Here is a 57,671-nt window from a genome sequence, read left to right on the forward strand (position 1 = left end):
GGCAAAACTAACAGATATTTACGGTTATCACATGGAGCAACACCATCTTATTGGCTTCTACAACAGGTGACCAGAATGAAATACGCACGTATCAATGGCTAAACAAACATTTAGTCCTGATCATTACCGGCCATGCGTTACATTTTCCTTTTTGCAGTCTGCCTTATTATAAATCCAGCCATTGCACAGCGGGGCCATTACCGCTCGTCCAACGGCATCAGCGATAAGAAAAGCTATAATCGCCGCTCCGCCCATCCGTATTTCATAAGCGCCCGAGGCGGCCTTACCCAGTTTTACGGGGAACTGAATAGCCAGGCAATGCATAGCATGGCGGGAATCAGTTTCGGAAGGATATTTAACAAACAATTAGCGATCGAGCTCGATTACAATGCAGGAAGCATTGGCGGTGAAAAAAGGCCCTTTTTCAATTCTTATTTTGTGAATGAATACAACTCGGCGGAATGCCTGGTCAGATGGGACTTGTCGGAACAATTTGCTCACCGCGAACCCGGACTTGCGCACCTCATTGCGTATGCCGGTCTGGGGCAGATCTGGTTCAGCGCACAGGCATTCGGCATTGACCACGACCGGCTGCTGCGATTTACAAACAGTTCCCAAAGTGCGAGAAATCCACTTTTTCTGCGCTGGGGACCGCCCAGAGGACCTCGGGGAATCCAAAAAACGCGTGAAGGATTACTTCTGCTCGGCACTTCTGTGGAGTATGCGTTGTTAGAAAAATGGAAAGTCGCGGTCGACTACCGTTTCTACTTTGTCCGAACCGACAAGCTGGATGCGACCTCCGGACGACGGCTGATCAACCCGGAAGAAAGTGAATCGTACAGCGATACACCTAATGATACATTCAGTTTCATTTCCGTATCATTGCAATACCATTTCGGCCGACCAAGGAAAAAGAATGGAGGTTAACGATGTTCAATAATGATTTCTACCACTGTTAAATACAAACTTTACCCATCATTGCTCAGTTGCTTCGACCGCTTCGAGCGAGGTTATCTTGATGAACAGGGTTTGCTCGACCGTATCAACCGTATACCCATTCCGCAAACCGAAGCACAGTTCCGTGGTGTATCATTTGAAGATGCCGTCATCAAAGGAATTGGGGAAGAATCGTTTGACATAGATATTCTTTCGCGTGTGAGATCATTTTTACCACGTCCAATGCTAAAAACGCAGGTTTATTGCGAGTACCAGCTAAACGACAGCCTCATTTACGGCTATGTGGATGTGATCGGGAAAATGCTTGCGGTAGATATTAAAACCACTAGCAACTACCGCTCAGGCTGTTTTGCCAAAAGTCACCAGAACTTTTATCTCCCTGCATTACGCGCAAAAGGCATCAGAAGCCTTCGGTATGTGATCACGGATTTTAAGGATGTGTATCTCGAAGAATATGATCAAATGGCTGATCTAACCTTTCAGGAGGCCCAGATCTCCCGCTTCTGCGAATTTCTCGAAACCCGGCGCGAACGCATTAGCGACCTGCGGGTATTTTCCAGGATCTAACATCGATAACCTCGTTAGAAATCAAGCAATTGGTGTTTTACTGCAAAAATAGCTAGACTGACCGAATTGCCTGCACCCGTCTTTTCGAGCAAATTTTTACGATGACCTTCCACTGTTCGGTAGCTAATGAACAGCTCTTCTGCAATGCGTGCCGTATTATAGCCTCTGCAAATCAGTGCCAAAACCTCCATTTCACGGTCGGTAAGGCCGATATTTAATGAGGGAATGGACACTTTGCTCCGCGAAGGCTTTAAATCGCGCGCCTGCAATCCCTGCCGCATTACCTGCGCGATGTCATCGTTAATATAGTATCCCTTGGAAATGACTTGCTCAATGGCTTCGCTCAGAATTATCTGGTCGATGTCCTTGGGCAGATAACCGTGCACGCCTACACGCATGAGCTGCAAAATGTGCTCGGGGGAGTAATTCATGGAAAGGATAATGATTTTCAGATTGGGGTATTGCTTCAGGAGCAATTCAGCCACTTCCTTCCCGTCCATTCCTTTCATAAAAAGGTCCAGTAATACCACGTCCGGCATAGCGGCAGCAATTTTTTCTGCCAACTCTTCGCCCGAAGCAGCTTCCAGCACCACCGAGAAATCCTCATTCCGGCCTAAAATCTGGCCCAAACCCTGGCGGAAAAGTTTATGGTCGTCCGCAATCGCTATTTTGATCGGTTTCAATTCTTTTAATGGAAATGTTAGAGTGGTATATCAATTTTAATGCGGGTGCCCGCCCCGGGCGCGGAGTCCAAAATGAGCTTTGCATCTAGTAAATCCGTTCTCGTCCGGATTGTACTCATTCCCATACCTGTCTGTTTGTGACCGGAGGCCACATCAAAACCCTTTCCATTATCACCCATTTGTAGGATCAAATGCGGGCCGTTTTGATGGAGGTCAAAAGTAATTTCACTCGCCTCGGCGTGTTTGACCACATTGCCTATGACTTCCTGGATGATACGGTACAAAATTGTCTGTTGATATGCTGAAAGCGTTTCGGCGGGATCGTCGATCGAGCAGTGGATATGCATTCCTGCATCCTCCATCCGGTTCAGCAAAATTTTCACAGCACCAGCAAACCCAAAATTCTCAATAATGACCGGCGAAAGGTTATGTGCAATTTGCCGGACGTCCTTTACCACATCACCCAATATCTGCCCTGAACGCGCCGCCAGGCCTTTCATTTCCTCCGGTGATTTTTCATATTGGATCTGATTCACAAAAAGGCGTACCGCAGACAAAGAAGCCCCTACCTCGTCGTGCAAGTCACGCGCGATGCGCTCGCGTTCATTTTCCTGTGAGGCGACGATAGATTCAAGGATTTTTTTTTGATGGCTCATTTCCATCTGATGCAGGCTCCTTTGTTGGAAATGTAGTTTCCGCTGATAAAGCAATACGAAAATGACGATCGCCAATGCCATCATCACCATAATACCGATCCCTCCGAAAAGTAACTGCGCGAATTCTATTTCCTCCGGCCGACCCATAATGCAACGGTGTAAGTAATGTAGAGCATGTAATTCATCAGCGCGTGGATCACCCAGATCTGGTCGTTCAGGTTTTTGGAATACAATAGGATGAAGTTCATAAAGACGAAAATCAAAAAGTTGCCGGAAAAGAACAGCAGCAGTCCTGCCGACACCCAGAAGAAAGGTTCGAGGAGCAGGTTTTGCACCTTCAATTCCTGAAAAACTTTATAGAAATACGCCAGTGCCAGAAAAATAACCACCGCGCTCTCAATGGACCGCCCTGCATTGTCGATCCACACCGATTGTCCGGATTGTCCTACTTCCCTGATCAGTATGATCCCAACAAAAACAGCCAGCAGCCAGCTTCTCGCATTTGTAAGCCATTTCTGTTCGAGCACCAGGCTGTACATCCAAAGTAAAAGCCCAAATTCGACGATAACATATACCGGCCATAAAAACAGATTGGAAGTTTTAAAAAACCATAACACCCGCGAAATGCTCTCAATAAGCAATGCAAAGAAGATCAATGTACACAGCAGTTTCACCGGCGACCTCGCCTTTCGGTATCGTATGAAGGCCATCACTGCGGCTACGAGAACCGGCAGATAGGTAAACAGAACGATCAGTTGCTCGCTCGAATAATGCATGGTTTCAGAATGATGAAGCGTTAAAACAAGATTGCCCGAACGGAATATCCCGACAGACAAGGTTAGGTATCAAAAATATCGGAAGTAATACGGCAAACGCCGGTGAATTTTCTGAGAGGGGGCCATTAGGCCGATGGCAAATTAATGGATCACAACGAAAGAAAAAAACCGCACGATAAGGTGCGGTTTTGCCTGAAAATAGTCAGGGTTAGACAGAGGAGATGGTTATTGATCAGCTAAAATCAATGTTGGATAATCAATGTAACCTGTTTCTCCGGGTGTATAAAAAGTGTCATAATCCGGCGTGTTCAATGGAGCCCCAGCCTCAATCCGGGTAACAAGATCAGGATTGGCCAGGAATGGCTGTCCAAAAGCGATCACGTCTGCAATGCCTTCGCCTAATGCTTTCTCGGCCGTTTCGGGCATAAAACCGTTGCACAAAATAATCGTCCCGGCGAAATGCTGCCGCATTGTTTGCAGCGTCGCGTCGTCGACGTCAGGGCTGAGCGAAAGATGGATATACGCAATGCCGATCTCATCCAGCTTCTCAGTGAGGTATTTGTAGGTCGCTTTTACTTCATCTCTATCATAGGCCGCCATATCGTTATAAGTACCAAAGGGAGAAAAGCGAATGCCGACCTTTTCCTTTCCGATGGCATTGGCAGTCTTTTCCACAATTTCCAGAACGGCCCGCGAGCGATTTTCGATCGAACCGCCGTATTGATCGGTCCGGGTATTTACATTAGGGTTCAAAAACTGTTCAAGGAGATAGCCGTTCGCATTATGTAGCTCTATTCCGTCGAAGCCAGCTTTCACTGCATTCTGCGCCGCTTTGACAAATCCATCTATCACATCAACGACGCCGGAGGTCGTCAATGCTTCCGGCTCCGAATGAGGAAGCAAACCTTCCTGATCAGTCCACATTTGCCCACCCGCTGTTATATCCGACACGCCTATCACACGTATCCCTGGGGGCAAATTATGCACATGTGCTATGCGCCCCGTATGCATAAGCTGCATAAAAATTTTGCTGCCTGCCTGATGCACCGCAGCTGATACTTTCTTCCAAGCCTCGGTTTGTTCGTCGCTGAAAATGCCGGGAATGCGTGCATACCCCAAACCTTCCGGCGTCGGCGCCGTTCCTTCCGTGACGATCAGCCCGGCGCCGGCGCGTTGGGTGTAATATTGCACCATGATGTCATTCGGAAGATTTCCAATCGCCCGGGATCTTGTCATAGGCGCCATTACAAGGTGGTTCTTCAATTTGAACCCATCTTTTTGATATTCAGTCAATAATTTGTTCATCTCATTATCCATGATTAATTGATGAACAAAGCTAACCTGATGGATAGAAACAAAATACCCGAAAAAGACATATAAATAGTCTTATCCGACAGACTGGTATCTTTTGGGAGTTTTGCCGTGGTGTTTGGCAAATAGCCTACTAAAATGGCTTAGATTAGAAAAGCCCAACTGGTAACCTACTTGTGACACCGGCACGCCCGGATGGCGGAGCATGGACGCAGCTTCTTCCATGCGCACAGTTTGATAGTAATTGTAAATGCTGTCGCCGAATACCTGTCTGAAAAGTTGCTTAAGCTTCGTTTCACTCATATTGGCCAATTTAGCCAGATCACGCAGCTGGGGTGGTTCAGCCAAGTCTGCTACCAATACATCCCGGACCTTCATGAGCATACTCACATCCTGATTATTGAGCTGACATTGCTTCTTATCCTCCCGTTGTGCGAGTTTAGAGAAAACCAGATAGAGTAGCTCCTGGGCCTTCACCTTGTAAAAAAAACGCTGTAACGGATCATTTTCCACAGCTTCGGTTAAGGCTTTAAGTGTTCTTTCAAAATCAGGGATCATTAGCAAATGGTACACGAAAGAACTATTTCCACTGATAACCGTCTCGATCAGCTGATTAGGATCGATAGGCCCCAGTAACTCCGCAAGCAATGCAGCCTTAATTCCTACAACCGTAAAGTATATCTCTCTGCCGCCAGGAAACCGGATTTCCGAATTGAGGTCGTTGGAAGAAACCTCGACCGATGCGGTGTTTACTTTCGTACAACTGAAACTTACCTCGCGATTCGACAATTGATTATTAGGTAATGTCGAACTGTAAAAAATAACCGTAATAAGGTCGCTGATCACCTCCGGGGCCTTTCTTTTCAGGACGAATTCCTCGCGTAGCGTGTATTGATGGATCAGCATTTTAAAACTTTCGCTAAAATCGATCCTCCTAATGCCGCCATGCCCGATATGAGAAGGTATCCGCAGTTCACTACCTGAGACAGGTGCATTAAACTGCTCCGAAAAGTCCGTAAGGAAATCAAAGCCGGCACCCGCTGTAAATTCAAATGTCATGGCGTTGGGTGTAAGAGGATTGTCGTATTCCGCTGTTTTTCAATGCAGATAACAAGAAATATCAAAATCCGTTCAATCAGACCCCTGTATCGCAGCACATCTGAAATCTGAAAACAAAAACGCCTCGATAGATTCTATCGAGGCGTAATGCTTTTCAAGGTGGTGATGGACGGAATCGAACCGCCGACACAAGGATTTTCAGTCCTTTGCTCTACCGACTGAGCTACATCACCGTTTCAGTTGGCACCTTTTGGGACTGCAAAAATAGATGTCTGTTTTTGCTTTACAAATATTTTACAGAAAAATTTATGAAATTGTTTTACAAAAAATGCTATTACACTGACTGTCTTCTGTTTACTAGCCATATATATTATTTTATCCTAAAACCATTTGCGCCGGAATACATTTTTATCCTACTTTGTTGGTATGCAAGCATACTAAAACTCAACCCGCTTTGCCATGGCGATCATACAGCAAATCATCTTTATAGCTATACTCGCGGGGGTGGCCTGGTTGATGTACCAACGGATCGGTATTATCGGTAAGACCATCCGCCTCGGGAAAGAGGAAGACCGTACCGACCAGCCAAGCAAACGCCTTTCAATCATGATGCGGGTCGCTTTCGGGCAGAAAAAGATGTTCGATCGACCTCTGATAGGCGTCCTGCATTTCGCAGTATATGTCGGCTTTATTCTCATTAATATCGAAATCCTTGAAATCGTACTGGACGGAATTTTGGGTACTCACCGGCTTTTCTCAGCCGCACTGAGCAATTTCTATGCTGCTCTGATCGGCTTTTTTGAATTGCTGGCATTGGCCGTCCTCATAGCCTGCGCCATTTTCCTGATCCGCCGGAGCTTTCTGAAAGTGGAGCGGTTTCAGCCAGCACGTCACCGGGAAATGAGCGGATGGCCACAATTGGACGGCAAGCTCATCCTCGTTTTTGAAATCGTGCTGATGATCGCTATCCTTACCATGAATGCCGCCGACAGCGCATTGCAGGACCTTGGAAGTGCGCATTACCCCATTACAGGAGATTTTCTGGTCAGCCAATGGTTCAAACCGCTTTTTGCAGAATGGAGCGAGGGCACGTTGATCGCCTACGAGCGGCTAGCGTGGTGGATACACATTCTGGGAATATTCATTTTCGCGGTTTACCTCACTTACTCCAAGCATTTGCACATTGCGCTGGCATTTCCAAACACCTATTTCTCGCGTTTGGAACCCAAGGGCGAAATGAAGAATATGCCCGAAATCACGCAGGAGGTCAAGATCATGCTTGGATTGGATACGCAGGCCGGCGATACAACGGTCCCCGAGCGCTTCGGCGCGAAGGATGTGGCCGATCTGAGTTGGAAAAACCTCATGGATGCGTATTCGTGCACTGAATGCGGTCGCTGCACCGCCGCTTGCCCGGCGAATATTACCGGTAAAAAGCTGTCGCCGCGCAAGATCATGATGGACACACGCGACCGATTGGAAGAAGTGGGGCGGAATATGCTGGCCAACAACGGTGAGTTTGTGAATGACAACAAGAACCTGCTGGGCGATTACATAATAGAAGAAGAGATCCTTGCATGTACAACATGCAATGCGTGCGTGCAGGAATGCCCGGTACTTATTAACCCATTGGATATTATCCTCCAATTGCGCAGGCATAAGGTCATGGATGAGGCACATGCGCCGGGCTCGTGGAATATGATGTTTCAAAACCTGGACACCAACCAGGCACCCTGGAAATTCTCGGCGAACGATCGTTTCAACTGGGCCTCCGCAGTGGTGGACCGTGGCCCGGAAAACAAATCAACAGAATCAGGAATATGAGCGAGATCACATACCAGGTGCCTACCATGGCCGAAATGGCAGCACGGAACGAAACGCCCGAAGTTTTGTTCTGGGTGGGCTGTGCCGGGTCATTCGACGACCGTTACAAAAAGGTAACGATCGCATTTGTGAAGATTCTCAACGCCGCCCGGGTGAAATTCGCGGTGCTTGGGACCGAAGAGAGCTGTACCGGCGATCCGGCACGCAGGGCGGGTAATGAATTTACATTCCAGATGTTGGCCATGTCAAATATACAGGTGCTGGACATATACAATGTAAAAAAAATAGTGACGGCGTGCCCGCATTGCTTCAATACACTGAAAAACGAGTATCCGGCGTTGGGAGGGGATTACGAGGTTTTGCACCATTCGGAATATCTCCAACAACTGATCGATTCGGGGCGCGTGCGGCCTCAGGGCGGCGAAGTGTTCAAAGGGAAAAAGATTACTTTCCACGACGCTTGTTACCTGGGCCGTGCGAACGACGTGTACGAAGCGCCCAGGCATGTACTGGAAGCGCTGGATGCCGATCTCGTAGAAATGAAACGCTGTCGCACCAAAGGGTTATGCTGCGGCGCAGGCGGCGGACAAATGTTCAAAGAACCCGAGCCAGGCAAAAAGGACATCAATATCGAACGGATCGAAGAGGCATTGCAGACTGGTGCGGATACCATTGCCGTTGCTTGTCCGTTCTGTATGGTAATGATGACCGACGGCGTCAAAAACAAGGAAAAAGAGCAATCGGTAAAAGTATACGATCTCGCCGAGCTGGTCGCACAGGCAAACGGCCTTTAACCAAACTCCGCGAGAACTATGCAACCAGCTCAGTTGTTTTAGAGTACCAATATAATTAACCGTTTAACCGGCATTTAAAACCTCTTTTAATCATGTACATTTCTTTTAGTGATATCGATCTTCAATCCCGGGTTTGGGTTTACCAGGCCAATAGAGAGTTGACAACCCAGGAAACGGGGATTATCACCGAAACTCTGAAAGCTTCACTGGACACCTGGGAAGCACACGGAAAACGACTGACTGCTTCCGGAAAAGTGTTTGAACACCGTTTTATCGTAATCGCCGTTGACGAACGCCACGAACTTCCCAGCGGGTGCTCGATCGATAAATCGGTGCATTGGTTACAGGAAATCGGGCAACGCATGGATATCGACTTCTTCGACCGCTCGCTGGCATATTTAGACGATAACGACACAGTACAAACCATTCCGGTTCCAAAAATTAGGCAGGCGATCATTCAGGAAACAATCCTCCCTACTACGACGATCTTCGATAACCAGGTAGGCACGAAGGCACAATGGATGAAACGTTGGAAGATCCCGGCCTCGAATTCCTGGCTGAACCGTTATTTTACAGAACAAACCAGCTTATAAAAGCTGCAAAAAGGTAGTTTTGCAATTCAACATATCAGAGTCCTTCATGAAGTTCATCCGGCTGGCTGTCGTCGTATTTTTTGTGTGCCTTTTATCCGGTTGTGATAAAAATGTCGTTTACAAAGCCCACGAGGACATTGACGACGGGCTTTGGTATATTAAAGACAAGCCTTCCTTCAAAGTTGAGATAAAGGACACCACTCAGGCCTACAATCTTTACTATGTGTTACGGAATGCCTTGCAATATCCCTATTACAATCTTTACATCACCCGCAACTTCGCGGGTCCCGATGGGAAGATCATTTCCAATACATTGGAAGAGGTTTTTATTTCGAATGAAGTAACGGGTAAGCCCTATGGCAACGGCCTGGGCGATCTGTTCGATCACAAGATCCCTTTCCTGAAAAACTATCGCTTCTCACGCCCGGGTACTTACACGTTCACCATTTCGCAATCCATGCGCCAGAACCCGCTGCCATTTATTCTCAGTGTTGGTGTCAGCGTGGAAAAAGTTGCCGTTAAAGAATAGAGCTATCAGGCAGTGGGTGCTGGCGACTCGCCTCCTTCCGGACGTTTTTTCGGCTTCCGATAGCGCCGGTAGGGCTTTTTCTTAAATTCATTTACGACGATCTGTTCTTTAACTATTCCCGCTTTTTCTTCCGCTACTTCGTGCACAGGCTCGCCTAGCAGAAAACCATAAGGTTCAAGGGTGGGAATCGTATCGAGGATTACTTTCAGAATGGCCGTTACAGGTAATGCCAAAATCAATCCCGAGAGCCCCCAAAGCTGACCGCCGAGGAACAATGCAACAATAGCTGCCAGCGGGTTGACGCTCACTTTTGAGCCTACAATGTTCGGTGTAATAAAATTGCCTTCTAAGAACTGCACAAAGCTCATAACGCCGATCACACCCAACGCATACCAGGGCGAGTCCATCGTGACAATACTCAGCAATGCAGGTAATACCGAGCCGATCAGGATTCCGATGTATGGGATCAATATCAGGAAACCTGCCAGAAACCCGAAGAATATCGCATGCGGAATGCCTAGTATCAGCAAGCCAATGCTATTTAGCACCCCCACTATCAGGATTACCAGGAATAATCCCGAGAGATAGCTTTGGATCACCTCATAGATTTTCTTTAATAACGCATTCAGGTCTTCATTGGGCACACTTTGAAAGGCCTTGTGGACAAACATCCGGAAGAAGTCGCGATAGAGGAGGAAGAAGAATATGTAAAGCGGGATCAGGATAAAAGTAGAGATCGCACCCGTGGTGGTTACCAAGGTATTCAGTAAAAAGGCCCTACCCTCGCTTAATGCATTGATCAGGTATTTTTGCGCCTCGTTCACCTGTTGTGTACGGCTGATATTCAAATAGCGTTCGCCCATAGTCAGCGTCTGGTTCAGGATCGCCTCCGCTTTCTCGGTGATGCGAGGCAGCTCCTCAGCAAAACTTCCTATTTGCATAGAGACGACATAAACGAGTATCACAATGGCCGTGAAAAGGGCGAGGATGCTCAACAAGATGGCACCAATTCGCGGAACTTTCCGCAGTTCGAGCCACGCGCAGACAGGGTGCAGTAAAATGGCGAGCAAAATCGAGAATGCGAGCGGGATTAATGTTTCGCGGAGCACATAGAGAATATATACCGTCGCAATGAGCGCTACCAGGGAACTGGCAAGCTTCAGGTACACGGGGGTTTCTCTATCTTTGTTTGGAAGAGGACGCAACGTTGAATTCATGAACAAATTGATATATCTGTGGTTAGCGGTCAAAACCGTGTTCTGTACCTGTCAACCCGATCACAGAACCAATGATTTTAAGAAAGTTAAACGGCATTACAAAATTAGCAAAATAGGACAGCTCCCCGCAGTAGCGTCGGAAAGTTCCGGATTGGCGAAAGGTATTCAGCCCGGCACGTTCTGGACCCATAACGACAGTGGCGGAAAGCCGGAGCTTTACCTCTTCGATCTCAATGGTAAATTGCTTGATACAAAACCCGTTCCTAATGCCAGAAATACCGATTGGGAAGACCTTACACAGGACAATGCCGGCAATTTTTATATAGGCGATTTCGGCAACAATACTTCGCACCGCAGCATATTGAGCATTTACAAGTTCAATCCGGATCTCAATAGCACCGAGCGGATTGACTTTCGATATCAATCACCTGCCTCGTTATCCGACTGCGAGTCTTTTTTTTATCGTCAGGGAAGTTTGTATCTTTTTTCAAAGAACTGGGGCAAGGATCACTGGGTAAAGATGTACCGGCTCCCGGCCAATCAGGGCGACTACACTATTGCTGCAACAGACAGTATCCGCATCAACGCACAGATTACTTCGGCGGCTCTTAGCCCGGACGGTAAAACATTTGCCTTGCTGACTTATGGGAAAGTATTGTTATTTGAAACTTCCGGCGACAACGTCGATTTCAGCAAACCCAAGGGATGTTTTCGGTTTTCTAGAAAACAATCCGAGGCCATCGTATTTTTGAACAATACCGATATGTTAATGACCAACGAGCAAGGAAGTATCTATCAAACTACTTTTCGTTGATGTTATGTTTATGTTAACAATAGATTTCCTGATGTAATCACAACATCACATCTGCTAATTTCGAATCGTGTTTTAATCATAAAAACAATGAGCGCTGCTAAATCTGCAAACTCGGCTCCGAAAGTACTGGTAGTTGACGATGACTCTGATATTGTTGAACTTCTGGAATATAACTTAACCAAGGAAGGGTATTCGGTACTGACCGCTTCCAACGGCAGGAAAGCCATCGACATTGCCAAGGTTTTTATACCCGATCTTATCCTTCTGGACATCATGATGCCTCAACTCGACGGCATCGAGACCGGCCGGATTCTTCGCCAGAACCCCGATATCAGAAATACCTATATTTTGTTCCTTACTGCCCGCTCCGAAGAGTATTCGGAGGTTGCCGCATTTGAAGTAGGTGCCGACGATTACATTACCAAGCCGATCAAGCCACGCGCATTGATGAGCCGGATCAATGCATTGTTCCGCCGAGAAGCACAAAAGGCAGAATCGGGTGATACTATTGAGATTCTTGATTTGGCGATCAATCGTAAGAACTATACGGTGACACAAGGCGGGGAGAAATCAACTGTTCTGCCCAAGAAGGAATTTGAATTACTGTTCTTCCTAGCGCAAACACCCAACAAGGTTTTCAGCCGTGACGAACTGCTGCAAAAAATCTGGGGAGCGGACATTTATGTTCTAGAAAGAACCGTCGACGTCCATATCCGTAAGTTGCGGGAAAAGCTGGGCGACAGTTATATTAAAACCCTGAAGGGTGTGGGCTACATGTTCAGCAACGAACGGGACTAGCCGTCACCGCTCTACTTCTTCGAGCTTTTTAACCTCGGACTCGTCCTCTTTGGATTTGTCTTTCTTCTTTCGTCGGAAAGCGAGTTTGATGTTAACTTCACCATTCTCATCGATTGCACGGAGGAATATTTTTGAACCTTCGCGCTTTTCAGGGTTGTTTGGATCCAGCACGTACGTTGAATCACGCTTTTTGAGGTTACTAAGCGGGATTTGGATGTTAATATCCGTTTTGTTTCCAAAACTGTAAATCCCATCGATGAAAAGTGTCAGTAGGTTAGACTCTATTTCCATTGGCGCGATATCTATTTCCTGTCCGGTCAGCCGGAAATCGTTGCGTATGGGCGCAAATTTGACGCGTTCGAAGTTCCGCTTTTTGAAGATCAGCTTTTTCATCTTCATGAACGGCTCGAAGTTGATAATGTAGGCATTCGTCAGATCGATCCTTAACAGCCCTTTCATGCTTTCGGGCACCAGCTTTACATTGTTATTCAATGTCGACTCAAAACTAAAATTCGTGTTCAGGATGCCTTTCAGATTCTGATGGGTCAAGGTTTTTTGCCCAAAATTATCAAAAGAGTAAAAAACGGAATGGACATCCGCATTCTCGATCCGGGCACGGACAGCCATATGCGGCAATTTCCCGGAACCCGCATTATCCATCTCCCCCGACAGCCGCACTCTTCCAGCACCAAAAGCTTTTAACTGGAAGTACTCGATACTCACCGCATTATTGCTGATCGTCAGTTGCCCCTTGACATCACGCCCTGTGAAGTTGCGGTAACGAACTTTCTTAGCATCCAGCTTGGCGACGATCTCCATTTTGTCGATCGCGTTATCCAGCAATTCCGAAAGTTTCAAGGAACTCCTCGATTTCGGCTTGCTGTTGCTTTTTGCCGCCAGCAAAGGTTCGAGCCAGTTGAGCTGCCAATCAGGAATATTGACATCCACGTTGGCGCGAAGCGATTTTGGCGAACCAAAAAGATAAGGGATAAGGTCTAGTAACGTCCCCCGCACATAAAGCATATTCTGGCCATCGGAAAACCGTAGGTTCGGCAGCACCATCACTTTTTCATTGAATGTCAGATCCCCATTTATTTTACTGACGCTTACTTTTTGCGGTAAGTAGTCCATTGCAATGTTTTTAAGCGCTACTTTACCTACCACTTTGCCGTCGAAATTGTCTTTCCCGGCATTGTAAAAGCGTTTTAAATTGCCACTAAAATGGAAATCGATCCGGGCAGATCCATGTTTGAAACGATAGCGGGAAGGATCGAGCAGCGCGCCCATATTCGTGGAATCAGCCTCAATGCGTCCGTCGATATCGGCGCGGGGATTACGAAAGTTGTTGACAACCAGTTTAAATGCAAATGGAATAGTTTCAAAAAAGCCTGTAATTTTCGGTGCGATCAGACGAGAATTATAAACGTCTGCAAGCTTGGTGGTATCGGCACGATTAGTGAATGTTCCGGATGCCTTCATTTTGCGCAGTACGCCCACGGGAAGGTTGTACCTGAACGTATCAGTTTCGAAATGGACGTCGACCTGTGGTTTTAAGCCCGGCCGCCCGAGGATTCCCGCTATTTTTACCTGCGTATCCACGTTCGTTTGAACGCCAATGGAGTCTATCTGTTTTTGTAGCCGGGTGTTCAGCAATGGCAAAGCGTCTTTTACAGCTATTCCTTTTGCTTCGAAATTGAGGGTAAATACTTTTATGGTGTCCGAAAAATCGAAAACTCCGTTAATCCCGATTTTACTATGGGTAGCGCTCTCCAAAATGGACGGGTATATTTTCAGCTTTTTCTCATCCTCATTGTAAGCCAGCACTAATGCGAGCGTAGTCTCCTGATTTTTCAGAAAACTGCCTTTATCAACCTTAAAAGTTAGACCATTAAAGAAAACCGATCCTGTAAAACTCGCATTTGTACTTGAATCGGTGCGCTCGATAATGTTGGTAGCATCGCGGAAAAGCGCCCCGAAATACTTTTCCTTTACCGAGTCGGAATAGGCTACGCCAAAATTCAGAAAGCGGATATTTCCCAGTTTTTTGATTATTCCGTCGTCGGTTTTCTTGGAGTCTTTCTTCTTGTTATCATCGCCGTCTGATTTGAAAATCGAAAGATTCGAATAGCCATCCTTTTGCACGAACAATTTCAACCCGCCGTCTTCCAGCACCAGATTTTTGATACGCACATCTCCGGACAGGATCCGTTTGAAATCGATCGCTACGTGAATTTTACCAGCTTCCAGAAACGGTTTGTGATGAACGTTATAAAGTGTGTCGGTAAGTTTCACATCATATAGCGTAAAGTTCAATCCCAAACCTCCATAAAAAGGTCGGAATTTAAAATCACCGATTGCCAGGTTACCATTCAGATTTTCATTGATCAACTCCTGTGCGCTCCTGAAAAGCTTTTCCCTGTTTTTGTAAACCCAAAACTCCACAGCCCCGAAGAGTACAAAGCCAACCAGCGCAACGATACCAATGATTTTTAAAACTTTCGAAGACATGAACGAAGAGGTTTAGCGCTGTTGATGTCAGGGAACAGATCGCTTCGATTACAATATAAGGAAGACATTAATAGCGTGCCAGAAATAATGTCCCAACGGCCATGTCAGCATCTTACCGGCCATCTTGCTCGCTATTGAGCACAAAATGTAGTAGTTTTGCGCACTCTTTTGGAATACCTAATTCCATTTACCAATCCATTGCTTTAAGATGCTACTGAGCGAACAGGAAATACTGCGCCGCCAAAAACGTGAAGAACTCATGAGGATGGGCATTGAGCCGTATCCGGCGGAAGAATTTGTCGTAAATACGTACGCGACGGACATCCTCAAAAACTACGAAAACAACAAGATCGACTATAAACACGTCACAATGGCCGGCCGGCTGATGGGCTTCCGCATTATGGGAAGCGCCGCGTTCGCCGAGTTTCAGGACAGCACCGGACGTATACAGTTGTACTTCCGCCGCGACGACCTTTGCCCCGGCGAAGATAAGACGTTGTATAACACCGTTTTCAAAAAGTTGCTCGACATTGGCGATATGATCGCCGTAACAGGATTTGTTTTCACCACGCAAACCGGTGAAATTTCCGTACATGTGCAGGAATTTACCATATTAAACAAATCACTACGACCGCTGCCTGTCGTAAAGCGCGATGAGGAAGGCAATACCTATGATGGATTCACTGATCCCGAACTGCGTTACCGCCAACGTTACGTAGACCTGATCGTAAACCCGGAAATACGCGATATTTTCATTAAACGTGCCCGGATTATTACCACCATGCGCTCTTACTTTGACGCAAATGGGTGGCTGGAAGTAGAAACACCGGTATTGCAGTCGATCCACGGCGGTGCGGCGGCGAGGCCATTCACAACCCACCATAATGCACTCGACCTGGGCTTGTACCTGCGCATTGCAACGGAGCTGCATTTGAAACGCCTTATCGTGGGCGGCTTTGAAGGGGTGTATGAATTTGGGAAACTGTTCCGCAACGAAGGAATGGACCGTACCCACAACCCAGAGTTCACCACCGTCGAGCTTTACGTTGCTTATAAAGACTACCTCTGGATGATGAACATGACCGAGCAAGTGCTTGAAAAAGTAGCACTCGCCGTGAATGGCACTACGAAAGCGACATTCGGTGATGTGGAGCTGGATTTTGCAGGTCCTTATCCGCGACTCAGCATTACAGATGCGATCAAACAATATACAGGTCTGGACGTGGAAACGCTGGACGATGTCGCGATCCGCGAGCAATGCCGTGCCTGGGGAATGGAAGTGAACGAGAGCATGGGTAAAGGAAAACTGATCGACGAGATTTTTGGCGAGAAAGTGGAATCTAACATTATTCAGCCCACATTTATCATCGACCATCCGGTTGAAATGTCTCCGCTTACTAAGAAACACCGCACCAAAAAAGGCATGGTAGAGCGATTCGAACTGTTTATTAACGGTCGTGAGGTAGCCAACGCCTATTCCGAGTTGAACGACCCGATTGAGCAAAAAGAGCGTTTCGAAGACCAGCTGCGCCTGAAAGAAAAAGGTGACGACGAGGCAATGGAAATGGACGACGACTTCATCCGTTCGCTCGAATATGGAATGCCGCCGACGGCCGGTATCGGTATCGGTATCGACCGGCTCACTATGTTGCTTACCAACAATGCCAGCATTCAGGAAGTTATTTTCTTCCCGCAAATGCGGCCGGAAAAAAAGACTGAGATTGCGAAAGAGTCGGATTATGTTACCGCCGGCGTTCCTGCGGTGTGGGTACCAGCATTGCAGAAAATGAATATCCTGACCATCGAGCAACTGAAAGGTGCAAATGCAAACAAGATTTTCAACGATCTCGGCGGAATGCGCAAAAAACTCAAAATTGACGAAAAGATGCCTCTTCTGGACGATATTAAGTCTTGGGTGGAATAGATTACCAATTAAAAATGCCGCTAGATAGCGGCATTTTTAATTGGTCTTGCAAAAAAAATATAGTTATATCTTTTTTACCTGTACGGCATTAAGTCCTTTTTTACCTTCAACGACTTCGTACTCTACTTGGTCATTTTCACGGATAGTAAGTCCTCCCAATCCTGTCACATGGACAAAAATGTCCTTTTTTGTGTCGTCTTCCACGATGAAGCCGTATCCCTTAGCTTCATTGAAAAATTTTACAGTACCTGTTGGCATAATAGTTGAAATAAAAAAATTGAAATAAGGTGAAAATACAGGAGAAATGTAAGGCGTTTCAGTTAAAAGTCGTGATGACTCTACCAAATAATTGAGGGAGGCTCAACGCATTGGCAAAAGAAATTTTGGAAATTTCCCCGAAGACATCTTGATTATAATGAACTACTTACAAAATCTTCAATCACAAAGAAACAAAAATTGTTTGTAAAACAATTTATTTGATTAAAGAATTTGAAAATTTACGATCTAGCGGTATTTTGCCGTTTTGGCCTTACTTAAAGTAAAAATTACACTACAGAATTGCATATCCGGGCGAAAATCGCTAATTATGAGGTAATTATTCCAAACACAGGTATGAACAAGTTCAGGTATTTCGTTGAGAATCAGATATTTGGCGTTTGTGCTGAACTGGGAGAAAAACTCAATTTCCCGGCCAGCAGCATCCGTAAATACTTCATCTATGCCACTTTCATGACCTTCGGCTCACCTATTATATTATATTTGGTGTTGGCATTCTGGATGGAGTTGCACCAGCATTGGCGCAAGCATAACAGTCCTACGATCTGGGAACTTTAATCGGCTCGATCCCGGTAAGCTTATCAAATTTGTGCTTTCCGAGCACAAAATACTCCCATACCACACTCCTGTAATAAAGCGGGGCCCGGTGTCGCGTGCGCGGTGTATTCCTTGTTAGCTTCGGTATCATTCTGTAAAACGCGAAATGCGCTCTTATAATGGCCAAAACGTCGGGCCAGGCGCCAGTGGCCATGAACCGTGCGCTGGAAATGCCATCCAACACCAATCTGATTAACACTGTCTTCCATCTCCGGCCTTTCGGTAGGTTCTTATAGAGCATGATCAGATTGTTCCGGTAATTCAGAAAGGTCTTTCTCGGATTAGACTTGTGTAAAGTCCCCCCACCGACATGGTATACCATCGACTTTCCGCAGTAGGTGATGCGATATCTCATATTAAGCAGCCGCCAGCAAAGGTCAATTTCTTCCATGTGCGCGAAGAAGGACTCGTCAAAACCCGCAGCTTCGTGGAATGCCGATGACCGTACAAAAAGGCACGCTCCGGTGGCCCAGAAAACATCCCTCTCGTCATCATACTGTCCAAAATCCTCCTCGCGGGTATCGAAAATCCGACCTCGGCAGAAAGGATAGCCAAGGTAGTCCATATATCCGCCGGCTGCTCCCGCGTATTCGAAATGCGTAGGTAGGTCGTATGCGCGAATTTTTGGCTGGCAGGCGGCGATGCGTGGATCTGTTTCCATGAAGGCGATCACCGGGTCAATCCAGTTTTCAGTAACTTCAATATCCGAGTTCAGCAGGATGTAATAATCGGCCCGAATGCGGTGCAATGCGTCGTTATACCCTCCTGCATAACCTTTATTTTCATTAATGACCAGCGTGTTAAGCTCCGGGTAATGCGCATTGAGCCAGCTAAGCGACTGATCTGTTGAAGCGTTGTCAGCTATCCAGATAGCATTGCCTCCGGAATGTTCAACGACTTTGGGAAGAAATTTTTCGAGATAATGCTGACCGTTATAATTCAGGATTACAATCGCAACAGAGGGAGTCATTAGGTGTTCGGGTTATTTCATAAAGCCGCCCAAATCCAGCCCTGGAATGTTGGGAAGCACTCCATCCGTTGCCTTTTGCAGATGTTGTTTGATTTTGGGTTCAATGTTGTCGAAAGCTTTGTTGACCGCTGCCACGATCAGGTCCTGAAGCATTTCCTTATCTTCCGGGTTAACCAGATCCCTATCTACATCCAGACTGATCAATGTCTTCTGCCCGTTGACTGTGGCTTTCACCATTCCCCCACCCGATTCAGCGGTTTCTGTAATATTAACGAGCTGTTCCTGTGCTTCTTTCATACGCGACTGAAGGTCCTTCATTTTGCCCATGAGGCCCATCATGTCCGCCATATTTCCAAACATAGCTATCCTTATTAAGTTAATAACTTGACAAAACTTATTTCACAGAAATAGTTCCTCACCGTAAAAGCATAAAAGTACCGCTTTTTTCAACAGTTTGATCGATGTCGTCGACGAAAGTCATCTTGTAATAATAATACCCAACAGGTGCATTGGTCCCGTCGAAGGTTCCGTCCCAACCCTTGGCAATGTCGTCAGAATGGAATACGACTATCCCCCATCGGTTCATCACAGAAAAGCTAAACGCCTGCAATTGAGTAGATTTTGCTTCCAGAATATCATTAAACCCGTCTCCATTGGGTGTGAAAGCATCCGGAACAAAGACCCCGGCATTTCTGCGGTAGTTAATCACATTGGACAGGCTCTCGAAGCCGCCGTTTTGTGAAGTCGCCTTCACCTGAAAGTTGTATTCCAGATCGCTTTGATTGTTGAGTTTTACGGTGTAGGAAGTATTTTTTTGTACCGGAATGTCTTCGGAAGAACCGCTCGATCCGGTTTGCATTACTGTATATCCTTCAAATCCCCCCAGAATTGGTGATTCTGCCGTCCAGGAGAGCGTTGTCAGATTTCTATTTAAAAGTATCGTGCAGACCGGCTCTGAAGCAGGCACCTTTTGTCCGCAGGAATTCTCATAGCTCATCCGGTAACAATAAGAAAGCTCACTGGTCTTAACCGCATCGTCGATAAATTCATTCTGATTATAAAGCGTAATTATCTTCTTAAAAACAGTCGATCCGGCATCCGCCCTTTCAATGGAGAGCTGATAGGAGGCGTTGGGCCCTGCACCTGGTACTTCTGCTTTAATAGTCACACTACTCGCATCGAGGACCGAAACGGATCCGCTGGTAAGAGGCTTGGGATTTCCAGTTTCCACCCTGACACCTACCGGAGCAGAGGTGGATGTTGCATTCTTCAACCTGGCTACTACCTGGTATTCCGAAAAACTACCGCATTCAACGTCTTTGTCGGTATAGGTAAGATCGCCAATGTTCGTAAAACTTTTGATAACCGTACCGTCACGCAGCAAGTCATAGGATTCAAACTGCGTGGCGTCGGCATACTGATTCCACTTCAAAGTATTTGCTCCATCGGTTGAACTACCTGAAAGAATCATCGTACTAAGTGGCTGTGTGAGTGTGCTTCCAGCGCAAAGATCTTCGGATGATAGCCTGATTTTATAAATCTGCGCGGTATTCAGACCTTTAATGTCGTAAGGTTGCGTACCACCGGATGACCTTCCCCCGTGTACTGTATAAGAAGTGCCATCAGTACTGAACTGGACTTGCGTTGGAATACCAGCGACGCCAAGATAAATAACACGGAGCGTCCCGTCACCTCGCATTTCCACACTGGACATCTGGATTTCATTCAATTGAGGTCGCTCAAAAGTGATGGGTAGAGAAGCGGCTACACCTTTGTCACATGCCTTCCCTGCCGAATAATATCCCGTGAAAACAATGGTAGGGCTTTGTGATACATTGGCGTAATTATGTTCCAGCACCAGGTTATCCCCTTTTTGCCAGTTTTGGGTTTCTCCATCACCCCATTTGATCTCAATTCGGTCGTATGCCGTAAGAATGGAATTGTTCGTAAGAGAAACAATCACTTTACCACCCCCGCAGGATGAATAGTTAGCAGCGATCCCCCTTGTTTCGCTTACCTTGATCGTTTTACAGGCATAGCCAAGTTTCCCAGAAGAGAGAAATGCCTGTTGCAACATAATGAAGTTACCTGGGTTTCGATAAATGTATGAAGCAATACTTTGAAAGGTCGGGGCCTGTGACTTTCCGTCGTAACCTGCATTGTAGGATGCGAAATTTGAATTAGCTGTATTAGTGATCCGAACAGTCAGCGGTGCACACCCCTCAGACTTATCCAGTTCAAAGCCGCCACCACCCTGGTTACACAAACCTTGCGCACCGACAAACGGAGAATATAAAGTAACAAAAGCAAACAGAAGAAGAGGTAGTGTTATTCTCATAAGTGTGGCAACATTAGACCCTGACCTTTTTCAAAGACGGTTGATAAACAATAAGTTTGGGGAATCACATCGAATTCAAAAACGCAATAGCAAAAATAAGCTATTTAGGGGTGGCAAAAATGCGTACCTATTAAACGGAATTACCCAAAAAGTATTATCCCGCATGTACTGCTATTGAAAAAATCCTATCTAATCAGCAAAAAACTCCCATTTTTAACCACCGTTTGGCCGGAAGAGTTTGTCGCTTCAATTTTGTACAGGTAATAGCCCCCCGGAGCTTTTCCAGTTTTTACATTACCGTCCCAACCTTCTGCGATATCCGTCGAATGAAAAATCACTTCACCCCAGCGACTGAATACCGACATACTGAAATCTTTCACGAAGTATGCTTTGACCTCGAAGCGTTCATTATATGAGTCTCCGTTGGGCGTAAATGCGTCGGGTATGAGAAGAATCGCTTCACTCCTGAAATTCAGCACATTCGATAAACTTGTAAAATTACCCCCGGGGGATTTCGCTTCGATCCGATACCCGAAGTCCGATTGAGACGCCAGGTCCAGCGTGTGGCTGGTCGAAAGACCTTTGGGAATCACATTAATCAGATTCCCGGGCTCATCGACCTGTTGAAGGTCGTAGGATTCCACCGGGTTGATGAACGGTGCATCCGGGTTCCATACAATGTTCGGCGTGTTCGTCGTCAGCAAAATGGAACAAACCGGGGCACTGAAAGATGGTGATTTGAGCTTGCAGGCGTTTTCGTACTGAAACCGGTAACAATAGGAGTTTCTTGACGTGCTCACATTTGCGTCATCCCATTGCAGGCTTTGGTTGTTTGCTGGTGAAACGATTTCAAAACTCGTACTTCCCAGCAGTGCACGCTCTACAATCAGGTTGTAGGAACTCGTAAGTCCCTCTCCGGAAAGTTCCACTTTTGTACCAATCGTATTTTCATCCTTAACAGTCACAACAGCATTGTTAATATCCGCTGGAGCCGACGTCTTGGGATCCAAACTGATAGGCGCTGAATATGATCTGACATCGTTCTCGACAATCGCCACGATTTCATATTGGTAGGTGTTACCGCATTTAACGTCGGTGTCTTCAAAGGAACGCTTGTCCGCGGTGGTAAAAATCACAGCTCCGTTCCGTTTGAGTTGATACTCGACTAAACCAGCCGTATTGGGCTCATTCTCCCATTCCAATGCGATGATTTCATCCAACGACAAACCACCTTGTTTTATCGTCATGCTGCTCACGATCGGACTTTTGATGATATTGCCGCAGATATCAGTAGACCAGAGCTGGAACCGATACACCACTTTCGGATCTAGCAAGGGTACCGACGCCGATTGTGTTCCGCCAGTTTGCCCGCTTTTGTTGGTAAAGGTCAAATCTCCATCACCCTTGGCAATGTAGAGCTTGGTCTCCACACCTTCTATTCCTTCATAGATAACCTTTGCATCACCACTCGCTGGCATTGACACATTTAAAATCCTGATTGCTTCCAGCGACGGAGGTGGCGTATTGGCATCAAGGGTAGTAGTATTGGTACTTGTCGAACATTGTCCATTAGTGTACGTGCCCCTCAGGGTAATGGCAGGACGGGCGCCAGCATAGGTATGGTCAAAATAGGCTGTGGTGCTGGTTTTGATGTTGACAGATTGCTTCGCCCCGTCGCCCCAGTTGATTTCAATAGCGTCGTATGCTTTGGAAATATCATCACTCGCAATCGTCAGGCGCACTTTTCCATTCTGGCAGGCAATAATCTCAGCATTCGGCCCCCTGGTCTCCTTCACGACCACATCTTTGCATTGGCTGAAACCCGTACCATTGGCGCTCCCATACTGCAATATGGTGTACGTACCGGGAATCTGATAAGTGAAAGTAGAATCCTGTGTTGTCTCGCTGGTGTTTGGAGGTGTGTTTTGATTCCGATCGAACCGGAAGGCATAGGTGAGACTTTCCGGCTTGGGAACCAGATTTTTTACATTCACAGTTAAAGGGGCGCAACCTTCGGCGGGCATTACATTGAAACCACCTGTACTACCGCAAAAACTTTGTGTTGCCGCCGTTCTTGCAGTACTTTCCTGACCTGAAACTTCTAGCTGAGCGAGCGAAAAAATGCTCAGCAAAAATAGTATCAGTAGCTTATGTTTCATTGTGAGTAAAGTAGGTTCCGCGGGGTGTGTTGTTGTGGATTGTTCCGTTGAAACGGATCGTGTAAATCCTGTGTTCAATCTGTAACGGACGTTCAAAAATAGAACTTTCGACATTATCAACGTACCTTTGCAGAGTAAAAACGAGTTTTAGTTTAAAACTATTTTTTCATTAACCCGATTAATGAGTAATCATACCAACCCGATTGCGCTGGACTCTATCGAAGATGCCATCGAAGCGATCAAAAAAGGGGAACTCATCATTGTTGTCGATGATGAAGACCGTGAAAACGAAGGTGATTTTATCTGCGCTGCCGAATTGGTAACGCCAGAAATAGTCAATTTTATGGCAAGGGAAGGCCGCGGACTAATCTGCGTGCCGATCACCGAAGAACGCTGCGCCGAACTCGAACTGGAAATGATGGTGGGCAATAACACCGCCCTGCACGAAACCGCATTTACTGTTTCGGTCGATTTGCTCGGTCACGGCTGTACCACGGGTATTTCCGCCAGCGACCGTTCCAAAACGATCCAGGCGCTCGTGAGCAAAGACACAAAGCCCGCCGACCTGGGCCGTCCCGGACATATTTTCCCGCTGAAAGCCAAACGTGGTGGCGTACTTCGCCGCACAGGCCATACAGAGGCCGCGATCGATTTTCCACGCCTGGCCGGACTGTCACCTGCCGGTGTGCTGGTTGAAATCCTGAATGAGGACGGCTCGATGGCACGACTGCCGCAACTGCGCGAAATAGCCAACCGCTTCAATCTCAAACTGGTCAGCATTAAAGACCTGATCGAGTATCGCTTGCGTGAAGAATCGCTGATCAAACGTGAGATCGGAGTGGATATGCCCACCAAATGGGGCCATTTTGACCTGATCGCTTACCGGCAGATCAATACCGGTGACTTGCACCTCGCATTAGTAAAAGGTACCTGGGAAAAAGACGAGCCTGTACTCGTGCGCGTCCATTCGTCGTGCGTTACCGGTGACATTTTCGGCTCCTGCCGCTGCGACTGCGGACCTCAATTGCACGCTGCGATGGAAATGGTCGATAAAGCTGGCAAAGGTGTGATTGTTTATATGAACCAGGAAGGCCGTGGAATTGGTCTTTTAAATAAGCTAAGGGCTTATAAGTTGCAGGAAATGGGCCGTGATACCGTGGAAGCCAACCTGGAACTCGGTTTCCCGATGGACGATCGCGACTATGGCGTAGGTGCCCAAATCCTTCGCGACCTGGAACTGACCAAGATCAAGCTGATCACTAATAATCCCAAAAAACGTGCCGGATTAATCGGCTATGGCCTCGAAATAGTGGATTCTGTGGGAATTGAAATCCCGTCCAATCCCTATAACGAGAAGTACCTGATGACAAAGCGGGACAAAATGGGCCACAGCCTTAGCAATCTAACCATCGTAGGACATAGCAAGGGCTTATGACGATCGACATTGTTCGGACTGACGACGATATTCTCAAATGCCGCAGTGCCATCCAGGCCCTGCGGCCATTGCTTACCGACGACCTCTATTTCGACGCCGTCAAGCAAACCCTCGCGGATAACCGCCAAATCGTTTTTATCGAAGACGGCACCCCTGATGCCGCCGCAGTGGCTGTTTTTGAAACCGGTTACAATCTTTTTCGAGGAAAATACATCTACATCGACGATCTTTCGGCATTGCCAACCCAGCGTGGAAAGGGTTATGCAGGGATGCTCCTTGACTGGATCGCAGATTATGCGCAGAAAGGAAATTTCAACGAAATCCACCTCGATTCGGGCGTAAATCCTGCCAGAACCGACGCGCACCGTTTATATCTCAATAAAAGATTTCAGATTACGAGCCTGCATTTCGTAGCCAAGGTCTGACTTTCGGGTCGGATAGGCGGCTACTTTACTAGCAATATAACTACATGACAATCGATCAGATTTTTGAAGCATTTGATACCCTGCGTGTACTGGTAATCGGTGATGTAATGCTCGATTCATATGTTTGGGGGAAAGTGGAAAGAATATCCCCGGAAGCACCCGTACCGGTGGTCAATGTACAAAAAAGAGAGTACCGGCTGGGCGGGGCAGGCAATGTGCTGTTGAATGTGCAATCTCTTGGTGCCGAAGCTATTATATGCTCCGTGATTGGGACCGACAGCCCCGGCGATCTCTTAGAAAACAGCCTTCAAGAAAAAGGATTGAATTGCGAAGGCCTGATCCGCAGCGACGCCCGCATCACCACCATCAAGGAACGCATTATCGCCGGCTCTCAACAAGTTGTACGGATTGATACGGAAACCGACAAGCCTGTTTCCAAAGCCGAAACTGAAAAACTGATCGCTAAAGCGAAGGAACTCATCCCTTCCTGCCACGTCATTATTTTTGAAGATTATGACAAAGGCGTGCTGACTCCCGAATCCATTGCAGAAATCACCGCATTCGCCAATGCCAGCAATGTGCCCACGGTCGTCGACCCGAAAAAGCGGAATTTCCTTGCTTATAACCACACAACGCTTTTCAAACCAAACCTGAAAGAGCTTCGGGAAGGCCTGAAAGTGGATTTCAATGTGGATAACCTGGATGAGCTCAAAGCCATTGTCCAACATTTGAAAAACACGCTGCAAGTGAGAGGGGCATTGATTACTTTGTCTGAAAGAGGTGTTTTTATTGATTATCAAGAAGAAACACACCAACTCCCCGCGCACATCCGCCAGATCGCAGACGTTTCAGGAGCCGGTGATACCGTGATCAGCATTGCCGCCCTCTGCGTGGCGCTCGGGCTTCCGCCGGAAAACGTAGCCGCCATATCCAATCTTGGTGGCGGATTGGTTTGCGAAATGGTCGGCGTGGTCCCTATCAATAAAGATCTGTTGAAATCGGAGGCAAAAAAGCTGATTTAGACCTACCAATTGATCCCACCTTCGCCCAGGCTCATACGACGCATAAATTTAGATGATAAGCGTGAGCGGCTTGTGATGTAGCGCACACTCGCACCGATGTAAGGTGTGGTTGCTGGAGTATAAGAGGTGAGATTTTCGCGTGCGCTGTTGAATGTGCGAAGTTGCCGAAAAGTAGTTACGCCAGCCTCCAAAGACACATTAATAACTGAAAACAAATGCGCATTCGCCGCAACGCCGGTTTTGATCTGTCTGTAATTCTCCCGTCGTAACGCTTTTTCCTCCGGCGTCTGTACCTGGAACCCGCCACTGTAACCACTCAGCCCTGCCAGAAAATCGACGTTGAACCACTTAGTAGCTTTATAGTTGGCATTCATCATAAACGGCAATAAGGCGGAAACGCGCCAGTGCTTTCCTAACCCTTTATTTAACCCAAATACCGGAATAAAACGCAGTTTCTGATTATAAGCCAGCACCGACCCGTACATGAACTGAGTACGGAGCCCAAGAATATGCATCCGTGCTGCGCCACCCCAAAAAAAAGGCTGCGGGCTAAAAAACGTCTCGTTACTTTCGGTCATGCCCAATCCGCCGCCGTAAACCCAAAGCCGGTCCTTAATACTTGCCTGCAAGCGTAGAATGCCGAGAGACAGCGTTTTATAGCCATTCGAAGGATCATTTTTGCTGTCAAAAGTAGGTTGTATCTGAGTGTATTGAGCTAATGCAACTGTATGGACCGCCCGCAAATCAAACTTCTTCCGTAGACTATAACCGAGCTGCACTTCGCTTTGTAGCGGAATAATGCCGAGAAAGCCAGTCCTCGAAACGCCGTAGTCACGTGTTCCATCCAGGTTTGATGGCACATTGTACTCTGCTTTGAGTGTCAGGTTCGGATAGAAAAGTCGGCTGAGCGAGAAATGCTGGGCCTCTGCCGGAATGATCAGGCCCAGGAGCAGACAGGTTAACAGGTAGCGCGAGTTAGCCATGCAGGAATGTTTGGGGGTGCGTTAAATGTTGGCAAATAACGCCAAAAGGATCGGGCTATTGTGCGGCTTACTTGTCCGGCAGAAGTTGATCAATGCTTTTTGGATTAAACTCAATACATTGCCGAACTAGTACAAAATAGATTTAAAGCAGTAATAACAATCAACAATCCAGACCCTTACAATCAACGGCTATTTATGAAAAAACTGTATTTCCTGTTCCTTGTGGCCATTCAAACGGCCGCATCAGCCCAAACTACCGAACCTACCTATGCCGAAAAGCTTGGCTATCCGAAGGGCAAAAAAGTGTTGATCATCCATGTCGATGACGTCGGGATGTCATATGAATCCAATCAGGGAGCGATCAAGGCTATTCGTGAAGGGGTAGCAAACTCTCTGAGCGTAATGATGCCATGCGGCTGGGTGCCGGGTTTTGTGCATTATTGGAAAGAAAACAAGGATATCGACGCAGGACTGCACCTTACAATGACCTCGGAATGGAAAGATTACCGATGGGGACCATTGGCAGGAAAAACCAATGTAAAAGGCCTTACCGATCCGGAAGGTGCATTGTGGCGGAGCGTGGCGGATGTCGTAAAAAATGCATCGGCCGACGAAGTCGAAACGGAAATCCGTGCGCAGCTCGAACGCGCCCGCACGATGGGATTCGAACCGACACACCTTGATTCGCACATGGGCACGCTGTTCGCGAAGCCTGAGTTTTTGGAAAGATATCTGAAAGTTGGAATGCAGGAGAAAATCCCTGTAATGTTCCCGGGTGGGCATAATACTGCCATCCGTGGGGAAGAAAAGATGATCGGGGAGCAGTTTGAAATGACACAAAAAGTGGGGAAGCAGCTTTGGAGCGCGGGGTTGCCGGTGTTAGATGACCTCGAAAACAGCAGCTACGGTTGGAAAGGGCCTGAGAATGGCGACAAGTCGGAAAAAGCTTTACAGAAATACAAGACAGCCAAATACATCCAAGCCCTCGGCAAGCTGAAACCCGGCCTGACGATGGTGATCATGCATTGCACCATCCACACCGAAGTGTTCCCGCAAATCTCCGACTCCTGGCCCACCCGCGAAGGTGATTTCCTGGCCATGATCGATCCGGAATTGCGAAAGTATATTGAGAAAGAAGGGATTGTGCTGACGACCTGGCGCGAGGCTATGCAGCGCAGGGCAAAGGTGAAGTGACGATTTTGAGATGCGCTATGGTCGTCCTGAGTTAATGTCATTCTGCTCCTCCCAAATGCGTTGCAATTCGACCACATCGCCAAGGTCTTTGGGGCGTGCGGTGGCTTGCTTTTCGGTAATCAGGTCGCGCAAGTGGATGACCCGGAAAGGCACACCATCGTAATCCGCATCCAGGCCCCGTTCGTAGCACGAGTCGAAATCAGTTTCCGTAAATGCTTTCAATGAATGTCCGAGATCCAGTTCAAAACCCGATTTTCCGAATCGGACCGACGTCCAACCGAAAATGAGCGGCATATTTTTTAGAAGTTCAGCGCCGACTACATCATTTTCAAGCAAGGCCTGTACAAATGCTTCGGTATTCTCCCGGGTATTGCCTATCCAGAGGTCCATATCTAGGGTCGTCCGGACGTGACCATGGACCACACCTGCCATACCGCCGACCAGAAGGTACTTTACGTGATGTTGGTTCAGGCTTTTTAAGAGTTGCAAAACGTCATCACTGCTAATGTCCATTGAATGCTTGTTTTTGTTCCTTGGGTTGGCGCGAAAAAGTTTGCTTGCGACCTCATTGAGGCGAATAAACGTCTCGATGTTCCCGGAGTAGTTAGGCAGGATGCTGGCAGGCATGAAAGTTGAGCGGTGTTTTAATAAAGTTAATCCCAATTCGTAGAACTCCCAAAAACAACAAATGCCCGGACAGCTTCCAGGCATTTGTTACTACATATATTTCTAGAATCGAAGTCCTATAAATCGATCGCCTCGCCGTATGCCGCTTCGGCAGCGCCTTTCAGTGCTTCCGACATAGTCGGGTGCGGGTGGATCGAGCGGAGGATTTCGTGAGATGTAGTTTCCAGTTTGCGGGCAACTACTACTTCCGCGATCATTTCTGTTACGTTCGCGCCGATCATGTGGGCACCGAGGAATTCGCCGTATTTCGCATCAAAGATTACTTTTACGAAACCGTCGGTAACGCCCGCTCCCACCGCTTTACCAGAAGCTTTGAATGGGAATTTGCCAACTTTGATATCGTAACCTGCTTCTTTCGCCTTTTTCTCGGTGAAACCTACCGATGCGATTTCTGGCTGGCAGTAAGTACATCCAGGAATGTTTCCGTAATCCAACGCTTCGGTTTTGTGACCTGCGATTTTCTCAGCACAGATAATCCCTTCAGCGGTTGCCACGTGCGCCAATGCCTGGCCTGGCGTACAGTCGCCAATCGCGTAGAAGCCCGGAACGCTGGTTTCGTACCATTCGTTGACGACGATCTTACCTTTTTCGGTTTTGATACCTGTTTCTTCCAGACCGATGTTTTCGATATTCGCAACGATACCCGCTGCTGAAAGTACCACCTCCACTTCGAAAGTCTTTTCACCTTCCGGTGTTTTCACAGTCACTTTGCAGCCGTTGCCACTTGTGTCTACTTTCTCAACCGAAGAATTTACCAAAGTTTCGATTCCGATCTTTTTGTACTGCTTCGCAATCTCTTTTGAAATTTCTTCGTCTTCAACCGGAACCAGATTAGGGAGGAATTCCACCACGGTTACCTTGGTTCCCATTGAGTTATAAACGTAAGCAAACTCCATTCCGATTGCGCCAGAACCGATTACCAGCATGGAAGCAGGCTTCTTTTCAAGGCTCATCGCCTTGCGGTATTCGATGATTTTTTCGCCGTCGAGTTTGATATTGGGCAACTCGCGCGCGCGGGCACCGGTTGCGATGATTACGCCTTTCGATGCGGAGTAGTCGGTTTTTTTGCCATCCTTATCCGTTACCTCCACCGTTTTCTGGCCCTTTACTTTACCGGTACCGACGATGACGTCAATTTTATTTTTTTTCATCAGGAACGACACGCCTTTGCTCATGGTGTCGGCCACGCCGCGGCTGCGTTTGATTACTGCGCCGAAGTCGGCCGAAGAATCACCCACATTAATACCGTAATCGCTTGAATGCTTGATGTATTCAAATACCTGGGCACTTTTGAGGAGTGCTTTGGTTGGGATACAGCCCCAGTTAAGGCAAATCCCACCTAAACTTTCTTTTTCAACAACTGCAACTTTAAGTCCTAATTGGGAAGCACGAATGGCTGCGGGATAACCCCCGGGGCCGCTACCAATTACAATCACATCATATGTTTGAGCCATTTTCCGGTATTTTTATTGTACGAAATGGGTTGACAAAATTTTCACGCAAAGTTAAGACGATTTGCCAGAATGCCTACATCTGAGAAGTCGCCTATTTAAGTGAAACAGACCGTTGTTGTGATTTGTTCTACCTTTGTAAGACTGAGCTCCTATCGTAATTGGAACGGTTTAAGCACAATGTCACCCTGAGCGTAGTCGAAGGGCATGCACGACGTCGCATACACCCTTCGACTGCGCTCAGGGCGAAAGTATCGTAATCGCTAGTATTACAGTAGTTATTTTTTCAAACTTAAATTCAAAAAATTCAATGACTGCAGAGCAATTGAAAGACTTGAAAGCCCGTGTAGAGGCTTTGGGGAGGTATCTTTGACTACGCTAATCGAAAACAACAGCTAGGAGACCTTGAACAACAGACGGTTCAGCCCGAATTCTGGAGTGATTCGACCCGTGCGGAGAAAACCATGCGGGAAATTCGCGGACTGAAATTCTGGACCAACGGTTATGAAGAACTCGCTCGCTTGCGCGACGACCTGGACACGATCTGGGAATTTTACGAGGCCGACGAAGCTACCGAAGAAGAGGTAGATGAAGAAGGCCAAAAACTTTCTGACAAACTGGACGAAATTGAGTTCAGGAAGATGATGGGAGAAGAGGGCGATGAATTGCCGGCCGTAATCGAGATCAACGCGGGAGCGGGTGGCACCGAGTCGCAGGACTGGGCTTCGATGCTCATGCGGATGTATATCATGTGGGCAGAAAAGAATGGTTACAAGGTCCGCCAGGTGGATTTGCAGGATGGCGATGTGGCCGGAGTAAAATCCGTAACGCTCGAAATCGACGGCGAATATGCCTATGGTAACCTGAAATCGGAAAACGGTGTACACCGCCTTGTGCGCATTTCACCGTTCGACTCGAATGCACGCCGCCACACGTCATTTACCTCCGTGTATGTATATCCGCTCGCGGACGACAACATCGAGATCGACGTCAATCTGGCCGACATTACCTGGGACACCTACCGTTCAGGCGGTGCCGGTGGACAGAACGTAAACAAGGTGGAAACCGCCGTACGTCTGCATCACAAGCCATCGGGTATCATTATCGCCTGTCAGCAGGAACGTTCGCAGTTGATGAACAAAGAGGTGGCGATCCGATTGCTAAAATCGCGTCTCTACCAGATCGAGCTCGAAAAACGGAACTCGGCACGCGCCGAAGTCGAAGCTTCCAAACGCAAGATTGAATGGGGTTCACAAATCCGCAGCTACGTCCTCGACGACCGCCGCGTAAAAGACCACCGCACCGATTACCAGACTTCAAATACCGAAGCGGTTTTGAATGGTGATCTTAATGGTTTTATTAAGGCGTATTTGATGGAGGCTTAAAAAACAGAAGACCTCTCAAACGTACTGTTTCAATTAGCAACGGCGTTTGGAGGTCTTTTTGTTTTAGCTTAAATTTAATACTCCTATAAAACTTCATTGCAATATGACTGGTGTCAGATATATTACCGACAAACAAGGGCATAGAACCGACGTGATTATCGACGCCGTCAGCTTGTAAAAAGCTAGTCAATATAAAAACACTTACCGTGTTCGCGTAGGAAATTACAGGATACTCTACTATTGAGGATCAAATCAGAATTGTAGAAGTATCGGCAGTAAAACATCGCCGCGAAGCTTATGAGTGATCAATCTCCAAAAAGTCTCCCATACACCCAACTAGGTTCCGGCACGAACATTCTCCTGGCATTCCACGGGGTAGGCCAAGATGGTCCCGGGTGCTTCGCAGCGGTTGAAAAGTCCCTAGGTAGGCATTACACCGTCTACGCATTCGATCTCCCCTTTCACGGACAAAATAGCGATGCTCCGTTTGAAGTCATTTCTAAAAATGACTGGAAGAATAGCATGAATCATTTCCTGAAAGAAAATAACATCATCCGCTTTGACATTACCGGTTTCAGCATTGGCGGCCGTTTTGCGCTGGCAACCTTAGAGGCATTTCCTGAAAACATCGATAATGCGTTTCTGATTGCTCCCGATGGCGTTTCGGAGCATCCCATGTACACATTCGCGACGCGTATTCCACCTGCACGATGGATTTATGGCTGGCTCATGCGCCATCCAGGCGTCTTTTTCCCCGGTGTCCACGTGGCGAGGACCTTGAAACTGGCCAGCAAGAGCCTCGTCCGGTTTACCCAACAGGTGCTGAATACGCCTGAAAAGCGGAAAACCATTTATCAGTCGTGGGTAGCGTTCCGGAATTTGAAGTTTGACATTCCTGCTTTGGTCAAAACTGCGAATGCGCATGAGGCAAAAGTGTATCTCTTTGCCGGAGTTTATGATAGCTTGCTTAAACCCCAAGCCGTAAGAAAGCTTGCGGACCTTCTTCCCAAAAATCAATACATAGAACTAAAAAGTGGTCACACGCGCCTGGTTGAGCATGCCGCCGCATGGATTTGCACTTTATTTAAGTAAATTGGGAAAACCTAATCCCTATTTATGGAGCAAACTTTACAGAAAGATGATACCAGCTGGCGCCTTAAAGCGATTATCGGCGGCTCGGCAGGTAACCTTGTAGAATGGTACGACTGGTACGCGTACTCGGCCTTCTCCCTATATTTCGCCAACACATTCTTCCCCGATTCAAATCCAACCGTCCAACTGATCAATACAGCGGGCATTTTCGCGGTTGGTTTTCTGATGCGGCCGATCGGCGGTTTCATTTTTGGTAAATTGGCTGATAACCGCGGCCGTAAAGTGGCCATGACGATATCCGTACTGCTGATGTCCCTCGGCTCGCTGCTAATTGCGCTTTTACCTGGCTATAAAAGCATAGGCATTATGGCCCCGCTTCTCTTACTCGTTGCCCGCCTGCTGCAAGGGCTGAGCGTCGGTGGGGAATATGGTACCTCGGCCACATATCTCAGCGAAGTAGCGACCGAAGACAAGCGCGGATTCTTTTCCAGCTTTCAATATGTGACGCTTATTGGCGGGCAGCTCATTGCATTAGGCCTGCAACTCATTTTACAGAACGTCCTCACCGATACGCAAATGCACGATTGGGGTTGGCGTATTCCCTTCGTCATCGGAGCTTTACTGTCCTTAGTGGCATTGTATCTCCGGGCTCATTTGAATGAGACGGAAGCTTTTCGATCCAAAGACCTTAAAGTGAAAAAAGAAGGGTCGCTGAAAGAGTTGATGAAGCATCCGAAAGCAGTGCTCGTCGTAATAGGCCTCACTTCTGGTGGTACACTGGCATTTTACACCTACACGACCTACATGCAGAAGTTTCTGGTGAATACCGTAGGCCTCACGAAATATCAGTCGACGATGCTGACTTTCTGTTCGCTTTTTATTTTTGCCGCCCTACAACCCGTTTTTGGGGCGTTAAGCGATCGCATCGGCCGTCGGCCGCTGCTAATCGGCTTTGGTGTACTCGGGACGCTACTTACCTATCCGCTCCTCACTACGCTTAGCCATACCAGCGGAATGTGGCCTGCATTCGGCTTGCTGATGGCCGCATTGATTATCGTTAGTGGTTACACGTCCATTAATGCCGTCGTGAAGGCGGAGCTATTCCCCGTGGAGGTACGTGCGTTGGGCGTGGGCCTGCCCTACTCCATCGCCGTGGCGCTATTCGGCGGTACGGCCGAATATTTGGCATTATGGGCCAAAAACCTCGGACATGAGAGTTGGTATTATTGGTATGTAACGATCTGCATTTTCATTTCGCTGATCGTCTATGTCAAAATGAAGGATACCAAACACACTTCCCTCATCGAAAAACATTAATCTCGCACTGGAATACATCTTGGAAAAAATCCATTTCCTCTTGACACAATCCATTTAAAACTGTAACTTTCTTGAAACCAAAAACTTGAAAGTTATGAACATGATGGATCGAATCGAGCATTGGGGCGATACGCACCACCCGGCATGGATGGACATAGTTCGTATTGCTTTGGGAGTATTTCTGTTTGCTAAGGGGATCAGCTTTATCAGCGATACCACCAAGTTGTCTCATATGGTTACCGGCCTGGACTTTCATTTGTACACCGTCACGGCCGTTCACTACGTAGCTTTTGCGCACATTTTCGGCGGGTTTCTCATTGCAATGGGTTGCCTCACCCGAATCGCATCCGTCATTCAGATACCGATCTTGTTAACGGCCGTGTTCTTCGTCAATTTCCGGGCAGGTTTTTCCTACCTCAATTCGGAATTTTGGCTTTCGATGATCACGCTCATCCTGGTGGTCACGTTCGCCATAATAGGCTCCGGACGTTACTCGATGGACGAGTGGATGAAAAATCATAACAACTGAGTCAAACCATTTCGGGTGCGGCTTTGTAAAGGTATTTCCGCTTGTATTCCAGTGGTGTCATGTCGGTAACCTTCTTGAAATGCCGGTAGAAGTTGGATACATTGTTAAAACCGCACTCGAAACATATTACCTCCGTTGCCATTTTATCTTCAATCAGAAACCGGCAGGCCTGACTGATCCGAATCTCTACCAGGAAATCGTTATAAGTTTTCTTGGTCATCAATTTGAAATACCTGCAAAAAGACGTAATCCCCAGATTGGCGATCGAGGCGACGTCCTGCAATGAAATGTCGTTCCGATAGTTGGAAAGCGTATATGCGTAAATTTTGTTCAGCCGGAGCGTCTCAGCGTCATTGGATTTATAAAATGCATGCGCCGATGCAATCGTTTCACATTCGCTGGCCTCGGCCAGGATCTTAAGGATCGAAAGCAATGCGATTAAACGATCGAGATTTTCCGCATCTACCGCCGAATGCATCAAACGGATCACCTGTTCTTTAGCTTCGCCATGAACCAAAAGCCCCCGCTTGGCCCGTTCGTACAATTTCGGGATCTGATATGCCTCCGGCAATAGCAGCAGTTCACTTCCAAGGCAATTGGGTAGGAAATGGATAATAATTACTTCCACCGCCGTATTGCTAGCCCCCTCTTCTACCCGCCAGGTATGTGGCAGATTTTCACCCAGCAATATCAGTTCACCATCCGAAAAGTTACTGATATTGTCGCCAATGAACCTTACTCCCCTTCCCTTAACCAAAAAATGCAGTTCAAGCTCCGGATGGTAATGCCAAACCGTGCCAAAGCCGGAATCTTTGTCATGACGTATGCTGAACGAAGTCCGCGATGGAATGGGGACCTTATGAAAATGCGGTTTCATTTTAAATCAATCCGGCAGGTTTAGGTTGGCTGCCACTGCTCAATTTAAAAGAATTTTTTTTAATAATCCATCCTGTACAATCCACAAGATTGTAAAAAAATACTATTAAATAGCGTAATACTAATATTACCCTGCACTCTAAATGTGGTCAACTCGCTCGGAATGACTGTATCCGGTCGAGGTACTGCTTTCGGGCGATCGGATCGTTATACTTTTTCATTTCCCCAAAAATCTGGTCTTTCAGGCTGCTGAAAAGGTAGGATTGGAAGTTACCCTTCATGCCCAGGCCAGAGCGCTCGTTCCATATCTTTCTAAATACCGATTCGATCACGTTTTCTGCTTCCGCCTCGTCTTTCAGCAACACAGCGCAGAACTTGAATGCCGGAACGTGAAAATACGAACGTAGTTGTGTAAATGCCGCTTCGTCACCCTGGGTTACCCGATCCAAAATTTGCTGGTTAGGAAAATTCATAGCTTTAAAAATTAGGGTTCATTCCAATTGGGTTATTTTAATGGTTCCTCAACAGTCTTTTTAAACACGCTGGGAATGCCGAGCTCCGTCTGAATCTGATCGACTTCATCGAGCAACATGTCAGCACGTTCCTGCAATTCCGGCGTCAGTTCGCCCACGTCCCGTCTGGTGTAGGCGGCAATGGGAAATCCCCTTTTTTGCATACAGTACTTCGCAATCGTCGGATAAGCTGAGTGTACAATCTCCATCGAGTCGATGAAAAACTTTTGAAGCATTTTTACATCTTCCTCGCGGTCGGCATTGTCGTAATTCTCACAAATCCACACGATCAGTTCAGGATAAATATTTCCCTGAATACAGGACAATCCTGCCGCACCGGCCCGAAGCGACGCCACCGCATTCGCCATGTAGGCATCATACAATCCGAAACGATACCCTTCGGCAACTTTAATTCTGCGGATCACCTCGTCCAGATCGAGACAAGTATCTTTATGATAAATAATTCGGTTGGAAGGGAGCAACTCCGCCAGAACTTCACTACTGATCAGCCGTTTGTAGGGAACGGGGCATTCATAAAACCCAAGCGGAATGTCACCGGTCAGGGCAATCAGCTCGTTAGTCCGCTGGATAAATACCTCATCGCCTTCGTTCTCTTCCGCCAGCAGTCCGGTAATTACAATAACCGCCTGCACACCGGTATCATATATACGTTTTACAAATTGTGCCTGCTCTGCAATCGGCCCTCCGAATGTCCCGGTAGCCACTACGGGTACCCGTCCCGCCACCTGATCGACCACTGTTCGGGTCACCGTCAGCCTTTCTTCTTCCGTCAATTCATACATTTCGCTGGAAAGGCAGTTCGCAAAAAGCCCGGCCGCACCCGATTCCAGGTACAATTCCGTCAATGCTTTTAAGCCTTCGTAATCCACCTCTCCCGATTCCAGGAAGGGTGTAAGCATGACCGGAATGAAGCCCTGAGGCAACGACACAGCGGAAGACGTTACAGATGACATCGTATTGTTGTTATATGCTATTTGAAAAAATTGTCCGTTAAAAGGCTACTCGCGCGTAGCGTTACATTACTTGCTGTGCAAAAGCACCTCTTTTTCAACCGGCCCCTTGCGTTTTAGCCTGGTAAGCAGCACGCCGGTCAAAAAGATCGTCAGTGTACCCACCACCATGATCATATTCTGGTGCAATGGGTTACGTAAAAATGAATAGGTGTCAGGAAGTTGAGCTGAGAACGTCATCCAGATAATGACCACAATCCCGATAATGGTTGCGGTGAGCGCCTCCGCGTTTTTGGTACTTTTGGAAATCATACCGAGCAAGAAAAGCCCGAGCATACCACCCGCAAAAATCCCGGAAAGCATCCACCACACATCGAGTACACTTTTCACACCGATCATCGCAATGCCCGTTATCATTCCGAGCAAACCGAAGACGGTCGTCGCGATGTAAAGCAACCTCAGCGATTGCTGCGGTGTCAGATCTGATTTGATGTATTTTTGGTAAATATCCACTGAAAAAACCGTCGCCGAAGCGTTCATCCCCGAGCTGATCGTGCTCATTGCAGCCGACATGATCGCAGCGATGATGAGACCTAGCAAGCCTACCGGAACTTTGGTTACCATGAAATGCGGCATTACCTTATCGCCATAATCGGCAGGGGAAAGTGTAGCTGCCAGGTTAGCAATGGCATCGGCTGTTCCGCCCGGCAATTTTTCGGCGGCCACTTGCATTTTAATGGTTTGCAGTAGCTCAGGATTGCCTTGGTAATAGGCAAAAAGACACGTTCCCAGTAAAAAGAATATCAGGGAAACCGGCACGTACAAATACACACAGAGCCACACCGAACCCGCAGCTTCCTTTGCGGAGGAGGTAGTGTGATACCGTTGTACATAATTCTGGTCCATTCCGAAATTATTCAGATTCATAAAAAACCCGTAAAGGAGAATGACCCAAAAAGAAGCCTGCGTAAAGTCAGGTGCCAACGTTCCCAAGCTGAATTTTTCATTCGCCTTTCCAACCTCGATAATGCTCGGCATTCCCCCGGAAACCCCCGTAACGACCAGATAAAGAATTACCAGCGCACCGATCGTTTTAATAACACCCTGGACTACCTCCGTCCAGATCACCGCTTCCATTCCGCCCATAACCGTATAAAGCACAATACAGATCCCCACCACCACCATAATCGTGGACATAGGATATCCGGTAAGTGCCTGCAAACTCAATGCAATGCCGAAAAAGATTGAACCCATACGCGCCAATTGTGTAAGCAGGAAGCATATTACGGCATAAGTACGCGCCCAGGGCCCAAAACGGTGTTCGAGATGGGTATAAGCCGAAACCTCGCCGGTCCCTCTGTAAAAAGGAATAAAATATTTGGTGGCAGCCCAAGCAGCAAAGGGCATCGACAAGCTGAAAACGAAAGAACTCCAATTGCTGCCGAATGCCTTGCCCGGCACGCCCAGGAAAGTGTTGCTGCTTAAAAACGTCGCATAAATCGAAATGCCGATCGCCCAGCCGGGAATGCGGCCCGAGGCTTTGGTAAACTGCTCGGCGTTGGTATTCTTTCTCGAAAAATAAACCCCCACGGCAACCATTCCTGCCAGATAGGCAATCACAATGACGAGATCAATGAGAGGTAAGGATTTCATTCTACTTTTCGGGTATTTATAACTTTACCACAAAGAAACAGGATGAAGTTGATGGTTTTGTGGCTTTTTGTAGCGTATTGTTGTACGATATTATCAAAGGATGTTAAGAACGCTTAATATTCATCCTATGATTCTACTATACCTTTATCCTTGAAGAAATATCCGATGCCAACCGTTGAAATGACAATCAGGACAATTAAAATAATTTTTGTTGCCAATCCTTCATTTGGATGTTCGAGCAGATAGCGGATATCCTGCGCTTCCTTTCCGGCCCAGACGGCGAGCACCGTTCTGGGGATCATACCCAGCGTACCGCCGGTCAGCACTTGTTTGAAACGCGCACCGGCCATGGCAAAAAACAGATTGGTAATGGCAAAGGGCAATACAGGTGACAGCTTGGCAAAGAAGATCAGCCGCAGCTCATTCTTGTAAAATCTCCTTAGCAGCGTTTCAACCTGCGGGTAAACCTGAATAAGATAGCCGCGCACCGACGCCGCATGAAGAAAGTTTGCTGATACATATATAATGGCTATCGCACCAATGTTGAGCGTGAAAAGCATCGGCAGCGAAGCCCATCCCAGAAAATAGCCATAAACCAATGCCAGAAATGTAGGAGGTGTGAGAGCAGAAGCGGAAGCCAGCGTAAGAATGAAGGTTATCCCTACCCACCATTCCATGGGCAACTCCCGGAGAATCTTCTCGTGATTGATCGCCCAGGCCGTAATAATAGAGGTCGTCACTAATGGCACGATCGTCATCAGGATGCTAACGATGACCGGAAGTGAAAATCTTTTTGGTGTAGACGTTTCCAAGACTAATACGCTTTACAATTCTAATTTTATAACCAGTTGTTTGGCTAAAAGGTTTTTGTCATCTTGCTTTATTGCATTAATATTTAGCGTGCCACGAAAAGATGAAATTCGCAACCAAAGCCATACACGCCGGCGTCGAGCCGGACCCGACTACCGGCGCCATTATGACGCCGATTTACCAGACTTCCACCTACGTCCAGGAAAGCCCGGGCAAGCACAAAGGCTACGAATATGCCAGAAGCAGCAACCCGACACGCACCGCATTACAAACCGCATTGGCGGCATTGGAGAACGGCAAACACGGCATCGCTTATGCCTCCGGCCTAGCCGCCACCGACGCCGTATTGAAGCTGTTCCGCCCCGGCGACGAGATTATCGCGCCAGCCGACATATATGGTGGTACCTATCGCCTCATGAAGCGCATTTTCGAGCCGTACGGACTTGTCTTTAAGTTTATTGACATTGATGAAATAGGTGAATTAAAGACACTAGTTACCGAAAAGACAAGGCTGGTATGGCTTGAAACACCCACAAATCCGCTGCTTAAGATCATCGATATTGAGCAAGTCACCCGCATTTGCCGCGAAAAGAATATCCTTACCTGCGTCGACAACACATTCGCATCGCCATATCTCCAAAACCCGCTCGACCTCGGTGCCGACATTGTGATGCATTCCGTCACCAAATACCTCGGCGGGCATTCCGATACCGTGATGGGTGCTTTAATAACCAATAATGACGAGCTCGCCAGTCAGTTAAAATTCATCCAGAATGCCAGCGGCGCCGTACCGGGTCCCCAAGACTGCTTTCTGGTGTTAAGAGGGTTGAAAACGTTGCACATTCGCATGCAGCGCCATTGCGAAAATGCCGGACAAGTCGCTATTTGGCTTTCTGCACATCCCAAAGTAGGAAAAGTGTACTATCCCGGCCTGTCCGATCACCCCGGACACGAGCTGGCCGGAAGGCAAATGCGCGGCTTTGGAGGTGTGGTTTCATTTGAATTAAAAGACGACAGTTATGAAAAAGCTGTGCGTACGATGGAAAACCTACGGGTATTCGCGTTGGGCGAGTCGCTGGGTGGTGTAGAATCCCTCTGTACGCATCCCGCCAGCATGTCGCACGGCGGCATGCCACGCGAAGAACGCTTAAAAATCGGCTTGAAGGATACGTTGATACGGCTTAGTGTGGGTATCGAAGATGTAGAAGACTTACTAACCGATCTCGACCAGGCTATCGGCACCGATTAGCATTCAGCGTTGCATTCGACTGGCAAAAAGCTTACTTTTGGAACCATTTTTGAATCAGACACTAAAACATATTTAATCAATGGAAGTATCAGGAACAGTCATTTCTTTGCTCCCAGAGGTCACAGGCCAGGGAAAAAACGGAATGTGGCGCAAACAGGAATTTATTCTTGAAATCCCATCGCAATTCCCTAAAAAAGTGTGCATTTCGCTTTGGGGTGACAAGATTGACCAGGCTAATCTGCAAGTGAATGATTCGGTAACTGCTTCCATTGATGTGGAAAGCCGCGAATACAATTCACGCTGGTATACGGAAGTCCGCGCATGGAAAGTGGAGAAGGCGGGAGCAAGCGGTGGTAATGCTGGTTACAATGCAGGAGGCGCACCCCTGCCACCGGTAACCACCTTTACTGAAGACGAATCGGACGATCTGCCATTTTAAATCCGATAGAGCCGGCCGCTATGAATAATCTTATGATCGTTTTTGTAGGAGGCGGGCTCGGTAGCCTGGCACGTTACGCCATCGGAAAAGCATTTTCGCAATGGCCGTCAGTTTTCCCATTCGGAACATTGACGGCCAATATTCTGGCCTGTCTGATCCTGGGCATGTTCGGCGGTTGGGCTACATTCAAATCCGCTGACTTTATAGCTGCTTCCCGGCTGTTCATTGTCGTCGGTTTCTGCGGGGGTTTCAGTACGTTTTCGAGTTTTAGCAATGAAACCATCCAGCTTTTTCTCAACGATCGTTGGATTGAAGCAGCGCTTAATGTTATAGTCAGCGTTGTAGCCAGTTTCGCAGCTACATTTTTGGGAATGTGGCTCGGCAAAACCTTTCTGGCCATATAACCAAGGTTAGTTCGACTGATAAGCCATCGACATTGTGAACTTGTCGATTATTTCGTGCGGATGCACTTCCAGAATCCGCGCCAGTACCATTACTACCAATGTATTGGAAGCAATTTTGCGGGGAATACCAGCAAATGCGGCGAAAACGTCGACCGTCACCGATTCCTTTTCATCGAGGAGTTTCATCAGTTTTTTTTCCTTATCACCATACTGAAAACTGATATCTCGCTCGCCACGGCCACGGCGCATGATTTCCTTCATTTCGCGGCTTGCCTGAATGGACTTATCCTCCACGCGGATGTACGCCTGCCTCGTACCCGTATCGTCCACCACATAATGCGGTTTGTCGATGCTCTTTGGGATTGTCAGCACGAGCACATCGCGGTCGGGCGTGATGGCCACACGTTCTTTTTTGAAACTTATTTTGGGGAAAATATACTTGTCGATTGCACGTGTGAGGGTGTATTCATCTTCATCGGCATCTTTAAGGCCCTTTATGGTCTTGTCGTCACCCACTCCGACCATCAGCTTGCCGCCGCCTGAGTTTGCGAAGGCAACCACTTCGCGGACGATCTTCTCGGGATGGTTGGATTTCAATTTGAACTCCAGATGCTCCCCTTCACCTTTCTTTACCAGCTCTTTCAACAATCGAAGCTCCATCGGGTTGGAATGGATAAATTATGAGTTATGACCAAATCACTTTCGGTAACTTACCTCGTCCTCCTCATTTGTTAACGCTAACAATTTACATTCCTTTTGTCAGATTTAAAAAAATTTGAGATCGAGTTCTGTGAAAAAAGCGGACCATTTATCACAAAAAAAACGGCACCGATAGAGTGCCGTTTTCATTTAATATTCGTCTTCATTGAAAAAGAAATCGTCTTTGGTGGGATAGTCGGGCCAAATCTCTTCAATGCTTTCATAGGGCTGACCATCATCTTCAAGCTCCTGAAGGTTTTCAACTACTTCTAACGGAGCGCCTGTTCTGATTGCAAAGTCAATTAGCTCGTCTTTGGTAGCTGGCCAGGGAGCATCTTCAAGATACGATGCGAGTTCGAGAGTCCAGTACATAATATTTTCGCCTATTAATGGTTACTTTACTTTTCTGCAAAAGTAAAAAATTTGCTATCTTTTAAAAGCTTAAAGCGAAAAAAAAGAAAAATAATTACCGGGTTACAAATTTAATTTTTTGATATTATTTAATTATCTGACTACCAGAATATTAAACTTTTGCCGTAAGTAATGTCTTCGCAGAAATACCCAGACCTTTATGGATCACGCGGATCATTTCAAGCATCTGCGAGCGTTTTCTGTTGAGGGCCTGCGGACTAGCTTCGCAAAGTTTGTAACCACGACATTTCCCCTCTCCCCGAAAAACCCTTAATTTCCCTTCCCATTACAAATACCATATTATGACTATTGAAATTTGCGCCTACTCGCTGGAATCCTGTATCAATGCGCAGGTTGGCGGGGCGGGCAGGATTGAACTATGCGGCGGGCTCGGGGAAGGCGGCACCACGCCCAGCGCCGGCTTGATTGAAATCGTGAGAAAACACGTCGATATACCTATTTATGTAATGATCAGGCCGCGGGGCGGTGATTTTGTATATGATTTTTTTGAGGAAGAAATCATGCGCAAAGACATCGATCTTGCCAAAAAACTCGGGGCAAACGGAGTTGTTTTGGGCATTCTCACTCCCGAAGGAAATGTTGACATAACACGCACCAAAGCGCTCGTTGATTATGCTGCTCCATTGAAAGTAACTTTCCATCGCGCATTCGACCTTACGCCGGATCCGATGAAAGCACTTAAAGATGTAATAGCCACCGGTGCCGAGCGTATCCTCACCTCCGGTCAGAAACCATCGGCCATTCAGGCGACCGAATTGCTCGGAAAGCTGTCAAGAGAAGCCGATGGAAAAATAGAAATCATGGCCGGCGGTGGCGTGAACCACCAGAATGCTGCCGAGCTGAAAGCTGCCGGTGTGCATTCATTACATCTGACTGCCAAGAAGTTCCGCCCTGCACGGCAGAAATTCTTTCTCGAAGGCATTTCAATGGCCGGAGAGATCCCCGATGAAAAGTCGGTAATGTATTCGGATCTCGAACTGATTGAAGCAATGGTACAAGCAGTGTCCGAATAAGGCCCTTTTTCAAATCATGCACAAGTCAACATCCTCTCTATGAAGTTTGTAAAGGCAATTTTATTCATTGCGATAACAGCCGGGCTCGTGTATGTACTGAACAAGCCGTGGGGGCCTGCGCCCGCGATGGGCCCATTCCTGAGCCCATTCCGAGGATTGTGGCAGAACAGCGAAAAGGTCGTCGACCCGAAAACGCGGGTGACCGTGCAGCTCGACAGCCTGCGTGAAGAGATCACCATCCGCTTCGACGATTATGGCGTGCCGCATATTTTTGCGAAAAACGACTTCGACCTCTTTTACGCTCAGGGCTACATCACAGCCAAAGACCGGCTGTGGCAAATGGACCTTCAAACCCGCGCCGCAGCCGGTCGGCTTTCAGAAATCCTGGGATCGGCCACATTGGCGATAGATCAGCAAAGCCGCCGTTTAGGAATGGGTTACGGAGCCGAAGCTAATCTGAAAATAGCCATGACAGACCCAAAAACAAGGGAAGCATTGCTAGGCTATACGGCAGGTGTAAATGCGTTTATCCGGCAACTCGCACCGAAGGATTATCCCATTGAATTCAAATTGCTGGGATATAAACCTGAGCCCTGGAAGCCTATCAATACCATGTATATGCTCGAACAGATGACGCTCACGCTTGCGGGGCGGTCCAACGAGCTGGCTATGACCAATGCATTGAAAAAATACGGTCACGAAACCATCGCGCAGCTCTTCCCCGACTATCCGTTGTTACAGGAAAGCCCGATCATCCCTTCCGGTACAGCATGGGATTTCCCAAAGCTTCCTGTTCCAAAGGCTAATGCACCGATGGTTCCTGGTGATAGTGTTACGTTAACGAGGAAGTCTCAAAATACACTTTTGGAGAGAGAACCCAAGGAAGAAGGGATCGGCAGCAATAACTGGGCCGTAAGCGCCGAAAAGTCCATAACAGGCTATCCAATACTCGCTAACGATCCGCATCTCGAATTGTCGCTGCCCTCCATTTGGTACCAGGTGCAATTGCATTCGCCGGATATGAACGTCTATGGTGTATCGCTTCCGGGTATCCCGAGCGTCATTATCGGTTTCAACCAGCAGGTGGCTTGGGGCGTTACCAATGTGGATGCCGATGTTTTTGATTTATATAAAATCAAATTCAAAAATGAGTACCGGAATTTTTACTGGCATGACAACCAGTGGAAACCCACGCACAAGCGGGAGGAAGTTATTCAGGTAAAAGGTCAACCTACACCTTACCGCGAGCAGATCATCTATACCCATCACGGCCCCGTAACCGATTCGGATGGCTCGTTTGGAGATTTTCCCAACCTGGCAGTTAAATGGATAGGACATGAGCCGGGGAATAGCTTTATGACATTTTATGAGCTGAATAAAGCCAAAAACTTCGCAGACTACCGCAAAGCGTTGACGCATTATGTAGGCCCGGCACAGAACTTTGTATTTGCAGATAATGAGAAGAACATTGCCCTTACCGTTAACGGGAAGCTCCCGTTGAAATACAAGGACCAGGGCAAATTCCTGCTCGACGGATCGTCTACCGCCGACGATTGGCATGGCTGGGTGCCCGCCGAGCAGAATCCGTTTGTGAAAAACCCGCCGAGAGGTTTCGTAAGCAGCGCCAACCAGTCTTCGGCCGATACTACTTATCCTTATTATATCAACTGGAGCTTTTCACCGTCGGAAAGGGGCATACGAATCAATGAGCGCCTGCAAGCGATGGCAAAAGCCAATGCGGATAGCTTGCGAATGCTTCAAAACGACAATTTCAGCGTGCTTGCACGCACTTTGCTACCCAAATTGCTGAACATCCTTGAAACACAGTCGTTAACCCCCCAACAAAAAGCGGCACGCATTCTGCTATCGAACTGGAATTACCAGAACTCGCCGGAATCTGTCGCCGCATCCGTTTTTGAAACGTGGTTCCCTTTATTGGGACAGGCTATTTGGAACGATGATTTCGCATCAGCTGATAAACCAATGGAATACCCCTCGCGCGACCGGACATTATACTTGATTTTGAAACAACCAAACGAGAAATGGTTCGACAATGTCGATACTCCCGAAAAAGAAACGTTGCCTGATCTCGTATACCAAAGCTTCAACGCCTCGCTCGACACATTAACTGCACACAAAGGCCCAATGAGCTCTGAATGGCAATGGTCGAAAGTCAAATCGGCCGAAATCAGACATTTAAGCCGGAGTATCAAACCATTCAATGCACCACCATTGGTGACCGGCGGAGGGAGCAGTATCGTGAATGCGATAACCAAACGGAAAGGGCCTTCGTGGCGGATGGTGGTGGAACTGGGCCCCACGCCTCGGGCTTACGGCATTTATCCGGGAGGGCAGTCCGGTAATCCAGGCAGCCCCTATTATCTCAATTTGCTTCAAAAATGGGAAAAAGGGGAGCTGAATGAGCTGATCTACCTCACATCCCCGGATCAGAAAGTGCCACACCTGGCATCGAGTCTTGTCTTACAAAAACGTTAATCCCGAACCTTATGAATTTTTTTGTAATAGCTATTCTGTCCACTTTATTACAAATATTTACCCCGTGGTGGGTGATTGCCATTGTACCTTTTGTTATTCTTTTCTGGCTACCGGCCACACCCTCGGGTGCATTCTGGACCGGTTTCGGCGGCATTGCAGTGCCCTGGCTGATTTACGGCTATTACCAGCACTTTATTTCCGACGGCGCCCTCTCCGACCGCGTTGCGCAGATTTTCATGCTTCCAAACGGAATTCTATTATTGCTCGTAACGGCACTCGTTGGCGGGCTTGCTGGCGGCTTTTCAGGCCTTTCAGGATATTGGGTGCGACAAATCTTCCGGAAGCATCCTGTGCCCCTATCTGCTCGCGCGTCGTGACTGGCGCAGCCGAACCTCCGGGGGCTACTTATTCATTGTACTTAAACACAAATCATTATCTTTGCGGCTCGTTCAAAAAAACAATAAACCTTAAAAACGTGAACAACAATACTTCATTGATCTGGAACGTCGTCCTCTCGCTCGCGGTGGCGGTGTTATTCTTCCTACATTTTTCAAGTAAATCGTCCTCAGAATCGGGAGCAGCCGCAGACGGCGCAGTAGTGGCAGGTCGCCGTACTGTTTACGTGCAGGTCGATTCGCTTTTGAAAAATTACGACTTTTTCAAAGACACCAGAAAAGAGCTTGAAAACAAGAATTTCCAGCTTGAAAACGAGTTGACTACCAAAGGCCGCTCGTTGCAAAATGAAGTAGCCTTTTTCCAGCAAAAAGCGCAGACAATGACTCCTGAGCAAGCTCGCTCAACCGAAGCACAGCTTATGAAAAAGCAACAGGACCTGGTTGCCTACCGCGATCAGTCGGCCCAGGCGTTAGGCCAGGAAGAGGCTAAAAAGAATGAAGAACTTTACAAAAACATCCGTTCTTACATCGACAAATACAACAAAGAGAATGGCTACGAATACGTATTGGGCTACTCACTGGGCGGCGGCATCCTGTTCGCGAACCCATCCCTGGATGTTACCCAGAAAATCGTTGAAGGTTTGAACAAAGAATATAAAAACGCTGGCAAACCCGCGGCAGCTGATACTACTAAGAAGAAATAGTTTTTTAGTCAGCCATATCAAAAAAGCGAAGCAGATGGTCGAAAGGCTATCTGCTTCGCTTTTTTGATATATGGATAAATTATTTCTCAGTTTATTTCTAATTCAAAGCCCCGAAGAACATTCTCGCCTGATAAGCTCTGATCAAATCCGTTGACAATCTGCACTTCCTCATTGCCGCGGTAAATGAAAACGGTTTCGGTTGGCGGTATTGATCAGCCACGCAAGACGACAGCCATTTTCGATCCATTCCTCCTGGATTTTCTTCTGCATGCTCCTCAGATCGTCGTTCGCTGACATCAATTCAATTATAAAATCCGGGCATATGGGCGGGAATTTGGTTCTTCCGCATCTGTTAACCGTTCACGGCATCAACCAATAGTTGATGATCAAGTTCAGCATTCCCGTGGTTCCGCCAGTCTTAGGCATAATGTAGATCGTTCCTTCCCTACCCCTCTCTATTTTGAGTTGATCATTCTCCCTGCAAAACTCATAGAATTCATCGTCGTCAAGACGCAGAGGTTTGTATCTCAATTCTATCGTATCTATGTTTTTGTTTCCATACCTAATGCAATGTAAACATTTTGAAACATCAACTAATTTGAGGTCCGCTTCAAACGAAAACAGGACAGCCGGAAAACCGACTGCCCTGCCATCATTATATTAATATTTCCTAAACCGCCGAAGAAGAGAACTTCGCGCCGATGTACTCGCGGTTCAAGCGGGCGATGTTTTCAAGGCTGATTTCTTTCGGGCATTCTGCCGAGCAGGCACCGGTGTTGGTACAAGCTCCAAAACCTTCTGCATCCATCTGCGCCACCATTTTCTCGGCGCGGATGCTGCGTTCTGCCTGTCCTTGCGGCAGCAATGCCAGCTGGGATATTTTCGCTGAAACGAAAAGCATTGCTGAAGCATTCTTACATGCTGCCACGCAAGCGCCGCAACCGATACAAGCAGCAGCAGCAAACGCGTCGTCAGCTGATTCCTTAGCGATCGGCAATGAGTTGGCGTCCTGTGCATTACCCGTGTTCACAGATACGAAACCTCCGGCCGAGATCACACGGTCGAATGCATCGCGGTCTACAACGAGGTCTTTGATTACCGGGAATGCGGATGCTCTCCAGGGCTCTACCACGATGGTATCACCGTCTTTGAAAGAACGCATGTGCAACTGGCAGGTCGTTACACCGCGCAGAGGCCCGTGCGGACGGCCATTGATATACATTGAGCACGCACCACAGATACCCTCACGGCAGTCGTGGTCAAACGATACAGGCTCTTTTCCTTCTTCGATGAGCTGCTCATTCAATACATCGAACATTTCAAGAAATGACATATCAGGCGAAACGTGGGCCAACTTGTAGTCCTCGAAACCTCCCGCCGCGTCTTTATCGCTTTGTCTCCACACTTTCAGAGACAAACTCATATTTCCTTCCATACCTATATTCTTTATATCTGATTCTACTTTTAAGTGTGGCATAAATCCATGCCACCGGAGGTTTTATTTATAGCTTCGCTGAGCGATCTTGATGTTTTCATACACAAGCTCTTCTTTATGAAGCTCCCAATCTTCCGGGCCTTTGTGCTCCCAGGCCGATACGTACATGTAATTTTCGTCGTCACGCAATGCCTCGCCTTCTTCGGTCTGATATTCCTCACGGAAGTGCCCACCACAAGATTCGTTACGGTCCAGTGCATCGAGGCACATCAGCTCGCCTAGTTCGATAAAGTCTGCAACGCGGTTCGCTTTGTCGAGTTCGGGGTTGAAATAAGTAGCGTTACCCATCACTTTTACGTCCGACCAGAAGTCTTTTCTCAGCTGGCGGATTTCCTGGATCGCCTCTTTCAACCCTTCTGCATTACGCGCCATGCCGCATTTGTCCCACATGATCTTGCCTAAACGACGGTGGAAAAGCTCGGGTGAAGTTTTACCCTGAATGCGCAGCAATGTCTCGATGCGCTCTCTCACTTCCGTTTCGGCCTTTACAAATGCTTCGTGGTCGGTAGAGATTTTCCCGGTGCGTATTTCACTCGCCAGGTATGCACCGATCGTGTATGGAATCACGAAATAACCATCCGCGAGACCCTGCATCAGCGCCGAAGCACCGAGGCGGTTCGCACCGTGGTCGGAGAAGTTGGCTTCGCCCAGTGAATATAAACCAGGAACGGTCGTCATCAGGTTATAGTCAACCCAAAGGCCACCCATGGTGTAATGCACCGCGGGATAGATACGCATAGGCACTTCATACGGGTCTTCGCCGGTGATTTGCTTATACATATCGAAAAGGTTACCATATTTTTCCTTCACAACTGCTTTACCCCATGTGATAATGTCGACGTCGGAAGCATTATGGATATTATTCTTACTGGCTTCTCCACGTCCGTAACGCTCTACCGCCGCGGCGAAATCGAGGTAAACGGCCAGTTTAGAAGTTCCTACCCCATAACCCGCATCGCAGCGTTCCTTGGCAGCACGCGACGCGATGTCTCGCGGCACCAGGTTACCGAAAGCGGGGTAACGACGTTCGAGGTAGTAATCGCGCTCTGCTTCGGGAATTTCGTTACCCGGACGGTTATCATTCTGTTTTTTAGGAACCCAGATACGTCCGTCGTTACGCAACGATTCCGACATCAATGTCAGTTTCGACTGATGTTCGCCGGAGACCGGGATACAGGTCGGGTGAATTTGGGTAAAACAAGGGTTACCAAAGAATGCGCCGCGTTTGTGGGCTTTCCATGCTGCGGTAACGTTGCTACCCATTGCATTGGTAGAAAGGTAAAAAACGTTTCCGTAACCACCAGTACAAAGCAATACGGCATGGCCACCATGTCTTTCGAGTTCGCCGGTAATGAGGTTACGGGCGATAATACCGCGACATTTGCCATCAATATTCACGATGTCAAGCATTTCGTGGCGGTTGTACATTTTGATAGTGCCCATACCAACCTGGCGCTGCAAGCCTGAATAAGCTCCGAGCAAAAGTTGCTGGCCCGTCTGGCCCGCCGCGTAGAATGTTCGTTGAACCTGTGTACCACCGAAAGAACGGTTGGAAAGCAAACCGCCGTATTCACGGGCGAAAGGCACTCCGGCCGCTACGCATTGATCAATAATGTTACCGGAAACTTCGGCAAGGCGGTGCACGTTCGCTTCACGCGCACGGTAGTCACCTCCTTTAATGGTATCATAAAAAAGACGGTAAACCGAGTCACCGTCATTTTGGTAGTTTTTTGCTGCATTGATCCCTCCCTGCGCAGCAATGGAGTGCGCACGGCGGGGGGAATCCTGAAAACAGAACGCTTTTACCTTGTAACCCAGCTCTGCAAGGGTAGCAGCTGCCGAAGCTCCTGCTAAACCGGTACCAACCACTATAATTTCCAGGTTACGTTTGTTGGCAGGGTTTACAAGCGGTACGGAGGAGCGGTATTTGCTCCATTTACTTTCAAGTGAACCTTGGGGTATTTTGGCATCCAGACGAGATGACGTTGCCATATATTAAATATTATTTAATCAGAGATTTGAAAATGAAACTTGCCGGGACTAATTCACCCAGCCGAGATAAATCGAGATCGGCATCAGCGCGAAGAGGATCGGCACGATAATCGAAAATGCAGTTCCAACAAATGAAATCGCGCCGTTGTACTTCACGTGGTTGAGACCCAACGATTGGAACGCGCTTTTGAAACCGTGCAGCAAATGCCAGAAAAGCGAAATGCAGCCCAACACGTAAATGAGAACAATCACCGGGTTCTGGAATATGTCGAGCATCATTTGGTACAAATTCAATTCTTCACCTGTTGCAAACTGGTTAGAACGATTGGGAATCCAGAAATGGGCAGTGTGGATTACCAGGAATATCAGCAGCAATGTTCCGAGCAAGCCCATGCTGCGCGAATACCAGGTACTGTTAGCGGATGCATTGTTAACCGCGTATCTCACCGGACGTGCTTCGCGATTATTTTTCCACAGGATCAAACCATCGGCGATATGGAGTATAAAGCCCGCAACGAGGCCTATTTCAAGCGTACGTATAATCGGGTTGGTGCCCATGAAGTGTCCCCAGTGGGAAAAAGTCTCTCCGCCATCATTATAAAAAATCATTGCATTAATGGTGGCATGAACAACCAAAAAGCTTATCAAGAAAAGTCCGGTAAGAGCCATCAGAAGTTTTTTACCAATAGAGCTCGTTAACGTTTGTGAAAACCACGACATAATAAAAACGAATGGTTTTAGTGCAAAAAAATGAGGTATATTTAGAACCTTTCAAAGGTATATCACAAACCTATGCGAGACAAAAAAACGGTTTCATTTTTGCAAACAGGCCTGTTTATTTATAATCATTATTAAGAATTATTTAGACTGATTAGAGTCTGCGAAAGCAAGCCGCTCGTAACGAACAGATCAACGTTCATTTTAGACTTAATTTGTAACCTTGCAGCACACATTTTTAAATAGGTGTTTCGTTGAGTGTTTACATAACCGGATGCCCAAAGAACCTATCCATGCTCAGACCTCTATCTTCCCGGACCCTAATTGTTATTCTGATACTGACGTTTGCGTTCAGCCAGGCATTTGCGACACACTTCCGGGCCGGGGAAATCACGGCGAGAAGACTGTCGCTCACGACACCTACCTATGAATTGAAGCTGACCGGCTACTTCGATGAGGCAACCGGAAAGCCGGCAGCAGATGCTCAAAATTTTGTCTTTTTTACGATCAATAGTGTGGGGGGCACAGGAACACCCGCAGTGCTACAGGCCCTCAGAGTTTCCAGGGTCAACATCGGCAACAGCACATCGCAAAACGTTTACACAGTCAACTATACCTTTCCCACTACGGGCGCTTACCGCATATCGATGGAAGTAGATGCCCGCAATGAAAATATTTTGAATATCGGCCCCAAGCCTACGAATCAGCTGAATTTTTATGTCAGTACAATCCTCGAAATCAATGCTGCGTTTGGATTGAACCGCACGCCGGTCCTGCGGAATGCACCGATCGACATTGCTGCCGTGGGCCAGCGATACATTCATAATCCTTCGGCATTCGATGCAGACGGCGACAGCCTGGCCTACCGGATGTTTGTTCCTCAGGAGGGAGGTACCAACGGTGCCGGTGTTAACCTTCAATACCAGGATCCCAACACCGTCACACCTCCGGGCCAAACCGAGGCTGGCGCTTCCCCTGCTACTTTCGGGATCAACCGCCTCAATGGCGACATCACTTGGGATGCACCTGTAACCAAAGGCTTTTATAACATAGCGTTCATTGTAGAGGAATGGCGCGACGGGGCCTTGATCGGGCAGATCGTCCGCGACATGCAGATCATCGTGGAAGATGCGCGCAACGATCGGCCGGTAATTCCACCATTGCAAGATATTTGCGTCGAAGCGGGGACGTTGATCAATCAGACCGTTACAGCTACCGATAAGAACGGGGACAAACTTAATTTGACGTCGGTCAGCGGGGTGTATGACGCGACTCTGATCAAACCCGACCTGGCCAGATTCACTGTTGCCAACCAGGGAGCGCAGGGTAGCGTTACAGGCACATTCACCTGGCAGACATCCTGCGACCACATCCGGCTGGAACCTTATGGGGTGCTATTCAAGGTTGAAGATGCCCCACCTCCGGGTTATCCCAACCCGACGTTGTTCCGCAAGCTGGTGGATATGACAACCTGGAATATCAAGGTATATGGGCCAAAAGCTACCGGTTTAAAGGGCGTCGCTGTCACGGATCCCACCGGGACTGCCTACCGGCTCACCTGGGATGCTTACAAATGTCAGATCGCAGGGGCTAAAATCGCCATTTACCGTGCCGAGAAATGTACGGACCTATCCGAGGATGTCTGCAGTCCCGGTATTCCAGCCGGTTCGGGTTATGAAGAGATTGCCCGAGTGGATGTTAACCAGACTACTTTCCTGGATAATAATGCTGGTGAAGGTCTTCGTCCGGGCGTTTCCTACTCCTACCGCATTGTGGTGATGTTCCCAAGGCCGGGCGCAAGCCCAGGCGAGCCCGGTTATCTGATCGGCGGGGGCGAGAGCCTTGCATCGGCCGAGTACTGCCTGAACCTGCCGATGGTTATGCCTGTCATCACCAATGTAACGGTTGATTCAACCAGTACTGCCCGCGGCCAGATCACGGTTAAATGGACCAAACCTGCCGCAGCAGCGGGACTACCTGCCCAATACCGCCTCTTCCGGGCAACTAGCCAAAACGGTACCGCATTTACCCAAATAGCAACCATTAACACCAATCTTACACCCGGGGCTCCCGACACCATTTTCGTTGACCGGACCGGCCTGAATACCGAGGCCAATGCCTACAACTACAAACTGGAATACTACACCACTCAGAACGGGCAGCTCACCAAGTTCGACGAAACCGAAACTGCCAGCTCGGTAAGGCTCGAACAAGCCGCCGCCCAATCCGACCAAATCGGATTGAAATGGAGTGCACTCGTGCCATGGAGCAATGAGAACCGTGTACACCGGGTTTACCGTGAGGACAAAACAAAACCAGGTACATTCAACCGCATTGCCGAAGTTCCCGTGCAAGGACCGCAGTCATTTACTTATGTCGATGACGGGACAGATAAATATGCTGCCGACGGAACTGTCAATATCGATATTGTCAAGGACTCTACCTATTGCTACAAAGTAGAAACAGTCGGTTCGTATAACAACAGCCAGATCAAGCCGTCGGTATTGTGTAACTTCTCGCAGATACTTTGTATTTCATCGTCGGATACCACCAAGCCCTGCCCGCCGGTACTGACACTCGACCCGCTGAACTGCGATTCGCTCAGGGCACATCCCGAAGCCTTTTGCACCCCTGCAGGCTTTACAAACCATCTTACCTGGGAATATCCTGCCCAGGTCGATGGCCGTGAGTGCGACCCGCTGGTCACCGCTTACAGGGTATATTATGCAAGATATGAAGGCGATACCCCGGCATTGATCGCCACTGTTACCACACCGCCTTCGCCGCTGCAAACCAGCTATGACCATCATGGGCTTACCTCATTTGCAGGATGCTACTACGTCACGGCTGTCAACCGCTTTGGAAGCGAAAGTGCCCCAAGTAACACCGTATGCCGCGACAACTGCCCGATGTATGTGCTGCCAAATGTATTCACGCCAAATGGAGACAATAAAAACGACACATTCCAGCCCTACGAATGTCCCGCTTTTGTACAATCACTTGAATTCAAGGTATTCAACCGCTGGGGAGCGAAGGTCTTCTCTACCAGAGATGTGAACATCAACTGGGATGGCAAAACCAATGGCGGAAAAGAGCTCGCCGCAGGACAATACTATTATGAAGTAAGCATCTATTTCGAATCTTCCAAAAAACAGAGCGACGAGACTATTATGAAAGGTTGGGTGCAGTTGTTGAGATAGCCACGCAGACCGCATCCAAGAGCGCTTTTTTCCCTGCTTCGGGACTTTATGACAATTCGTATATGATTTATAAACTTGTTTTGTAAGTTTACGAACGGGCATATTATATTCATTCCCGAAGCACACATTTTTATCTGAATTTTCGTTGATTTAAGGTACCTGACAGGAGATATGGCGCCTGCCATTACCTCCCTATCATCATTAGCTCGACACGGATTTATGCGCTCTGTTTTACGAATTTCTTTATATCTTCTTTTTCTGGCGATATTATGTAATGGCTATCACGCCATGGCAACGCACATACGCGCCGGCGAGATCACAGCGCGGCGGATCAGCCCGGTAGGTTCTCCCCGCCACACGTACGAAATCAAGTTGACCGCCTACTTTGATATGCAGAACGGAGAGGGCGCAGCTAATGCGCAAAACAGCGTGTTTTTCACAATTGGCCCGGCTATTCCCAATGCAAACGCCAACCCTACCGTATTGGAAGCACCACGCAGCCAGCCAATTCCCAATATCGGGAACAATACTACCCAGAATACCTACATTATTAATTACACGTTTCCCACTTCCGGTCAGTACCGCATCTCGTTCGAAGAGGACAACCGGAACAACAACGTATTGAATATCGGCCCTCCACCGACGCAAAACCTGAACTTCTACGTCAGCACGATCCTTGAAATCAATTCCAGTTTCGGGCAGAACCAGACGCCGGTATTGCTCAATGCCCCTATCGATGTGGCAGCCGTAGGCCAGCGGTATATCCATAACCCCGGCGCTTTTGATGCAGATGGAGATAGCCTCGCCTACCGGTTGTTTGTACCACAAAGAAGTGGCGTAAATGGCGCAGGGATCAACTTACAATACAAAGATCCGAACATGGTGACGCCTCCCGGACAAACTGAAGCAGGCGCACAACCCGCCACTTTCAGCATGGACAGGATCACAGGCGACCTGATTTGGGATGCCCCGGTTACAAAGGGCTATTACAACGTTGCATTCATTGTTGAAGAATGGCGGGATGGCGCACTAATAGGCCAGATCGTCCGTGATATGCAGATTATCGTCGATGACGCCCGTAACGACAGGCCACTCATGCAACCCATACCGGATATCTGCGTCGAGGCCGGAACACTGATCAACCAGCCTGTTACAGCGACTGATAAAAATGGGGACAAGCTTACGCTGACATCATCCGGCGGGGTTTACGAAGCTTCATTGATTCCTCCTGCCGTAGCGAAGTTCACTGTCGCGCAGCAAGGTTCCCAAAGCAAAGTAACGGGTCTTTTCTCCTGGCAAACCTCCTGCGCCCATATCCGCCTGGAACCTTACGATGTCCTTTTCAAAGTAGAGGATTCGCCAGGCCCCGCAGTTCCTAATCCCTCGTTGTTCCGGAAGCTGGTCGACATGACTACCCTTAACATCCGCGTCTATGGTCCAAAACCTACCGGTTTGAGGGGCGTCGCTGTCACGGATCCCACCGGGACTGCCTACCGGCTCACCTGGGATGCTTACAAATGCCAGATCGCAGGGGCTAAAATCGCTATTTACCGTGCCGAGAAATGTACGGACCTATCCGAGGATGTCTGCAGTCCTGGTATTCCAGCCGGTTCGGGTTATGAAGAGATTGCCCGAGTGGATGTTAACCAGACTACTTTCCTGGATAATAATGCTGGTGAAGGTCTTCGTCCGGGTGTTTCCTACTCCTACCGCATTGTGGTGATGTTTCCAAGGCCGGGCGCAAGCCCAGGCGACCCTGGTTACCTGATCGGCGGTGGCGAGAGCCTTGCATCGGCCGAGTACTGCCTGAACCTGCCGATGGTTATGCCGGTGATCACCAATGTAACGGTTGATTCTACCAGCACTACCCGCGGTGTGATCACGGTTAAATGGACGAAGCCTGCCGTTGCCGCCGGACTACCTGCCCAGTATCGCCTTTACCGTGCCACCGGCCAGAACGGGACTGCATTTGCAATAATTGCAACCATTAATACCAGTCTTACGCCAGGAGCAGCGGATACTATTTTCGTAGACAGATCCCTGAACACCGAGGCTAATGCCTACAACTACAAACTGGAATACTACACCACTCAGAACGGGCAGCTCACCAAGTTCGACGAAACCGAAACGGCCAGCTCAGTAAGACTTGAACAAGATGCCGCACAGCCCGACCAGATCGGCCTCAAATGGAGTGCGCTCGTGCCATGGAGCAATGAGAACCGCGTACACAGGGTTTTCCGCGAGGACAAAACAAGGCCGGGCACTTTTAACCAGATTGCTGAAAAAACGGTGCAGGGCGCACAGACATTCAATTATGTCGATGATGGGACAGATAAATATGCCGCCGATGGAACCGTCAATATCGATATCGTTAAGGACTCTACCTATTGCTATAAAGTAGAAACAGTCGGTTCGTATAACAACAGCCAGATCAAGCCGTCGGTATTGTATAACTTCTCGCAGATACTTTGCGTTTCCTCATCGGACACTACCAAGCCCTGCCCGCCGGTACTGGCACTCGACCCGCTGAACTGCGATTCGCTTAGAGCACATCCAGAGGCTTTTTGTACTACTGCTGGGTTCACAAATCATCTTACCTGGGAATATCCTGCCCAGGTCGATGGCCGTGACTGCGACCCGCTTGTTACCGCTTACAGGGTATATTATGCAAGATATGAAGGCGATGCCCCGACATTGATTGCCACTGTTACCACACCGCCATCACCGCTGCAAACCAGCTATGA

54 protein-coding genes and 1 tRNA gene (1 of these 55 running past the window's edge) are annotated in these 57,671 nt (G+C 47.8%); 27 read left to right on the forward strand and 28 right to left on the reverse strand.

Annotated features, from left to right (window positions below):
* Positions 1-132 precede the first annotated feature (132 nt).
* Positions 133-927, forward strand: a complete 795-nt coding sequence (locus LZD49_RS18520; protein WP_234669063.1) for a hypothetical protein — start codon at positions 133-135, stop codon at positions 925-927.
* Positions 928-939: 12 nt separating this feature from the next.
* On the forward strand, positions 940-1,524 hold the full coding sequence (locus tag LZD49_RS18525; RefSeq protein ID WP_234669064.1) for a hypothetical protein: 585 nt from the start codon (positions 940-942) through the stop codon (positions 1,522-1,524).
* A gap of 14 nt (positions 1,525-1,538) precedes the next feature.
* On the opposite strand, the gene LZD49_RS18530 is transcribed toward LZD49_RS18525, so the two are convergent.
* The 6 genes from LZD49_RS18530 to LZD49_RS18555 form a co-directional block, all read right to left on the reverse strand.
* Complete coding sequence (locus tag LZD49_RS18530; RefSeq protein WP_234669065.1) at positions 1,539-2,207, reverse strand: response regulator transcription factor; 669 nt, start codon at positions 2,205-2,207, stop codon at positions 1,539-1,541.
* A 17-nt stretch (positions 2,208-2,224) separates the two neighbouring features.
* Complete coding sequence (locus LZD49_RS18535; RefSeq protein WP_234669066.1) at positions 2,225-3,010, reverse strand: sensor histidine kinase; 786 nt, start codon at positions 3,008-3,010, stop codon at positions 2,225-2,227.
* Entirely contained in the window at positions 2,989-3,639 is a 651-nt protein-coding gene (locus tag LZD49_RS18540; protein ID WP_234669067.1) for a hypothetical protein, read from the reverse strand. The genes LZD49_RS18535 and LZD49_RS18540 overlap by 22 nt, the downstream gene beginning before the upstream one ends.
* A gap of 225 nt (positions 3,640-3,864) precedes the next feature.
* Positions 3,865-4,944, reverse strand: a complete 1,080-nt coding sequence (locus LZD49_RS18545; RefSeq protein WP_234669068.1) for an alkene reductase — start codon at positions 4,942-4,944, stop codon at positions 3,865-3,867.
* An 81-nt stretch (positions 4,945-5,025) separates the two neighbouring features.
* The gene (locus LZD49_RS18550; RefSeq protein ID WP_234669069.1) at positions 5,026-6,009 is read right to left on the reverse strand and encodes a helix-turn-helix transcriptional regulator; all 984 of its coding nucleotides are present in this window, start codon (positions 6,007-6,009) and stop codon (positions 5,026-5,028) included.
* A gap of 160 nt (positions 6,010-6,169) precedes the next feature.
* Positions 6,170-6,242, reverse strand: a tRNA-Phe gene (locus LZD49_RS18555).
* A gap of 226 nt (positions 6,243-6,468) precedes the next feature.
* On the opposite strand from LZD49_RS18555, the gene LZD49_RS18560 reads away from it, so the two are divergent.
* The 4 genes from LZD49_RS18560 (at position 6,469) to LZD49_RS18575 (ending at position 9,749) form a co-directional block, all read left to right on the forward strand.
* A complete protein-coding gene (locus LZD49_RS18560; protein ID WP_234669070.1) occupies positions 6,469-7,833 on the forward strand; it encodes a (Fe-S)-binding protein in 1,365 nt (454 codons plus the stop codon).
* Entirely contained in the window at positions 7,830-8,627 is a 798-nt protein-coding gene (locus tag LZD49_RS18565) for a (Fe-S)-binding protein (protein ID WP_234669071.1), read from the forward strand. The genes LZD49_RS18560 and LZD49_RS18565 overlap by 4 nt, the downstream gene beginning before the upstream one ends.
* A gap of 92 nt (positions 8,628-8,719) precedes the next feature.
* On the forward strand, positions 8,720-9,220 hold the full coding sequence (locus tag LZD49_RS18570) for a hypothetical protein (protein ID WP_234669072.1): 501 nt from the start codon (positions 8,720-8,722) through the stop codon (positions 9,218-9,220).
* Positions 9,221-9,266: 46 nt separating this feature from the next.
* Positions 9,267-9,749, forward strand: coding sequence for a gliding motility lipoprotein GldH (locus LZD49_RS18575; RefSeq protein ID WP_234669073.1), 483 nt, complete (start codon positions 9,267-9,269; stop codon positions 9,747-9,749).
* Between the two features lie 5 nt (positions 9,750-9,754).
* On the opposite strand, the gene LZD49_RS18580 is transcribed toward LZD49_RS18575, so the two are convergent.
* Positions 9,755-10,966, reverse strand: a complete 1,212-nt coding sequence (locus tag LZD49_RS18580) for an AI-2E family transporter (protein ID WP_234669074.1) — start codon at positions 10,964-10,966, stop codon at positions 9,755-9,757.
* Here LZD49_RS18580 and LZD49_RS18585 point away from each other — a divergent pair.
* Positions 10,965-11,780, forward strand: a complete 816-nt coding sequence (locus LZD49_RS18585) for an esterase-like activity of phytase family protein (RefSeq protein WP_234669075.1) — start codon at positions 10,965-10,967, stop codon at positions 11,778-11,780. The genes LZD49_RS18580 and LZD49_RS18585 overlap by 2 nt on opposite strands.
* A gap of 87 nt (positions 11,781-11,867) precedes the next feature.
* Positions 11,868-12,578, forward strand: a complete 711-nt coding sequence (locus LZD49_RS18590; RefSeq protein WP_234669076.1) for a response regulator transcription factor — start codon at positions 11,868-11,870, stop codon at positions 12,576-12,578.
* 3 nt (positions 12,579-12,581) lie between these two features.
* Here LZD49_RS18590 and LZD49_RS18595 read toward each other — a convergent pair whose 3' ends face one another.
* Positions 12,582-15,086, reverse strand: coding sequence for an AsmA-like C-terminal region-containing protein (locus LZD49_RS18595; protein ID WP_234669077.1), 2,505 nt, complete (start codon positions 15,084-15,086; stop codon positions 12,582-12,584).
* Between the two features lie 208 nt (positions 15,087-15,294).
* On the opposite strand from LZD49_RS18595, the gene lysS reads away from it, so the two are divergent.
* The gene (lysS, locus tag LZD49_RS18600; protein WP_234669078.1) at positions 15,295-17,010 is read left to right on the forward strand and encodes a lysine--tRNA ligase; all 1,716 of its coding nucleotides are present in this window, start codon (positions 15,295-15,297) and stop codon (positions 17,008-17,010) included.
* A 63-nt stretch (positions 17,011-17,073) separates the two neighbouring features.
* Here lysS and LZD49_RS18605 read toward each other — a convergent pair whose 3' ends face one another.
* A complete protein-coding gene (locus tag LZD49_RS18605) occupies positions 17,074-17,268 on the reverse strand; it encodes a cold-shock protein (protein WP_015813455.1) in 195 nt (64 codons plus the stop codon).
* Between the two features lie 354 nt (positions 17,269-17,622).
* On the opposite strand from LZD49_RS18605, the gene LZD49_RS18610 reads away from it, so the two are divergent.
* Positions 17,623-17,844, forward strand: coding sequence for a PspC domain-containing protein (locus LZD49_RS18610; RefSeq protein ID WP_090154774.1), 222 nt, complete (start codon positions 17,623-17,625; stop codon positions 17,842-17,844).
* Here the strand turns inward: LZD49_RS18610 and LZD49_RS18615 are convergent.
* From LZD49_RS18615 to LZD49_RS18630, 4 genes are all read right to left on the reverse strand, one after another.
* Entirely contained in the window at positions 17,825-18,853 is a 1,029-nt protein-coding gene (locus tag LZD49_RS18615; RefSeq protein ID WP_234669079.1) for a glycosyltransferase family 2 protein, read from the reverse strand. The two genes, LZD49_RS18610 and LZD49_RS18615, sit on opposite strands and share 20 nt — an antisense overlap.
* A 12-nt stretch (positions 18,854-18,865) precedes the next feature.
* Positions 18,866-19,213 carry a YbaB/EbfC family nucleoid-associated protein gene (locus tag LZD49_RS18620; protein ID WP_234669080.1) on the reverse strand — a complete coding sequence of 116 codons (348 nt, stop codon included), beginning with the start codon at positions 19,211-19,213 and terminating at the stop codon, positions 18,866-18,868.
* A 55-nt stretch (positions 19,214-19,268) separates the two neighbouring features.
* On the reverse strand, positions 19,269-21,191 hold the full coding sequence (locus LZD49_RS18625; protein WP_234669081.1) for a gliding motility-associated C-terminal domain-containing protein: 1,923 nt from the start codon (positions 21,189-21,191) through the stop codon (positions 19,269-19,271).
* A gap of 185 nt (positions 21,192-21,376) precedes the next feature.
* Complete coding sequence (locus LZD49_RS18630) at positions 21,377-23,350, reverse strand: gliding motility-associated C-terminal domain-containing protein (protein ID WP_234669082.1); 1,974 nt, start codon at positions 23,348-23,350, stop codon at positions 21,377-21,379.
* 181 nt (positions 23,351-23,531) lie between these two features.
* On the opposite strand from LZD49_RS18630, the gene LZD49_RS18635 reads away from it, so the two are divergent.
* From LZD49_RS18635 to LZD49_RS18645, 3 genes are read left to right on the forward strand one after another with little or no spacing between them, the layout of a single operon-like run.
* On the forward strand, positions 23,532-24,785 hold the full coding sequence (locus tag LZD49_RS18635; protein WP_234669083.1) for a bifunctional 3,4-dihydroxy-2-butanone-4-phosphate synthase/GTP cyclohydrolase II: 1,254 nt from the start codon (positions 23,532-23,534) through the stop codon (positions 24,783-24,785).
* Positions 24,782-25,210: an N-acetyltransferase gene (locus LZD49_RS18640; RefSeq protein WP_234669084.1), complete on the forward strand. Its 429-nt coding sequence runs from the start codon at positions 24,782-24,784 to the stop codon at positions 25,208-25,210. The genes LZD49_RS18635 and LZD49_RS18640 overlap by 4 nt, the downstream gene beginning before the upstream one ends.
* Positions 25,211-25,254: 44 nt before the next feature.
* Positions 25,255-26,232, forward strand: coding sequence for a bifunctional heptose 7-phosphate kinase/heptose 1-phosphate adenyltransferase (locus LZD49_RS18645; protein WP_234669085.1), 978 nt, complete (start codon positions 25,255-25,257; stop codon positions 26,230-26,232).
* A gap of 2 nt (positions 26,233-26,234) precedes the next feature.
* Here the strand turns inward: LZD49_RS18645 and LZD49_RS18650 are convergent, their stop codons facing one another.
* Complete coding sequence (locus LZD49_RS18650) at positions 26,235-27,215, reverse strand: hypothetical protein (RefSeq protein WP_234669086.1); 981 nt, start codon at positions 27,213-27,215, stop codon at positions 26,235-26,237.
* Between the two features lie 195 nt (positions 27,216-27,410).
* Here LZD49_RS18650 and LZD49_RS18655 point away from each other — a divergent pair, with 195 nt between their 5' ends.
* Complete coding sequence (locus LZD49_RS18655; protein WP_234669087.1) at positions 27,411-28,409, forward strand: polysaccharide deacetylase family protein; 999 nt, start codon at positions 27,411-27,413, stop codon at positions 28,407-28,409.
* A 15-nt stretch (positions 28,410-28,424) separates the two neighbouring features.
* Here the strand turns inward: LZD49_RS18655 and LZD49_RS18660 are convergent, their stop codons facing one another.
* On the reverse strand, positions 28,425-29,036 hold the full coding sequence (locus tag LZD49_RS18660; RefSeq protein WP_234669088.1) for a nucleotidyltransferase: 612 nt from the start codon (positions 29,034-29,036) through the stop codon (positions 28,425-28,427).
* Positions 29,037-29,152: 116 nt separating this feature from the next.
* Positions 29,153-30,550, reverse strand: a complete 1,398-nt coding sequence (gene lpdA / locus LZD49_RS18665; protein WP_234669089.1) for a dihydrolipoyl dehydrogenase — start codon at positions 30,548-30,550, stop codon at positions 29,153-29,155.
* Positions 30,551-30,857: 307 nt separating this feature from the next.
* On the opposite strand from lpdA, the gene prfB reads away from it, so the two are divergent.
* The 4 genes from prfB to LZD49_RS18685 all read left to right on the forward strand — a co-directional run bounded on the left by prfB (position 30,858) and on the right by LZD49_RS18685 (position 34,870).
* Positions 30,858-31,932 (forward strand): peptide chain release factor 2 gene (gene prfB / locus LZD49_RS18670; RefSeq protein ID WP_234669090.1). Its coding sequence is split into 2 segments (ribosomal slippage): positions 30,858-30,917 and positions 30,919-31,932, totalling 1,074 coding nucleotides; the frame shifts between segments, so codons are not numbered across the junction.
* Between the two features lie 297 nt (positions 31,933-32,229).
* Positions 32,230-33,024, forward strand: a complete 795-nt coding sequence (locus LZD49_RS18675) for an alpha/beta fold hydrolase (RefSeq protein ID WP_234669091.1) — start codon at positions 32,230-32,232, stop codon at positions 33,022-33,024.
* A gap of 24 nt (positions 33,025-33,048) precedes the next feature.
* Positions 33,049-34,341 (forward strand): MFS transporter, encoded by a 1,293-nt coding sequence (locus tag LZD49_RS18680; RefSeq protein ID WP_234669092.1) that lies wholly within the window; start codon positions 33,049-33,051, stop codon positions 34,339-34,341.
* A gap of 94 nt (positions 34,342-34,435) precedes the next feature.
* On the forward strand, positions 34,436-34,870 hold the full coding sequence (locus LZD49_RS18685; protein WP_234669093.1) for a DoxX family protein: 435 nt from the start codon (positions 34,436-34,438) through the stop codon (positions 34,868-34,870).
* Position 34,871: 1 nt separating this feature from the next.
* Here the strand turns inward: LZD49_RS18685 and LZD49_RS18690 are convergent, their stop codons facing one another.
* The 5 genes from LZD49_RS18690 to LZD49_RS18710 form a co-directional block, all read right to left on the reverse strand.
* Positions 34,872-35,747, reverse strand: coding sequence for an AraC family transcriptional regulator (locus tag LZD49_RS18690; protein ID WP_234669094.1), 876 nt, complete (start codon positions 35,745-35,747; stop codon positions 34,872-34,874).
* Positions 35,748-35,895: 148 nt separating this feature from the next.
* Positions 35,896-36,219 (reverse strand): RNA polymerase sigma factor, encoded by a 324-nt coding sequence (locus tag LZD49_RS18695; RefSeq protein ID WP_234669095.1) that lies wholly within the window; start codon positions 36,217-36,219, stop codon positions 35,896-35,898.
* Positions 36,220-36,251: 32 nt separating this feature from the next.
* A complete protein-coding gene (locus tag LZD49_RS18700; RefSeq protein ID WP_234669096.1) occupies positions 36,252-37,232 on the reverse strand; it encodes a dihydrodipicolinate synthase family protein in 981 nt (326 codons plus the stop codon).
* A gap of 66 nt (positions 37,233-37,298) precedes the next feature.
* Positions 37,299-38,882, reverse strand: coding sequence for a sodium:solute symporter (locus LZD49_RS18705; RefSeq protein WP_234669097.1), 1,584 nt, complete (start codon positions 38,880-38,882; stop codon positions 37,299-37,301).
* Positions 38,883-39,007: 125 nt separating this feature from the next.
* Positions 39,008-39,694, reverse strand: a complete 687-nt coding sequence (locus tag LZD49_RS18710; protein ID WP_234669098.1) for a VTT domain-containing protein — start codon at positions 39,692-39,694, stop codon at positions 39,008-39,010.
* A 101-nt stretch (positions 39,695-39,795) separates the two neighbouring features.
* Here LZD49_RS18710 and LZD49_RS18715 point away from each other — a divergent pair, with 101 nt between their 5' ends.
* The 3 genes from LZD49_RS18715 to crcB all read left to right on the forward strand — a co-directional run bounded on the left by LZD49_RS18715 (position 39,796) and on the right by crcB (position 41,784).
* The gene (locus LZD49_RS18715) at positions 39,796-40,941 is read left to right on the forward strand and encodes a cystathionine gamma-synthase (RefSeq protein WP_234669099.1); all 1,146 of its coding nucleotides are present in this window, start codon (positions 39,796-39,798) and stop codon (positions 40,939-40,941) included.
* A gap of 79 nt (positions 40,942-41,020) precedes the next feature.
* Complete coding sequence (locus tag LZD49_RS18720) at positions 41,021-41,380, forward strand: DUF3127 domain-containing protein (RefSeq protein ID WP_234669100.1); 360 nt, start codon at positions 41,021-41,023, stop codon at positions 41,378-41,380.
* Positions 41,381-41,400: 20 nt separating this feature from the next.
* Complete coding sequence (gene crcB / locus LZD49_RS18725) at positions 41,401-41,784, forward strand: fluoride efflux transporter CrcB (protein ID WP_234669101.1); 384 nt, start codon at positions 41,401-41,403, stop codon at positions 41,782-41,784.
* Between the two features lie 6 nt (positions 41,785-41,790).
* Here the strand turns inward: crcB and LZD49_RS18730 are convergent, their stop codons facing one another.
* Together LZD49_RS18730 and LZD49_RS18735 are read right to left on the reverse strand one after the other, a co-directional pair.
* Positions 41,791-42,444, reverse strand: coding sequence for a helix-turn-helix domain-containing protein (locus LZD49_RS18730; protein WP_234669102.1), 654 nt, complete (start codon positions 42,442-42,444; stop codon positions 41,791-41,793).
* Positions 42,445-42,633: 189 nt separating this feature from the next.
* Positions 42,634-42,855 (reverse strand): DUF2795 domain-containing protein, encoded by a 222-nt coding sequence (locus tag LZD49_RS18735; RefSeq protein WP_013927448.1) that lies wholly within the window; start codon positions 42,853-42,855, stop codon positions 42,634-42,636.
* Between the two features lie 341 nt (positions 42,856-43,196).
* Between LZD49_RS18735 and LZD49_RS18740 the strand changes: the two genes are divergently transcribed.
* From LZD49_RS18740 to LZD49_RS18755, 4 genes are all read left to right on the forward strand, one after another.
* Positions 43,197-43,928, forward strand: coding sequence for a copper homeostasis protein CutC (locus LZD49_RS18740; protein WP_234669103.1), 732 nt, complete (start codon positions 43,197-43,199; stop codon positions 43,926-43,928).
* A 39-nt stretch (positions 43,929-43,967) separates the two neighbouring features.
* Entirely contained in the window at positions 43,968-46,424 is a 2,457-nt protein-coding gene (locus LZD49_RS18745) for a penicillin acylase family protein (protein WP_234669104.1), read from the forward strand.
* Between the two features lie 11 nt (positions 46,425-46,435).
* Positions 46,436-46,801 (forward strand): hypothetical protein, encoded by a 366-nt coding sequence (locus LZD49_RS18750; protein ID WP_234669105.1) that lies wholly within the window; start codon positions 46,436-46,438, stop codon positions 46,799-46,801.
* A gap of 98 nt (positions 46,802-46,899) precedes the next feature.
* Positions 46,900-47,523, forward strand: a complete 624-nt coding sequence (locus LZD49_RS18755; protein WP_234669106.1) for an OmpH family outer membrane protein — start codon at positions 46,900-46,902, stop codon at positions 47,521-47,523.
* 168 nt (positions 47,524-47,691) lie between these two features.
* Here LZD49_RS18755 and LZD49_RS36105 read toward each other — a convergent pair whose 3' ends face one another.
* The 5 genes from LZD49_RS36105 to LZD49_RS18775 all read right to left on the reverse strand — a co-directional run bounded on the left by LZD49_RS36105 (position 47,692) and on the right by LZD49_RS18775 (position 51,730).
* The gene (locus LZD49_RS36105) at positions 47,692-47,820 is read right to left on the reverse strand and encodes a hypothetical protein (RefSeq protein WP_409021337.1); all 129 of its coding nucleotides are present in this window, start codon (positions 47,818-47,820) and stop codon (positions 47,692-47,694) included.
* A 63-nt stretch (positions 47,821-47,883) separates the two neighbouring features.
* Entirely contained in the window at positions 47,884-48,054 is a 171-nt protein-coding gene (locus tag LZD49_RS18760; protein ID WP_234669107.1) for a hypothetical protein, read from the reverse strand.
* Between the two features lie 139 nt (positions 48,055-48,193).
* The gene (locus tag LZD49_RS18765; protein ID WP_234669108.1) at positions 48,194-48,958 is read right to left on the reverse strand and encodes a succinate dehydrogenase/fumarate reductase iron-sulfur subunit; all 765 of its coding nucleotides are present in this window, start codon (positions 48,956-48,958) and stop codon (positions 48,194-48,196) included.
* A gap of 63 nt (positions 48,959-49,021) precedes the next feature.
* Positions 49,022-51,010 carry a fumarate reductase/succinate dehydrogenase flavoprotein subunit gene (locus LZD49_RS18770; RefSeq protein WP_234669109.1) on the reverse strand — a complete coding sequence of 663 codons (1,989 nt, stop codon included), beginning with the start codon at positions 51,008-51,010 and terminating at the stop codon, positions 49,022-49,024.
* A 48-nt stretch (positions 51,011-51,058) separates the two neighbouring features.
* Positions 51,059-51,730 carry a succinate dehydrogenase cytochrome b subunit gene (locus LZD49_RS18775; protein ID WP_234669110.1) on the reverse strand — a complete coding sequence of 224 codons (672 nt, stop codon included), beginning with the start codon at positions 51,728-51,730 and terminating at the stop codon, positions 51,059-51,061.
* Positions 51,731-52,020: 290 nt separating this feature from the next.
* On the opposite strand from LZD49_RS18775, the gene LZD49_RS18780 reads away from it, so the two are divergent.
* Together LZD49_RS18780 and LZD49_RS18785 are read left to right on the forward strand one after the other, a co-directional pair.
* Positions 52,021-54,927 (forward strand): gliding motility-associated C-terminal domain-containing protein, encoded by a 2,907-nt coding sequence (locus tag LZD49_RS18780; RefSeq protein WP_234669111.1) that lies wholly within the window; start codon positions 52,021-52,023, stop codon positions 54,925-54,927.
* Between the two features lie 288 nt (positions 54,928-55,215).
* A protein-coding gene (locus tag LZD49_RS18785) for a gliding motility-associated C-terminal domain-containing protein (protein WP_234669112.1) crosses the window boundary here: on the forward strand, positions 55,216-57,671 show its 5' portion. 397 nt of this gene lie beyond the right edge of the window; 2,456 of the gene's 2,853 nt are visible here — the first part of the coding sequence; its start codon is at positions 55,216-55,218; its stop codon lies beyond the right edge, outside the window.

This window comes from Dyadobacter sp. CY261 (assembly GCF_021440085.1).
Classification (GTDB): Bacteria; Bacteroidota; Bacteroidia; order Cytophagales; family Spirosomataceae; genus Dyadobacter.

Coding starts and splice junctions, on each gene's coding strand:
- LZD49_RS18520 (WP_234669063.1), top strand. CDS start 133: ATGCGTTACATTTTCCTTTTTGCAGTCTGCCTTATTATAAATCCAGCC.
- LZD49_RS18525 (WP_234669064.1), top strand. CDS start 940: ATGATTTCTACCACTGTTAAATACAAACTTTACCCATCATTGCTCAGT.
- LZD49_RS18535 (WP_234669066.1), bottom strand. CDS start 3,010: ATGGGTCGGCCGGAGGAAATAGAATTCGCGCAGTTACTTTTCGGAGGG.
- LZD49_RS18540 (WP_234669067.1), bottom strand. CDS start 3,639: ATGCATTATTCGAGCGAGCAACTGATCGTTCTGTTTACCTATCTGCCG.
- LZD49_RS18545 (WP_234669068.1), bottom strand. CDS start 4,944: ATGAACAAATTATTGACTGAATATCAAAAAGATGGGTTCAAATTGAAG.
- LZD49_RS18550 (WP_234669069.1), bottom strand. CDS start 6,009: ATGACATTTGAATTTACAGCGGGTGCCGGCTTTGATTTCCTTACGGAC.
- LZD49_RS18560 (WP_234669070.1), top strand. CDS start 6,469: ATGGCGATCATACAGCAAATCATCTTTATAGCTATACTCGCGGGGGTG.
- LZD49_RS18565 (WP_234669071.1), top strand. CDS start 7,830: ATGAGCGAGATCACATACCAGGTGCCTACCATGGCCGAAATGGCAGCA.
- LZD49_RS18570 (WP_234669072.1), top strand. CDS start 8,720: ATGTACATTTCTTTTAGTGATATCGATCTTCAATCCCGGGTTTGGGTT.
- LZD49_RS18575 (WP_234669073.1), top strand. CDS start 9,267: ATGAAGTTCATCCGGCTGGCTGTCGTCGTATTTTTTGTGTGCCTTTTA.
- LZD49_RS18585 (WP_234669075.1), top strand. CDS start 10,965: ATGAACAAATTGATATATCTGTGGTTAGCGGTCAAAACCGTGTTCTGT.
- LZD49_RS18580 (WP_234669074.1), bottom strand. CDS start 10,966: ATGAATTCAACGTTGCGTCCTCTTCCAAACAAAGATAGAGAAACCCCC.
- LZD49_RS18590 (WP_234669076.1), top strand. CDS start 11,868: ATGAGCGCTGCTAAATCTGCAAACTCGGCTCCGAAAGTACTGGTAGTT.
- LZD49_RS18595 (WP_234669077.1), bottom strand. CDS start 15,086: ATGTCTTCGAAAGTTTTAAAAATCATTGGTATCGTTGCGCTGGTTGGC.
- lysS (WP_234669078.1), top strand. CDS start 15,295: ATGCTACTGAGCGAACAGGAAATACTGCGCCGCCAAAAACGTGAAGAA.
- LZD49_RS18605 (WP_015813455.1), bottom strand. CDS start 17,268: ATGCCAACAGGTACTGTAAAATTTTTCAATGAAGCTAAGGGATACGGC.
- LZD49_RS18610 (WP_090154774.1), top strand. CDS start 17,623: ATGAACAAGTTCAGGTATTTCGTTGAGAATCAGATATTTGGCGTTTGT.
- LZD49_RS18615 (WP_234669079.1), bottom strand. CDS start 18,853: ATGACTCCCTCTGTTGCGATTGTAATCCTGAATTATAACGGTCAGCAT.
- LZD49_RS18620 (WP_234669080.1), bottom strand. CDS start 19,213: ATGTTTGGAAATATGGCGGACATGATGGGCCTCATGGGCAAAATGAAG.
- LZD49_RS18625 (WP_234669081.1), bottom strand. CDS start 21,191: ATGAGAATAACACTACCTCTTCTTCTGTTTGCTTTTGTTACTTTATAT.
- LZD49_RS18630 (WP_234669082.1), bottom strand. CDS start 23,350: ATGAAACATAAGCTACTGATACTATTTTTGCTGAGCATTTTTTCGCTC.
- LZD49_RS18635 (WP_234669083.1), top strand. CDS start 23,532: ATGAGTAATCATACCAACCCGATTGCGCTGGACTCTATCGAAGATGCC.
- LZD49_RS18640 (WP_234669084.1), top strand. CDS start 24,782: ATGACGATCGACATTGTTCGGACTGACGACGATATTCTCAAATGCCGC.
- LZD49_RS18645 (WP_234669085.1), top strand. CDS start 25,255: ATGACAATCGATCAGATTTTTGAAGCATTTGATACCCTGCGTGTACTG.
- LZD49_RS18650 (WP_234669086.1), bottom strand. CDS start 27,215: ATGGCTAACTCGCGCTACCTGTTAACCTGTCTGCTCCTGGGCCTGATC.
- LZD49_RS18655 (WP_234669087.1), top strand. CDS start 27,411: ATGAAAAAACTGTATTTCCTGTTCCTTGTGGCCATTCAAACGGCCGCA.
- LZD49_RS18660 (WP_234669088.1), bottom strand. CDS start 29,036: ATGCCTGCCAGCATCCTGCCTAACTACTCCGGGAACATCGAGACGTTT.
- lpdA (WP_234669089.1), bottom strand. CDS start 30,550: ATGGCTCAAACATATGATGTGATTGTAATTGGTAGCGGCCCCGGGGGT.
- LZD49_RS18675 (WP_234669091.1), top strand. CDS start 32,230: ATGAGTGATCAATCTCCAAAAAGTCTCCCATACACCCAACTAGGTTCC.
- LZD49_RS18680 (WP_234669092.1), top strand. CDS start 33,049: ATGGAGCAAACTTTACAGAAAGATGATACCAGCTGGCGCCTTAAAGCG.
- LZD49_RS18685 (WP_234669093.1), top strand. CDS start 34,436: ATGAACATGATGGATCGAATCGAGCATTGGGGCGATACGCACCACCCG.
- LZD49_RS18690 (WP_234669094.1), bottom strand. CDS start 35,747: ATGAAACCGCATTTTCATAAGGTCCCCATTCCATCGCGGACTTCGTTC.
- LZD49_RS18695 (WP_234669095.1), bottom strand. CDS start 36,219: ATGAATTTTCCTAACCAGCAAATTTTGGATCGGGTAACCCAGGGTGAC.
- LZD49_RS18700 (WP_234669096.1), bottom strand. CDS start 37,232: ATGTCATCTGTAACGTCTTCCGCTGTGTCGTTGCCTCAGGGCTTCATT.
- LZD49_RS18705 (WP_234669097.1), bottom strand. CDS start 38,882: ATGAAATCCTTACCTCTCATTGATCTCGTCATTGTGATTGCCTATCTG.
- LZD49_RS18715 (WP_234669099.1), top strand. CDS start 39,796: ATGAAATTCGCAACCAAAGCCATACACGCCGGCGTCGAGCCGGACCCG.
- LZD49_RS18720 (WP_234669100.1), top strand. CDS start 41,021: ATGGAAGTATCAGGAACAGTCATTTCTTTGCTCCCAGAGGTCACAGGC.
- crcB (WP_234669101.1), top strand. CDS start 41,401: ATGAATAATCTTATGATCGTTTTTGTAGGAGGCGGGCTCGGTAGCCTG.
- LZD49_RS18730 (WP_234669102.1), bottom strand. CDS start 42,444: ATGGAGCTTCGATTGTTGAAAGAGCTGGTAAAGAAAGGTGAAGGGGAG.
- LZD49_RS18735 (WP_013927448.1), bottom strand. CDS start 42,855: ATGTACTGGACTCTCGAACTCGCATCGTATCTTGAAGATGCTCCCTGG.
- LZD49_RS18740 (WP_234669103.1), top strand. CDS start 43,197: ATGACTATTGAAATTTGCGCCTACTCGCTGGAATCCTGTATCAATGCG.
- LZD49_RS18745 (WP_234669104.1), top strand. CDS start 43,968: ATGAAGTTTGTAAAGGCAATTTTATTCATTGCGATAACAGCCGGGCTC.
- LZD49_RS18750 (WP_234669105.1), top strand. CDS start 46,436: ATGAATTTTTTTGTAATAGCTATTCTGTCCACTTTATTACAAATATTT.
- LZD49_RS36105 (WP_409021337.1), bottom strand. CDS start 47,820: ATGTCAGCGAACGACGATCTGAGGAGCATGCAGAAGAAAATCCAGGAG.
- LZD49_RS18765 (WP_234669108.1), bottom strand. CDS start 48,958: ATGGAAGGAAATATGAGTTTGTCTCTGAAAGTGTGGAGACAAAGCGAT.
- LZD49_RS18770 (WP_234669109.1), bottom strand. CDS start 51,010: ATGGCAACGTCATCTCGTCTGGATGCCAAAATACCCCAAGGTTCACTT.
- LZD49_RS18775 (WP_234669110.1), bottom strand. CDS start 51,730: ATGTCGTGGTTTTCACAAACGTTAACGAGCTCTATTGGTAAAAAACTT.
- LZD49_RS18780 (WP_234669111.1), top strand. CDS start 52,021: ATGCTCAGACCTCTATCTTCCCGGACCCTAATTGTTATTCTGATACTG.